Consider the following 57,671-nt stretch of genomic DNA (forward strand, 5'->3'; position numbering starts at 1 on the left):
GGTAAAGCGGTCCGCATTGGCGCTGTGCCAGGCCTTCAGCGTCGCCTCGTCGGGTTCAGCCACCGGGGCGGGCAACATATCGGCGGTCAGTTCGCGCCAAGCGACGTCGCGACGTTCGAGAATCCACTTCGCCGTCGTCTCGACCGCAGGTTCGGGGGCGGCGACGCCGCCCGCCACGGCCTGCTGAATCAGCAGGCGCGCTTCGTCATTACGGATTTCGCGCTCGAATTCAGCCTCGGACAGGTTCTCGCGGCGCAGCACCTCGGCATAGGCAGCGCGGTCGAAGCTGCCGGTCGGGCCGCGGAAGGCAGGAGCTTCCAGAATGGTCTGGCGGACCTTCTCGTCGCCCACGGCCACGCCGATCCGGCGGGCCTGTTCCTCCAGCGCGGCGGCGGTGATCAACTGGGACTGGACCGCCTGCGGCAGGCCCATCGCCTGTGCCTGCGCCATGCTGATCGCCTGGCCGGTCTGCTGCTGATAGGCGTTCATCTGGTTGCGCAACGCGCGGGCATAATCGTCGGCGGTGATGGTCGTGTCGCCGACCGATCCGATGGTCGTCGATCCGCCCGAGAAGCTGGTCACGCCAAAACCGCCAAGGCCCAGGACCATCAGGCCCATCAGCACCCAGACGATCGTCGATTTCCCATGTGTCCGCAGGTTCTTCATGCCCGACGCTTTCCCCTTGTCGTGTCGGACTTGTCTTTAGGGCGCGCGCGGCCCTGCCACAAGCCTGTCAGCCCTTCAGGCCACGCAGTCTCTCGGCCAGTTGAGCGATGCGTGTGGCGTCGATATTGGCAAAGGCGATGCGCAGGTGCCGCGCGCCCTCCGGGTCGTCGGGCGGCATGAACATGGTGCCGGGCAGCGCCAGGACGCCGATATCGCGAACCATCCGCGGCGCAAGCACGGCCGAGGATTCGGCCAGCGGATGCTGCACCCAGGCGAAATAGGCGCCCGCGCTTTTCACCCGCCAACCGGGCAGCGACGACAGCGCCGCCACCGTCGCATCGCGACGCGACAGGACCCCGGCCCGTTCGGCTGCCAGCCAGTCACCCAGGTTCTCCATCCCCCACAAGGCGCCGATCTGGCCCAGTTGCGACGTGGATATGGCGACGGTGTCCAGGAACTTCTCGACCTGGGCCATGCGCTTTTCGGACCCGATCAAGGCCCCTACCCGATGCCCGGTCAGCCGATAGGCCTTGGAAAAGCTGTAAAGCTGGATCACCGTCCGGTCCCATTCGGGACGTGCCAGAAGGTCGTGCGGCGCCCCGCCGCGGCTGTCAAAGTCGCGATATGTCTCGTCCAGGATCAGGGCGACGCCATGCCGCTGCGCCAGGTCGAAGAAGCGTCCCACCAGATCGGCTGGATATTCCGCACCCGAGGGATTGTTGGGCGTCACCAGCACGATGGCCCGGCAACGAGGTCCGATCAGCAGGGCGGCATGGTCGGGATCGGGCAAAAGGTCATCGCCGCAGGGCAAGGGCACCGCGCGGATCCCCTGCATGTCCAGCCACATCTTGTGATTGAAATACCAGGGCGTCGGCAGGATGACTTCGTCCCCCGCCTGCGCCAGCGTGGTGATCGCGGCACAAAAGGCCTGGTTGCAGCCCTGCGTGATCGCCACCTGTCCCTGTTCGACCATCCCGCAATAGCTGCGCGAAAATACCCCCGCCACTGCCGCGCGCAGGTCCGGGTTGCCCAGCACCGGACCATAAAGATGCGCCTCTGGCCGGTTCAACGCCGCATCCGCCATCGCCTGCCGCAGCGCCAGCGGCGGGGGATCCACGGGGGCGGCCTGACTGACATTGATTAGCGGGCGCTCGGGCGGAAAGGCCACGCCCGCCAGCCAGCGCCGCGCCTCCATCACGGGGGGCGCAAAGGCGCCGGCCAGGGCCGGGTTCAGGGGGGCGGCCTCAGTCACGAGACAGGCCCTGCAAGTCGGTCAGGTCGGGGGGAAGAGACAGGTCCAGGGTGGGCGCGGGCAGGTCCGGTGCCGCAGCGCCGGGCAGGTCAAGCGGCATCGCAGGCGCCGCGTCGGGGGCATCTGCCATGGCCCGACCCGGCACGGCAGGCAGGCTGGGCTGGGCCAACAGGGCGGGACGCTCCAGTTGCGGCGCGTTCTCGCCCGCATCGGGCGCGGCCTGCACCGGGCCGTCCTGCTCGCCCGTCGGCTGGGGGCGCGGCTCGGCCTCCGTGACGGCCGGGGGCGCCGGTTCCGAAGGCGGCGCGATGACCGCCGGCGTCTCGGACAGGGCGGGGCGTTCGCTGACAAGCGGCGCAGGCAGGCGCGGCGCGGCATCCCCGCCGCGGCCGAACTCGGACCCGACCGGCAGATCGACCTCGCCAGCCTGCGGGGCATCGTCCGGCTGCGGTTCGGAACGCCGGGGTTCAGGGGGCTGCGGCTCGGCAGGCTGGGGTTCGATGGGTTGCGGTTCTACCTGCTGCGGTTCGGCCGACTGCAGTTCGGCTGGCTGAGGCGTGGCTGGCTCCGGTTGCGGCACGGGCGCGGCCAGCGACAGCACGGCCAGGGCGGCGATGCCCACCACGCCGCCATGCAGAAGACCTGTCCAGAAACCGCGTGCCATCTGTCCCTTCTTGCCCCTGCCGGTCTTGACCCCCCGGCGCGCTTTGGCCCATCTATAGCGGACCCGTTCAGGCGGGGAAACCGCCACCATATCAGGGCGCCATCATGATCCTTCTGATCGACAATTACGACAGCTTCACCTGGAACCTCGTGCATTATCTGGCCGAGGCCGGGGCCGAGGTGGTCGTGCGCCGCAACGATGCCCTGACGGTCGAGGAGGCGCTGGCGTTGGCGCCTGACGGAATCGTTATCTCGCCCGGTCCCTGCGATCCGGCGCAGGCAGGCATCTGCCTGGACCTGATCCGCGCCGCGGCCGAAAAGGCCATCCCCCTGTTCGGCGTCTGCCTGGGCCACCAGGCGATCGGAGAGGCCTTCGGCGGCACTGTGGTACGCGCCAACCGCATCATGCACGGCAAGACCGACGCGATCAGCCATGACGGCACGGGGGTCTTTGCGGACCTGCCCTCTCCCCTGACGGCGACGCGGTATCATTCGTTGACCGTGCGGCCCGACGATCTGCCCAACTGCCTGCGCGTCACCGCGACATCCGACGACGGCACCATCATGGGCCTGATCCACGAGGCGCTTCCGGTCGAGGGCGTGCAGTTCCACCCTGAATCCATCGCATCCGAATATGGACACGAGATGATCCGCACCTTCCTGGCCCGGTGCGCGCCGCGAAAGGCCGCTGCATGACCACGGACATCCGCCCGCTGATCGGCATCGCAGCCACCCGCCCCTTGACGGGCACCGAAGCCGAGGCCGCCTTTTCCGCCCTGTTCGACGGCGCGGCCACGCCTGCCCAGATCGGCGGGCTGCTGATGGCGCTGCGTGTGCGGGGCGAGACCGTCGATGAAATCGCCGCCGCCGCCCGCGTCATGCGCCAGCGGATGAACCGCATCGAGGCCCCCGCGGGCGCGATCGACATCGTGGGCACCGGCGGGGACGGCAAGGGCACGCTCAACATCTCGACCGCGACGGCCTTCGTGGTGGCGGGCGCGGGCGTGCCGGTCGCCAAGCACGGTAACCGGAATCTGTCGTCGAAATCGGGTGCAGCCGATGCGCTGACCGCGATGGGCATTAACGTGATGGGCGGCCCAGCGGTCGCGCAGCAGGCGGTGCGGGACGCCGGCATCTGCTTCATGATGGCCACGATGCACCACCCGGCGATGCGCCATGTCGGCCCGCCACGCGCGGAACTGGGCACAAGAACCGTCTTCAACCTGCTGGGACCGTTGACGAATCCGGCATCGGTCCGGCGCCAGCTGACCGGTGCGTTCAGCGCCGACTGGATCCGCCCCATGGCCGAGGTCCTGCGCGACCTGGGCAGCGAGGCGGCCTGGCTGGTCCACGGCTCGGACGGCACGGACGAGATCAGCATTGCGGGCGAAACCCATGTCGCCGCCCTGAAGGATGGCGAGATCAACGAATTTGTCGTCACCCCCGAGGATGCGGGCCTGCCCCGGCACCCGTTCGAGTCGATCATCGGCGGCGAACCCAATGAAAACGCCGCCGCCTTCCGCGCCTTGCTGGGCGGAGAGCCCGGCGCCTATCGCGACGCGGTGCTGCTGAACGCCGCCGCGGCGCTGTTGATCGCCGGCAAGGCGGGCGACCTGCGCGACGGGGCCGCTCTGGCCGCCGACTCCATCGACAGCGGCGCGGCCTTGGACCGCCTGACCCGCCTGGCCCAGGTCACCGGGGCGCCCGAGGCATGAAGCCGCCCAAGGCCTGGGACCACCTGCCCTTCTTCCAGCAGGACTGGCCCGCGATCCGCGACCGGCTGGAGGGCCTGGACGACTGGCTGCCCGGCCCCGCCCTGGTCTTTGCGGCTTTGGAGGCCATCCCGCCCCAAAAGGTGCGCGTCGTCATCCTGGGCCAGGATCCCTATCCCACACCCGGCCATGCGAACGGGCTGGCCTTCTCGGTCGCGCCCGAGGTGGCCCTGCCCCGGTCGCTGAAGAACATCTTCACGGAACTGCGCGACGACATCGGCGCGGCCCCCGCCACGGGCGACCTGTCCGGCTGGGCACACCAGGGGGTGCTGCTCCTGAACACGTCTTTGTCGGTGCCGCCGGGCGATGCGGGGCGGCACGCATCCTGGGGTTGGGACCGGCTGGCCCGCGACGCGGTGGCCGAGGCGCAGAAGCACGGGCCGCTGGCCTTCCTGCTCTGGGGGGCACATGCGCAGAAGGCCATGGCGGGCCTGCCGCGCCCCAAGGATCTGGTGATCGCGACGGCGCACCCTTCGCCCCTGTCGGCGAAGCGGGGGTTCTTCGGCAGCAAGCCGTTCTCGCGGATCAATGCGTGGCTTGAGGCGCAGGGGCGCGAGCCGGTGGATTGGGCGGCGTGATGGTGGAACCACGGTGGGGTGAAACCCCACCCTACAAGGTGGCGCCGGTGTGAACCAAGGGGATGCGGCGTAGGGTGGGGTTTTACCCCACCATGTCCCGACCATAGGGTGCGTGTTCACACGCGCCATGGTCGATCGCAATGCGGTGCGTGCAAGTACGCACCCTACAGGGCCTCGAAGCCCGCCTTCTGGCGTTCGGTCCACAGCAGATGCAGCGTCAGCCCGCTTTCGCCGCTTTCCTCGCGCTGCACCACGCCCGCCTCGTGCAGCCATGCCCTGCGGCGGCCGTCCGAGAAGGGCAGCGTCACCACTCCTTCCGCCTTCGGCTCGTCCAGGACATCCGACAGATGCGCGTCGACCGCGGCGATCAGGTCGTCCAGTCCCTCGCCTGAAAGGGCGCTGACGGCCTGAATGCCCTGGGTCCTGGCATCGGTGCGACGCAGGGCATCGCGTGTGTCGGCCGACAGGGCGTCGATCTTGTTCCAGACCTCGATTAGGGCGACATCCTCATCGACGCCCAGCGACTCCAGGATCTCGGCCACGTCCGCGGCCTGTTCCTCGGTCTCGGGGTGGCTGATGTCGCGGACGTGCAGGATCAGATCGGCCTCCAGCACCTCCTCCAGCGTGGCGCGGAAGGCGGCGACCAGTTCGGTGGGCAGGTCGCTGATGAAGCCCACGGTGTCCGACAGGATGATCTTGCGCCCCTGCCCGCCATTCGCGCCGGGCAGGCGGACGCCGCGCATGGTCGGGTCCAACGTGGCGAACAGCATGTCCTTGGCCAAGACATCGGCCCCGGTCAGGCGGTTGAACAGCGTGGATTTCCCGGCGTTGGTATAGCCCACAAGCGCCACGATGGGATAAGGCACCTTCGCCCGCGCGGCGCGGTGCAGGGTGCGGGTCTTGACCACACGTTCAAGCTGGCGGCGCAGGCGCGTCATCTGTTCGTCGATGGCGCGGCGGTCAGCCTCGATCTGGGTTTCCCCTGGCCCGCCCACGAAGCCCAAGCCGCCGCGCTGGCGTTCCAGGTGGGTCCAGGCGCGGACCAGCCGCGTGCGCTGATAGGACAGCGCGGCCAGTTCCACCTGCAACACGCCCTCGCGGGTCCGTGCCCGGTCGGCGAAGATTTCCAGGATCAGCCCGGTCCGGTCCAGAAGCTTGACGCCCCAGTCCTTTTCCAGGTTGCGCTGCTGCACGGGGCTGACCGGGCCGTCCACCAGCACCAGATCGACCTCGGCCGCCTTCAGGCGTTCTCCGATTTCGGCCAGCTTGCCCTTGCCGAACAGCCGGCCGGGATCCGGCTTGCGGAGGCGCGCGACCTCGTCGCCCACGATCTCGATGCCCGGCAGGGCATGGGCAAGCGCCACGGCCTCGGCCAGGGCGTGTTCGGGTTCTCGTCGCTGTGTCCGACTGGCCAGATCGGGGTGGATCACATAGGCACGGGTCGGTTTTGCCTCGGTCGAGGTAGGTTCGGCCAATCAGTCCTCGCCTTCGTAAAGCGAAATGGGCTGGCCCGGCATGATGGTGCTGATCGCGTGCTTATAGACCAGTTGCGACTGGCCGTCGCGGCGCAGAAGCACGCAGAAATTGTCGAACCAGGTGATGACGCCTTGCAGCTTGACGCCGTTGATCAGGAAAATCGTGACAGGCACCTTTGCCTTGCGGACATGGTTGAGGAACGCGTCCTGCAAGTTCTGCTTGTCGCCAGCCATTGTTTTTTGTTCCGTTTTTGAACTGTCCCGGTCGGAACTTACATCTATGCGGTTGCCGCAGCCCTTGCAAGCGCCCCGGATTTCCGCCCCTTCAGCGCCGCCAGAACTGCGGCGAAAACAGCGCAAGGACGGCCAGCGTTTCCATGCGCCCCAGGATCATGGCCCCCGCCAGCACCGCCTTGGTAAAGACCGGCAGCCCCGACCAGCCTTCCCAGGGCGCGGATGCGATGCCCGCCGTCCCTTCGAAGGCCGGTGACAGGGGGATCGCGGCGGCCAAGGGCCCGGTATTGGTCAGCGCGGCGATGGACAGGATCGTCGCCGTCTCGATCTCGATCCGCTGGATCGAGACGAGCGCCACCACCAGTGCGATCGAGGTCGCGAACAGCATGAAGAAGATGAAGGCCAGATATGCCCCCTCGCGCCGCAGCCTGCGGGCGATCTGTCCGCCCCCCGCGACCGAGTTCGGGTGAACGATCCGTTCCATTTCCCGCTGGCCGTGCCGGGCAAGGGCATAGACGCGCAACAGCTTGACGCCTCCTGCCGTGGTGGCGACCCCGCCCCCCATCATCGCCAGTCCCGCCAGGATCAGGCCGGGCGAGGTCAGGCCCGACCAGGCGCGCGCGCCCTGCCAGTCGATCGAATTCCAGCCTGTCGTGGTCAGATAGCTGAGGCCGTTGAACAGTCCGCCCCAAAAGGCCGCAAGCCCGTTGCGCAGGTCATAAAGCATTTCCGGCGGCCCATCGGCCGCGCTTGCGCTTTCAATGGCGCCCAGGAAATGACGCGCGAACAGCGACAGCGCCACAAGGGCGACGAAACCGCCCGCCATCTTCAGTTCGGGATCGTCGACCAGCCGGTCGCTGGCGCGCAATTCCCCGCCCCCCGGCCAGAAGCGGCGCGACAAGGCGGGGATCAGGAACAGAAAGACCGCCATCTCTCCCGCCAGGCCCGAACTGGCGCCGGGCGGCCCAAGGACCGGAGAGATGCCGCTGGTGGACAAGGTGCCCATCGCCCGGCACAGCGCGACCAGCCCCGGATCGCCCAGCATCAGCAGGATCAGCCACAGTGCGACCGTCAGCCCGGCATAGACCGGAAAGACCTCCATGGCCGACCGCATCAGCCGGTAATGAGGATGGGCCAGCACCGTCTGGAAGCCCGGCGTGGACAGATGCGGGTTCCGGTCCAGCGGATCGGCCGACCGTGGCAGGCGTTCATATTGCTCGCGCCGGCCATAGGGCTGGGCCATGATCTCGAACCCGCCGATACGCAGGGGGGCCAGGATGGCGGTAGCGGCCGCCAGGATGAAGAACCCCCCCATCCAGCCCGCCATCGCCCGCCACAGGTGCAAGGGCGCAGGCAAAAGGTCCGCAGAATACAGCGAGGCGCCGGTGGTCGTCAGCGCCGAGGTCATTTCCCACCAGGCGTTGAACAGCCCGGTATCCGGCATGCTTTGGGCGAAGGGCAGCGCCATGACCAGCGGCATCCCGGCATAGACCGTCAGCATCGTCAGCAGGGCATCGCGCGGCCGGGCCTGCGGGGGATTGGCGGCCGTCGCCAGTCCGATCAGCCCCGCCCCCACCAGGACCAGCAGCCCGGAATACAGAAATGTCCGCGCCATTTCGTCGTTATCGCTGACCGAGGCATAGACCGCAGGCAGCAGCATCGACAGCCCCGTCAGGGCAGCGATCAGGACGAACAGCGGCAGGCGCAGCAGGGCGGGCATGGCGCGTCAGAAGAAGTCGATCGAGACCTGCAACAGGCGCTCGACCTCGGGGATGTCCTTGGACAGCGCGAATATCAGAACGATGTCGCCCTCCTCGATCCGCGTGTCGGGCGCAGGCTTTATCACCTTGTCGCCCTTCTGCACCGCGCCGATCAGCACGCCTTCGGGAAACTCGATATCGCGGATCGCCCGGCCGGACAGGGGGGATGTGGACAGGGCCTGCGCCTCGATCACCTCGGCCTCGGCATCGCCGATGGAATAGATGTCGCGCACGCGCCCATGGCGGATATGGCGCAGGATCGTCGAAACCGTCGTGGATCGCGGGTTGATATAGGCGTCGATGTCCAGCACCTCGGTCAGGGGCACCATGGTCGGATCGTTGATCAGGGCGATCGCCAGCTTGGCCCCCGCCTGCTTGGCGCGGACCGAGGCCAGGATATTCGTCTTGTCGTCGTCGGTCACGGCCAGGACGGCATCCGCCGTAGGCACCGCGGCCTCGTCCAGCAGTTCGGCGGACAACCCGTCGCCGTTCAGGACAATGGTGCGCTCCAGCCGGTCGGCGGCGAATTCCGCGCGGGTGCGGTCGCGTTCGATCAGCTTGGCGCGGATTCGGTCGGGCCGCGCTTCAAGCGCCTGCGCCACGGCCAGCCCCACATTGCCCGCGCCGATGATGGCGATGCGTTCCTGTTTCACAGGGGGCTTGCCGAAGATTTCCAGGGTCCGGCCTACATCCTCGCGGTGGGCAAAGACATAGATCTGGTCATGGGCGAACAACTGGTCCCCCGGTTCCGGCGCGAACAGCCGGGTCTGTCGGCGCACCCCCACGACGATGGCGCGCAGGGTGGAAAACAGCTCGTTCAACTGGCGCAGCGGCGTGTTCAGCGCGGGGCAGTCTTCCTCAAGCAGGATGCCCAGAAGCTGCACCTTGCCGCCCATGAAGGTTTCCACGTCAAAGGTGGACGGCGCGGACAGCCGTTGCAGAGCGGCGTTTGCGACCTCTCGTTCGGGGCTGATCACCACGTCGATGGGCAGGTGGGACGTGCTGTAAAGATCCGAATAGATCGCATCCAGATAGGCGCTGCTGCGCAGACGCGCGATCTTGCGCGGCACCTGGAAGATCGAATGGGCGACCTGGCACGTGACCATGTTCACCTCATCCGAATGGGTGGCGGCGATGATCAGGTCCGCGTCGCGGGCGCCTGCCCGGTCCAGGATGTCGGGATGGCTGGCAAAGCCCGTCACGCCCTGCACGTCCAGGGCGTCGGTCGCGCGGCGGATCAGGTCGGCGTTGTTGTCGATGACGGTCACGTCGTTGCGTTCGCCCGACAGGTGCCGGGCGATCTGCCAGCCGACCTGGCCCGCGCCGCAGATGATGATCTTCATGGCCGCCCCTTTGCCGCCTGCGCCATCTTCTGCCTATGCCCAGGCCGCGCGCGGCGCAACCACCCTACTTGCCCATCAGCATTTCGTCCTCGGCACGCATCCCGCCGACGACGCCCAAGGACTTCAGCTTGCGATGCAGGGCGCTGCGTTCCATTCCCACAAACTGCGCGGTGCGGCTGATGTTGCCCCCGAAGCGGTTGATCTGGGCCACCAGGTATTCGCGTTCGAACATCTCGCGCGCCTCGCGCAGCGCCATTGCGGTGATCTGCGGGCCAAGCGCCAGGGCATCGCTGTTGTCCGGCGTGGCGCCCTGCGGTTCCAGTTCGGCGGGCTGGATGGGGCCGCTGCTTTCGGCCAGGATCAGCACCCGCTCGATCACGTTGCGCAATTGGCGGATATTGCCGGGCCAGCGCATCGACTGAAGCGCGGCCACAGTTTCCTCGGGCAATTCGCGCGGGGTCAGCCCCTGGTGACGCTGGAAGCCGTCGATGAAGTGGCGAGCCAGCACCGCGATGTCGTCGCGCCGTTCCACCAGCGAGGGGACGGCGACCGGCACGACGTTGAGACGGTCGTAAAGCTCCTGCCTGAACCGCCCCGCCGCGATTTCCGCAGGCAGGTCGCGGTTGGTCGAGGAGATCACCCGCAAATCCACCCGCACCCGGTCCGCGCCCCCTGCCCGCACGAACTGCTGCTCGGTCAGGACGCGCAAAATTTTGGGTTGAGTTCCCAAGGGCATGTCGCCCACTTCGTCGAAATAGATGACGCCGCCATGGGCCTGTTCCAGAAGGCCGGGTTCGATCCCGCGTTCGGGCGTCTCGCGGCCGAACAGCACCTCCTCCATCCGTTCCGGCTCGATGGTGGCGCAAGGCACGGTGATGAAGGGCGCATTGCTGCGCGGGCTGTGGGCGTGGATATAGCGGGCGGCCATCTCCTTGCCGGTCCCCGGCTCGCCTGCCAGCATCACGCGGCCGTTGGATTTCGCCACCTTGTCCAGCGCATCGCGCAGCCGCTTGAAGGCGACCGAATTGCCCAGCATCTCGGCCGCGCGATCACCGCCCCGGCGCAGGGTGCTGTTTTCCCGGCGCAAGCGGCTGGTCTCCATCGCGCGGTTCACCACCACCATCAACTGGTCAATGTTGAACGGCTTTTCGATAAAGTCATAGGCGCCCTGCTTGATCGCCGCCACCGCGATCTCGATATTGCCGTGCCCGGATATGATGATCACGGGCACGTCCGGGTTGTTGCGCTTGACCTGTTTCAGGATATCGATCCCGTCCATCCGGCTGTCCTTCAGCCAGATGTCCAGGACCATCAGCGCGGGCTGGCGGTCGTTCAGGGCCGCCAGCGCCTCGTCCGAGTTCGCGGCAAGGCGCGTCTCGAACCCCTCGTCCTTCAGGATATCCGCGACCAGTTCGCGGATATCGCGTTCGTCGTCAACGATCAGGATATCGCTCATATCGGTGCTGCCTCATCTTCTTTTGTTTTTGTCTTGCGTTGCGCGCCGCGCACGGGATGGCGTTCCCGCGGCAGGCGAATTTCGGCCATGGCGCCCTGGCCGCCGGGGCCGTCCGACAGGGACAGGCTGCCGCCGTGTTCCTCGACGATCTTTTTGACGATGGGCAGGCCAAGGCCGGTGCCGCTGGCCTTCATGGTCACATAGGGCTCGAACAAGCGCGACCGGTCGGCCGGCAGGCCGGGGCCGTTGTCGGTGATGCGGACCGTCACCGCGTCGTGGTCGGCCTGCATCGAAACAGTGACCTGCGCAGCCCAGCCATCGGGAGGGTTTTCACGTGTTTCCTCAACCGCCTCGCCGGCATTCTTGATCAGGTTCGTGAAGGCCTGCCGCAGCATCCCGGCATCGCAGTCCACGATCACCGGCTGGTCGGGAATATGCGTTGCCAAGGCGCCTTGCAGCGCGTCCTGCTGCAACAGCGTCACCTCTCGCAGCAGGGCGGCCAGATCGATCTCGGCGCGGTCGGGTTCCGGCATCCGGGCAAAGCGGCTGAATTCGTCCACGATCCGGCGCAGGTCGCCGGTCTGGCGGATGATGACGTCGGTGTACTGGTCCAGTGACGCCTTGTCCTCGGGCGTGGCCAGCTTGCCGAACTTGCGGCGCAGGCGTTCGGCGGACAGCTGGATCGGCGTCAGGGGGTTCTTGATCTCGTGTGCCACGCGCCGCGCCACGTCGCCCCAGGCGGCCATGCGCTGCGCGGTCACGAGTTCCGTCACGTCGTCGAAAGCCACGACATAGCCTTCCAGGTCACCGTCGGTGCCGCGCCGGACGGCCATGCGCACCAGCAGGCTTTCCACCCGGCCCTCGCGCATCAGCCGCACCTCGTCCTGAACGGTTTCCGCGACCGAAGCCGACAGGCGGTCGAACAGCGGCGCGAACTCGGGCACCGCCTCGGACAGCAGCGCGTCGATGTCGCGTTTCGGATCCAGCCCCAGCAGCTTGCTGGCGGACCGGTTCACGAAGTCGATCTCGCCCGCCGCATCCAGCCCGATCACGCCCGAGGTGACAGACGACAGCACGTTGTCGAACAACCTGCGCTGTTCGTCGCTGACGCGATAGCTGTCGATCAGTTCCTCTCGCTGTGTCTTGAGTTGCCGGGTCATGCGGTTGAAGGACTGTCCCAGCGTCTGGATCTCGTCCCCCGTGTCGGGTTCGGGCACCTGGACGTCCAGGTTGCCGTGGCCCACCTGCTCGCTGGCCTGCGCCAGAAGCCCGATGGGTCGCGACAGGCGGCTGGCAAACCACAGGCCCAGCAGCACGGCGGCCGCGACCAGCAGCAGCGCAAAGGCAAGATAAACCAGCGAGAATTCAAACAGCACCTGGCTGCGCGTCTGTTCCAGCTGGCGATAGCTGCCGACCGTCGCGCGCGTGTCGTCCACAAGGCCCAGCAAGGCGCCGTCCACGTCGCGCGTCACATAAAGATAGCGGTCGGCCAGCGGCGGCAGGGCGACAAGGGCGCGGAACTCGTTGTTCTGCCAATCCTCGATCAGCACGACGCCTTCGGTCTGGGCGCGGTCCAGATCGCTGCTGGTCGGGGCTTCATACCAGAACAGATAGGACCGTTCGCCCCGCGCGCGGATCTCTCCGTTGCCGTTGATGACATAGGCTTCGCGCAAGCCCCGCTGGATCAGCGCCTGCCCCTGCCCCAGCAGCAGCCGCAATTCGCCGTCGTCGATCAGCGGATTGGCCCGACCCGCCTGGGTCAGCACGCTGGCCAGGGCGCGGGCATCCTCGGTCAGGTCGCGGCGATGTTCCTCCTGATAGGCTTCGGCGGCGGCCTGAGAGGTCGTGACGACCTGCTGCACCCGGCCCGAGAACCAGCCTTCCAGCCCGATATTGACCAGGAAGCCCGCGAACAGCGCGACCAGCACGGTGGGCACAAGGGCCAAGCCCGCGAAGATCAGCACCAGCCGGGCGTGCAGCCGCGATCCGGCGGCGGTCTTGCGGCGCGCGGTGATCAGGCGCGCCATTCGCAAGACGATGATGCCGATCAGCACGATCAGATAGGCCAGATCCAGCAGCAGGATCAGCCGCAGCATCCGGCTTTCGGCGCCCTGGGCCAGCGGGCCAAGCACCGTCATGGTCGCGCCCGCCAGAAGAATGCCCAAGGCCAGGATCGCCACGGCCATTCCCCCGCGCCAGCGACGCGGCAGCTTGATCCTTGCGAGCCTGTCCCAGCTCAGCCCTGATGCGGCGCCTGCCATAGCCCCCACTTGCCGTCTTTTGCGGCTTTCTGTTGCAGCGCCGATACGGCTGGCACTGCCCCTGTGGCGGTTTTACATCAGTTTGCGGCGGCGTGTCACCTCGATATTCAGCTCGGTCAGCTTCTTGCGCAGGGTATTGCGGTTTATTCCCAGAAGGTCGGCGCATCTCAGCTGATTGCCGCCAGTGGCATCCAGAGCCACCTGAAGCAGCGGGCGTTCGATTTCGCGCAGGATGCGGTCGTAAAGTCCCGGAGGCGGCAGGCTGTCGCCGTGCAGGTCGAAATAGCGTTGCAGATGCGCCTCGACCGAATCCGACAGGGGACCGTTGCCGCTGCCAAGATGGAAGCCGCCGGGCAGCCCTGCGTCATTCGCAACCGGCGTGACCGGCATCGGAACGGCGGCAATGGGAACCGCGCGGCCGCCGCCTTGCTGGCTCAGCGCCTCGCGCATCTCAGGGGCGGTGATGGTGGTGCCGCTGGCGGTCAGGGCCAGGCGGCGCATCATGTTTTCCAGTTCCCGCACGTTGCCGGGAAAGGCATGGGCGCGCAGAAGGCTGGCCGCATCGTCGCCCAGCGTCCGGTCCGGCAAGCCCTGCGTGGCGGCGCGCGCCAGAAGGTGACCCGCCAGCGGCAGGATGTCATCGACGCGCGCGCGCAACGGCGGCACGGTCACGGTCACGCCCGCCAGCCGGTAATACAGATCCGATCGCAGCCGTCCCGAGGCGACATCGGCCTGGGGATCCGGCCCGGTGGTCGCCACGATGCGGGGAGCCATGGCGCGGTCGGGACCGCTTTCCATGGATTCGATCAGTCCGATCAGCCGGGCCTGGGCCGCCGGATCGAAGCCTGCCGGGTTCTCGACGACGATCGTGCCGCCGCGCGCCTTGTCGGCGGCGCGGATGATCGCCTCCTCGCCCGCATCGGCCGAGGTCAGGATCGCGATGCCGTTGTCGCGGCGGTCGGACAGTTCGTGGAAGGATCGCGCGATGGTGGTCTTGCCTACGCCCGGCTCGCCCGCGATCAGGACCGGCAGGTCGGCGTTCAGCACGCGGGCCACCATGCGGAACAGCGCCTGCATGGCGGGTGCATGGCCGATCAGCGGCATGGCCGGATCGGCTGCGGGACGCGGCGCGGGAACCGCGTCGGGCGTGTGGTCGGACCTGCGCGGGCGGCGCGACAGGGCCTGGTTGGCCTTGGTCATCAGGTCCGGCAGATCGAAGGGCTTGGGCAGGTATTCGAAGGCCTCGGCCTCGGTCGCGCGGATGGCGGTGACGATGGTGTTCTGGGCGGAAATCACGATGACCGGCAGGTCGGGGCGCGCCTCGCGGATGGCGGGGATGCGGTCGATGCCGTTGCCGTCGGGCATCATCACGTCGGTGATGACCAGATCGCCGCGGCCTTCCTCGACCCATCTGGACAGCTGCGCCAGGCTGCCGGTGGCATGGACCCGGCAGCCCGCGCGGGTCAGCGCCTGTGTCAGCACCGTGCGGATGGTGCGGTCGTCGTCAGCGATCAGAACGGTTCCGTCCATGGCGTCGGTCCTTATGCCTTGGGCAATGATATGCGGAAAACGGTGCGGCCGGGGCGAGAATCCACGCGGATCAGCGCGCCGTGGTCGGTGATGATCTTGCTGACAAGCGCCAGGCCCAGACCGGTGCCGTTCTCGCGGCCCGACACGAAGGGCTCGAAAATCTGGTCGGCGATGGCAGGCGGCAGGCCGGGGCCGTTGTCCTCGATCTCGATCTGCAGGGGCAAGGGGCGGCCAGTGGGGTCGGCGTCGTCGGGCGGCAGGCGCAGGGCGTGGTCATAGAAGCTGCGCAGCCGGATCATCGGCTGGTCGGTGTCCTTCAGGGCCTGGGCCGCGTTCTTGACAAGGTTCAGGCAGACTTGGGTCAGCTGGTCGCCATCGGCCAGGGCGTCGGGCAAGGACGGGTCGTATTCCGCGACGATGCCGGTCTTCTTGGCAAAGCCCACGGCGGCCGACCGGCGCACCTTTTCCAATATGTCATGGACGTTGATCGCCCGCAGGTTGGGGGCCGAGGTGTCCCCGAAGCGTTCCACCTGTTCCAGCAGGGACACGATGCGCTTGGATTCGCTGACGATCATTTCGGCCATTTCGCGATCATCGGGGGATGCGTTCATGCCGATCAGTTGCGCGGCCCCACGGATGCCCGCCAGGGGGTTCTTGATCTCGTGCGCCAACATCTCGGCCATGCCAATGGCGCTGCGGGCGGCGGTGCGCACCGCGCGGGTCTGGTTATGCAGCCCCGTCTCATCCTGGGGGACCAGCAACAGCGTCACCGCCCCGCCAACATCGCCTGCAGGACTAGCATGGACCGCGGCGCGGCGATCCTGGTGGCCCCCCGCGCGGTCGCCGATCTCGAACCGGATGCCGGGATGATACAGCGCCTCGTCCCCTGCGATCACCCGACCGATCAACGGCGCAAGCGACGGCTGGATGCGCAGCCGCGTTCCCATCTCGTCCCCCTCCAGCACCCGTCCCAAGGTCGAGTTGCGCGACATGTTGAGCCAGATTTCCGCCGCATTGTTCATCGCAGCCACGCGGCCCTTGCTGTCCAGCACAAGGGCGGGCAGCGGCAACGCCTCCCATCCCGGACCGGGCTGCACCTCGTCAAAGCCGGCGGGACTGCGCCGCGTCATGCGGCCTCCTGTGCATCGGCAAAAGCCAAGCGGATCAGGGCCAGCGTTTCGGCGGGGCTGTCCGCACGCAGCATCCGGTCGCGCAGCGGTGCGCCGTTCGCGTCCGCATACCAGCCGAGGTGCTTGCGGGCGACGCGCAGGCCCAGATCGGTGCCATAGAAGTCCAGGATATCCTCGTAATGTTCGGCCACTGCATCCGCCAGGGCGGCGCCCTGAGGCACGACGGGCGCGGGGCTTCCCACCAGGTCATGCGCGATCCGGGCCAGCCGCCAGGGCGCGCCCTGTGCCCCGCGCCCCACCATCACCGCATCCGCACCCGATGCCGCAAGCGCCGCGCGGGCCGATGCCGCATCCACCACATCGCCGTTGGCGACCAGCGGCGGGCGCCCTGGCAGGTTCGCCACCGCGCGGATCCGCGTCCAGTCGGCCTGCCCCTTGTAGAACTGCGCGCGCGTCCGGCCATGCACGGTCAGCATCCTGACGCCCGCATCCGTGGCACGCCGCGCCAGTTCCGGCGCGTTCAGGCAATCCTCGTCCCAGCCAAGCCGCATCTTCAGCGTGACGGGCACGCTAACGGCACCCACCACCGCGTCGATCAGCGTCAGCGCATGATCCAGATCGCGCATCAGCGCGGCACCCGACAACCCGCCCGTCACCTTCTTGGCCGGGCAACCCATGTTGATGTCGATGATCCGCGCGCCCATTCCTTCGACAATGCGGGCCGTTTCCGCCATCGGCGCGGCCTCGCGCCCCGCGATCTGGACGCTGACGGGCAGCGCGCCCTCGGTCAGCGCCTTGGCCCGGACGGATGCGCGGGTGGACGGGCGCGGCGTCACCATCTCGGTCGAGGCGACCATCTCGCTGACCATCAGGCCCGCGCCATGCCGTGCAACGGCGCGGCGAAAGGGCAGATCGGTAATTCCCGCCATGGGCGCAAGAAACACCGGCGGACCAAGCCGCGTGTCGCCAAGAATGATCGGATCGCCAAATGCCATGTCCTGTTCCTTCGCCTTGCGCCGGACCGGCCGCAAGATTGCGCCTTGGGCCCGATATGCCCGATAAACGGTCATCTGTCTTGTTGCCTTGATCTGCGGCATGGTGCCTGTTTTACAGGCAATGCCGGTCTGGGACAGGATGTCGTCAAGATCCCATCCAACTGTCGCAATCCAGATGGCCTTCGGCCCGGTCAGATGTTTAGATGAGGGCCGAAATGCAAGGGGGACACATGTTCCTGTCAGTCTTTGACCTGTTCAAGGTGGGTGTCGGCCCGTCGTCGTCCCATACCATGGGGCCGATGGTGGCCGGTGCGCGCTTTCTGGACGAATTGCGCCAGCAGCCCTTCAAGGCACACGGATTGCGCGCCAGCCTGCACGGCAGCCTTGCCTTTACCGGCAAGGGCCATGCGACCGACCGGGCGACGATCCTGGGCCTTGCTGGCTTTGTCCCCGCCACCCTGGATGCCGAGGCGGCCGAAGCGGCGCTTGCGGCCAATCGTGAGACCAAGCTTCTGTCGCCCGAGGGGCTTGGCGATCTGGTCTTCGATCCCGACCGAGATCTGCGCTTCGACTTCGACCACGCCCTGCCTGGCCATGCCAACGGCATGACGCTGTCGGCCACGGACGCGCAGGGCGACGTGATCTTCCACCGCATCTATTATTCCATCGGCGGCGGCTTCGTGCTGACCGACGAGGAACTGGCAAACAAGGGCAATGAAAAGCGCAGCGACGACGCGCCCGCCGTGCCCTATCCCTTCGCGTCCGCCGCCGAGATGCTGGCGATGGCCGCGTCCTCGGGCAAGTCAATCGCCCGGATGAAGCATGACAACGAACGCGTGTATCGCAGTGATGCCGAGATCCGCGAGGGGCTGATGCGGATCTGGCAGGTGATGCGCGACTGCATGGACCGGGGGCTGACCAGCGACGGGATCCTGCCCGGCGGGCTGTCGGTCAAGCGCCGGGCCAAGGCGATCCACGAAAAGCTGCTGGCCGAACGCGGCATGAACCTGACGGCGCCCCATGTCATCAACGACTGGATGTCCACCTATGCCATGGCCGTGAACGAGGAGAACGCGGCGGGCGGCCAAGTCGTGACCGCCCCCACCAACGGCGCGGCGGGCACGGTTCCCGCCGTGATCCGCTATTGGCTGGACCATGTGCCGGGTGCGTCGGAACGCGATATTCCCGAATTCCTGCTGACCGCAGCCGCAATCGGCGGGCTGGTCAAGCACAATGCCAGCATCTCGGGCGCCGAGGCAGGCTGCCAGGCCGAGGTCGGCAGCGCCAGCGCCATGGCGGCGGCGGGCTTGGCCGCGGTTCTGGGCGGCACGCCGGAACAGGTGGAAAACGCGGCGGAAATCGCCCTGGAACATCACCTGGGCATGACCTGCGACCCGGTGCGCGGCTTGGTTCAGGTGCCCTGCATCGAGCGCAACGGCCTTGGCGCGATCAAGGCGGTCAGCGCGGCCAGCCTGGCGCTGCGCGGCGACGGCACCCATTTCGTGCCGCTGGACGCCGCAATCGAGACGATGCGCCAGACGGGGCGCGACATGTCGGACAAGTACAAGGAAACCTCGCTTGGGGGACTGGCGGTCAACGTCCCGAATTGTTGATCGGCCGGGGCGGCGGGCTGTTGCCACCAGTTACGGGCGTGCTTGTGCCTGAGTGCGGTGATTGTTAACGCTGGCGCGACAGTGATCCCAAAGAAGGCCGACCGATGACCCCGCGTCTTGCACTCATCGCCCTGATGACCCTGCCTCTTGCTGCCTGCGACGGCGCGAACCTTCCCGGCCTCGGCCGTTCCGAGCCGCAGGTCCGGGGCCACCAGGGGCCGCCCGGCGTCTCGCCGCTGGAACAGCCCATCGAGACCGGGGGCGAGGCGCGGCCGGTGTCCACCGCCGAGGCCGCGACCTATAACACCGCCGCCTTCAGCGCGCGCGGGAACGAGCCGTTCTGGGCCGTCGATGCGGCGGGCAGCACTGCGGTCTACAAGACGCCCGACAATCAGAACGGCCGCCCGATCCGGGTGAACCGCCTGAACTTCGCGCAGGGCGTGGAATATGTGGGCGTCCACGCCGGACGTCCCTTCGTGCTGAACATCCGGGCGACCGAATGCCAGGACAGCATGTCGGGCCAGGATTTCCCGTTCACGGCACGGCTGACCGTTTCGGGCAGGACCGAAACCGGCTGCGCAGGTCCCGCATCGGCCGAGGTCGCCCAGGCCGTCGCCGCCACCCGCGCCCCTGCCCCGGCGGCACCGCGTCAAGCCACGCGCCCCGCCGCGACCCGTCCTGCGGCGGCCCCTGCGGCAGCGGCACCTGCCCCGGCCGAGGAAACGCCCGCCGCCGCGCCTGCCGCGACCCAGGCAGAACCGGAAACGCCGACGCCGGCGCCTGCCGCCACCACTCCGGCACCGGCCTCCACGCCGGCCGCGCCTGCGCCTGCGGCGACGACCCCTGCGGCTCCTGCGGCCACCGCTCCGGCGTCCGAGGGCACGGCGGACCTGCCCCCCGCGCCCGAGGCGGATGCAGCACCGGCCACCCCGGCACCGGCAGCGACCCCTGCGCCGCGCCTGCCCCCCGCCCCGGCCGCGGCTGCGCCCGCCAGCGAACCGGCTGCCACCCCGCCCGCGGAATGACGGCCTGACCGCCCTGCGGCATCCATGACGCATCTGGCCCTCCATGATGCGCCGACGGGATGCCAGCCGGGCGGTTTGCCCTTATGATCCGGTCCATGTTGAACGAGGACAAGCCGATGCGCCGATCCCCCCTCCTGAGACGCCTGATGGCGACGACCCTGCCGGTGGCCCTGGTGCTGGGGTCCGCCGGCACGACCGCCGTCGCGGAACCGATGTATGCGCGGACCATGTCCACCTATGGCCTGCCCGGCGGCATCGACACGCCCACGGCCGAGACGATGGCCGACGGCACGTTGGGCGCCACGGTGTCCTGGTCGGATTACGGGCGTCGGTCCAGCATCCTGTTCCAGGCCCTGCCGGGGCTGACCACGGTCCTGCGCTATTCGCGGGTCGAAGGGATCAACGACGGGCGCGGCGACGACTATATCTCGGACCGGTCGCTGGACCTGCGCTATCAGGTGCTGGACGAACAGGGCTGGCGCCCCGCCGTTGCGGTGGGCCTGCAGGATTTCCTGGGCACCGGCGTCTATTCGGGCGAATACATCGTCGCGACGAAGTCGATCACGCCCGCCATCCGCGTGTCGGCGGGCTTGGGCTGGGGCGTGCTGGCGGGCAAGTCGCGCACGATCGACGTCACCGACGAAGGCGGCACGCCCAATGTCGAGGACTGGTTCCGGGGCGGCGCCAAGCCTTTCGCCTCGGTCAACTGGCAGGTCAACGACCGTCTCAGCCTGGTGGCCGAGTATTCGAACAACGACTATGTCACCAGATACAGCGACGGCCAGGTCGCCCAGCAGGGCAAAGAACCCGGCAACGGCCTGAACCTGGGCGCCTATTACAGCTTCGGCGACAGCTACCAGGTCGGTCTTTATTCCATCGGCGGCGAAACCTTCGGGGCGCAGTTCTCGGTCGCGCTGAACCCGCGCCAGGCGCCTTATCCGTCAGGGCTGGAAAAGGCCCCGGCCCCGGTTCGCCCGCGTCCCGCGCCCCAGGCCGATCCCGACGGCTGGTCGGGTGTCTGGTCGCAGGACCCGACCGCGCAGCCCGCGATCCAGACCGCGCTTGGCGATGCGATGGCCAAGGAAGGACAGATCCTCGAAAGCATGGCGCTGAACGCGAACCGGGCCGAGGTGCGCCTGCGCAACCAGCGTTACATCAACCAGGCCGAGGCGATCGGCCGCACGGCGCGCCTGATGACCCGCGCCCTGCCCCCCTCGGTCGAGACCTTCGTGATCACCTCGACCGCTGATGGGGTGCCGACCTCGTCCGTCACCCTGCGCCGGTCCGACATCGAGCGGCTGGAGAATACCGAAGCCGGGCAGATCGCCGCCGCCGCCACCCTGTCGGATGCGCCCGCGGCCGCGCCGGGGCTGGTGCGCAGCGAGGGCGTCTATCCGCGCTTTCGCTGGTCCATCAAGCCTTATCTCACCCTGGGCATCTTCAGCGCCGAGGATGGGCTGACCCACGAGGTCGGGGCCGAGGCGCGCGCCAGCTATGAGATCGCGCCTGGGCTGGTCCTGACGGGTGCCCTGCGCCAGCGGGCCTTCGGGGATCTTTATCAGCGCGGCCCCGGCACCCCCGGCGGCGGCGGCGGGTATTACAGCCCCGAGGAATATCTGTCCAATCCCGCTCTGGAAACCACGCCCGAGGGGGTGCCGCGGGTCCGGTCCGACACGCGCATGTATACCGGCAACCACGATCCGGTGATCCCGGAACTGACGCTGGCCTGGTATGCCAAGCCTGCGCCCACCGTCTATACCCGCGTCACCGCCGGTCTTCTGGAACGCGCCTATGGCGGCGTCTCGACCGAGGTTCTGTGGAAGCCCGCGAATTCGCCCCTGGCCTTCGGGGCCGAGGTGAACCGCGTGAAGAAGCGCGATTTCGACCAGTTGTTCGATTTCCGCGATTACGAGGTCACGATGGGCCATGTCTCGGCCTATTACGAATTCGCGCAAGGCTTCACGGCGCAGCTGGACGTCGGCAAGTATCTGGCCGGCGACAAGGGCGCGACCCTGACCCTGACGCGCGAATTCGCCAACGGATGGCGCATCGGGGCCTATGCCACCAAGACCGACCTGTCGGCCGAGGAATTCGGCGAAGGCAGCTTCGACAAGGGCGTCACCCTGTCGATCCCGCTGGGTTGGGCGACCGGCCAGCCCACGCGCGAACGCGTCAGCGCCGACCTGCGGTCGCTTTCGCGCGATGGCGGAGCGCAGCTGAATGTCCGCGACCGCCTGTATGACCATGTCCGGGACAGTCATTCCGTCAAACTCTATGAAGGCTGGGGGAGGTTCTGGCGATGAGGGCTGCGTTGAAGATCACGCTGGCGGCGTCGCTGCTGGGCACGCTGGCCGCCTGTGGCAATGATCAGGACACAGGTGTCTTCGGCGTCCTGGCGCAGACCGCCGGGCAGGTGGTGGCCGAGCGCCGTGCGCCCGACCAGCCCGCCACTGCACCGAAATCGCCCGAGGACGCCGCCGCCGAGGCGCTGCGGGTCAATCCCGGTCCGCTGATTCAGGCGGGCTTCGAAAGCCTGGGCCGCACGCAGGTTATGGCCATGACGGGCCAGAACGGCGCCATGCGCACCTTCATGACCCCGGCCGAGGAGGCGCTGATCCTGCGCGGCGGAATGCTGGTGGGCACGCGCGGCCTGGGCAACGACCTGTCGGTCGCCGAACCGGGGACCGAAGGGCTGATCCGCGCGGGTGCTGCCGGGACCGGCACGCGGATCATGCGCTATTTCGCGGGCGACGGGATCGAGCGGCCGTTGCAGTTCACCTGCACCGTGGGCGCGGGTCCTGCCCCGGGTGTCACGGTGGAAAACTGCGAAGGCCACGGCACCAGCTTCCAGAACAGCTACATGGTCCAGGGCGGGCAGATCGCCGTGTCGCGCCAGTGGATCGGACCGGTGCTTGGCTATGTGACGATCCAGACGTTGCGGCCCTGACAGGACGGCCGGCCCTTCGCGGGCCGGTCCTTCAGGTATCGGACAGGTAAGCCTCGATGGCCCTGCGCACGCCCTGCTTTTGCACCAGGGTCAGCTTGCGGGCGAAAGCCTCTTGGAAGACCGGGTTGGCGGCCAGGGGTCCGAAGACCGTCTCGTTTGCCAGGAAGGCCAGCGGGTCTTCGCGAGAGGCGATGGCATATTCCCGCAGCATGTCGCTGTTGTCGTCGTTCGGAGCGATGTCGTTGCCCGCTTCGTCCCTGCGTTCGCAATAGCGACACCAGAAGGCGACCTCTTGCGCAAGACCGTCTATGGCGCGGTCGTCCTTCAGCGCGTCGGCCAGGGTCGGCAGGATGAATTTCGGCTGCCGGTTCGATCCGTCCAGGCAAAGTCGCGGGATGGTGTCGCCGATCTCGGGGTTGGAAAAGCGGCTGACGATCAGGTCAAGATAGTCGTCATAGCTGACGCCGGGGATCGGTTGCAGGGTCGGGATGATCTCGCGCACCTCAAGCGCGCGCAGCCAGGCGGCGATCTGGGGGTCGGCCATGGCGTCATGGACGAAGTGATGTCCCAGCAGCGCGGAAGGATAGGCGATGGCCGCGTGCCCGCCGTTCAGGATCCGCAGCTTCATCAACTCGTGGCGGCTGACATCTTCCACGAATTCCGCGCCGACCTTTTCCAGCGGCGGGCGGCCTTGGGGGAAGTGGTCCTCCAGCACCCACTGGCGGAAGGGCTCGCAGACCACGGGGGCGGCATCGGTGATGCCGAAGCGGTCGCGGACCAGGGCGCGCTCGCGGTCTGAGGTCGCGGGGGTGATGCAATCGACCATGGAGTTCGGGAAGGCCACCTTGCGCCGGACCCAGTCGGCCAGCGCCGGGTCGGACAGCTGCGCCAGTTCGGTGACCGTGCGCGCGCAGACATGGCCGTTTTCGGGCAGGTTGTCGCAGGACAGGACGGTGAAGGGTTCGGCCCCCGCATCCCGGCGCTGCCGCAGCGCGGCCAGCATCATGCCGAAGACCGTGCGCGGCGCATCCGGGTTGGCCGCGTCATGGGCAATGTCGGGATGGGTGGCATCGAAGCCGTTGGTCTTGGCATCGACGTAATACCCGCCCTCGGTGATCGTCAGCGACACGATGCGGATCGCCGGATCGGCCATGGCCGCGATCACCGCCTGCGGATCGACGGGGACGAAATCGACCATCGACCCGATCACCCGCGCGTTCAGCCCGTTCGGGTCCAGTTCCACGACCGTGGTAAGCCAGTCCTGCGCGGCCAGCCTGTCGCGCATGGCGGCATCGCCGGGTCTGACGCCCGCGCCGACCAGCGCCCAGTCCTGCCCCTCGCCCATGTCGAACAGGCGGTCGAGGTAGAAGGCCATATGCGCCCGGTGAAAGTTGCCGACGCCGACATGGACAATGCCGGGGCGCAGCGCCGCGCGATCGTATCCGGGGCGGCCTATGGCTTCGGGCAGATCGGACAAGACGGATGCGTTCAATGAAACGGCCATGGCCGAACCTTTCTTCTGGAGGGACAAGCCTCAGCTCATCCAGTTGCCGCCATCGACGTTGTAGGTCTGGGCGACGATGTAGTCGGCCTCGCTTGATGCCAGGAAGATCGCCATGCCGGTCAGATCGGCGGCGGTGCCCATGCGGCCGAAGGGGACGGCCGCGCCGACCTCGCGCTTCTTCTGGCCGGGGGCCTTGTTTTCATATTTCGCGAAGAAGGCGTCCACGCCGTCCCAATGCTCGCCATCGACCACGCCGGGCGCGATGGCGTTGACGTTGATGCCATGCGCGATCAGGTTCAGGCCCGCCGATTGCGTCAGGCTGATGACGGCGGCCTTGCTGGCGCAATAGACGGCCACCAGCGCCTCGCCCCGCCGCCCGGCCTGCGAAGCCATGTTGATGATCTTGCCACCCTGCCCGCGTTCGATCATGCCGCGCGCGACGGCCTGCATCATGAACAGCGTGCCCGCGACATTCACCGCGAAGATCCGGTCGTAATCGGCGCGGGTGATTTCCACGATGGGCGCGGCGGTGAACAGGGCCGCGTTGTTGACCAGAATGTCGATGCCGCCGAAGGCCCCCTCGACCGTCGCCACGCAGGCGTCGATGGAGGCCTGGTCGGTCACGTCCAGCCGCACGGCGATGGCGCCTTCGCCCAGGGCTTCGGCCGCCTGCCGGGCCGCGTCGATGTTGATGTCGCAGATCGCCACGCTGGCGCCTTCCGCCAGATAGGCGCGGGCGAATTCCAGGCCGATGCCGCGCGCAGCGCCGGTGATCAGCGCGCGCTTGCCTGCCAGTCGTCGCATCAGATGCGGTCTCCGTTCTTGTCGAAACGATGGATTTTCCCCTCGTCCGGTGTCAGCCAGACGGTGTCGCCGTGGTGAAGATCGACTTCGCCGGTGGAGCGCACGGTGATGGTTTCAGCCAAGCCCGTGTCCTCGACATAGAAGAAGCTGTCCGAGCCGAGGTGTTCGCTGACGCCGACGCGACCCTTCCACTTGCCTTCGGTCGCCGAGATGCGGAGATGTTCGGGCCGCACGCCGATGGTCTGCGCGCTGTATTCCGCTGCTGCCGCGCCGGAAAACAGGTTCATCCTGGGACTGCCGATGAAACCCGCCACGAAGACATTTCGCGGCGTGTGATAAAGTTCCAGCGGCGATCCCACCTGCTCGATCCGGCCTGCCTGCAAGACCACGATCTTGTCGGCCATGGTCATCGCCTCGACCTGGTCGTGGGTGACATAGATCATCGTGGTCTTCAGCCGGTTGTGCAGCTCGCTGATTTCCAGCCGCATCCCGACGCGCAGCGCGGCGTCCAGGTTCGACAGCGGCTCGTCGAACAGGAAGGCCGCCGGTTCGCGGACAATGGCGCGGCCGATGGCGACACGCTGACGCTGCCCGCCCGAAAGCTGGCCGGGGCGCCGGTCGAGGTAATTCGTCAGGTTCAGCGCCTTGGCGGCGGCCTCGATCCGGCGTTCCTGTTCGGCCTTGGGCACGCCAGCCATCTTCATCGGAAAGGCGATGTTCTTCCTGACCGACATGTGCGGATAAAGCGCATAGGACTGGAACACCATTGCCAGCCCGCGCTTGGCCGGGGATGCTTCTGTCGCGTCCTTGCCGTCGATCAGGATGCGCCCGCCGCTCAGGTCCTCCAGCCCCGCGATCAGGCGCAGCAGCGTCGACTTGCCACAGCCCGAGGGACCCACGAAGACCACGAATTCACCGTCGTCGATGGTCAGGTCCAGGGGCGGGATGACCTCGACCTCGCCGAACCGCTTGGCCACGCCTTGCAGGGTTATCTGTCCCATGTCGTTCCCCTTATTTCACGGCGCCGAAGGTCAGGCCCCGGACCAGTTGTTTCTGGCTGAACCAGCCCAGCACAAGGATCGGCGCGATGGCCATGACGGATGCCGCCGACAGTTTCGCCCAGAACAGCCCCTGCGGGCTGGAAAAGCTGGCGATGAAGGCCGACAGCGGCGCGGCGTTGGTGGTGGTCAGCTGGATCGTCCAGAAGGCCTCGTTCCAGGCCAGGATGATGTTCAGAAGCAGCGTCGAGGCGATCCCCGGAATCGCCATGGGTGTCAGCACATACAAGATCTCGTCGCGCAGGGTCGCGCCGTCCATCCGCGCTGCCTCCAGGATCTCTCCGGGGATTTCGCGGAAATAGGTATAGAGCATCCAGACCACGATCGGCAGGTTGATCAGCATCAGCAGGATCGTCAGCCCGATCCGCGTGTCCATCAGGCCGGTCCACAGGAAGATCAGATAGATCGGCACCAGCACCGCGACGGCAGGCATCATCTTGGTGGACAGCATCCACATCAGGATGTCCTTGGTCCGTTTCGTGGGCGAGAACGCCATAGCCCAAGCCGCCGGAATCGCCACGATCAGCGCCAGAAGCGTCGATCCGACGGCCAGGATCACCGAATTGGTGAAGGGCCGGAAATAGTTGTTCTGGCTTTGCACCGTCTGGAAGCTTTCCAGCGTGAAGGACGGGATCAGGTCGAAGCCCGCGATGGCTTCCTGTTCCGTCTTCAGGCTGGTGATGATCGTGTAAAGGATCGGAAAGAAGATCAGCAGGGCCACGAACCATGCGGCGACGGTCCAGCCGATCCGGGCGTTGCGGGATGTTGCGCGTGCCATGTTTGCCCCCTCAGTCCAGGTTCTTGCCGACGGCGCGCATCAGGAAGATCGCGATGATGTTGGCCAGGACGACGGCGATGATGCCGCCCGCCGCAGCGCCGCCGATGTCGAAGTTGAGCCGGGCCGCGCGATAGATCAGAAAAGTCAGGTTGGTGGACGCAAAGCCCGGACCCCCATTCGTCGTCACCAGGATTTCCGCATAGACGCCCAGCAGGAAGATCGTCTGGATCAGGATCACCACCGTGATTGCGCGCGCCATGTGCGGCAGGACCAGATACAGGAACCGCGCATGGGCGGGCGCGCCGTCCATCTCGGCCGCTTCCATCTGTTCGGTGTCCAGCGATTGCAGCGAGGTCAGCAGGATCAGCGTCGCGAAGGGCAGCCATTGCCAGGCCACGATCAGGATGATCGAGGTCAGCGGATATTGCGCGAACCAGTCCACCGGCGATGCGCCGAAGAACCGTGCGACATCGGCGAACACCCCATAGCTTGGATGCATGATCATGTTCTTCCAGATCAGCGCCGCCACCGGGGGCATCACGAAGAAGGGGCTGATCACCAGGATCCGCACGACCCCCTGCCCCCAGATCGGCTTGTCGATCAGCATGGCGATGCCGATGCCGCCAGCCACGGTGATCAGCAGCACGCCCAGAACCAGGACCAGCGTGTTCCAGATCGCCTCGAAGAAGGCCGGGTCGGTGTAGAAATACTGATAGTTGAACCACCCCGCCCAACTGGTCATGCCGGGGTTCAGAAGGTTGTAGTTCAGGAACGAGTAATACAGCGTCATGCACAGCGGCACGATCATCCAGACGAACAGCAGGATGATGGCGGGCGCCCGCATCAGCCGGGCAAGCCCCTGGGTCTGGCGTGTGGCCATGGCGAAACTCCGTTGTCGGCAAGGCGCGGGGCAGGCCCGGATTGGCACCGCCCAGAGGAGGGCTGGGCGGTGCCGGACTGGAAACCGAGAGACTCGTTACTTGATGTAACCCGCCCGCGTCATCTCGCGGGTGGTGTTCGACTGGGCCGCCGCAAGCGCATCCTCGGCCGACATCTGCCCCGCAAGGGCCGCCGAGAACTGCTGGCCCACCGCCGTGCCGATGCCCTGGAATTCCGGGATCGCGACGAACTGCCCGCCGGTATAGGGAACGTCCTGCACCGAAGCCTTCTGCGTATTGGCCGCGTTGATGGAATCGATCGTCATGGCCGCGAAGGGCGCCTCGGCCTGATACTCGGGGTTCTCGTAAAGCGAGGTCCGGGTTCCCGGCGGCACCGCGCGCCAGCCCTCGCGTTCGGCGACCAGTTCCGAATATTCCTTGGACGTTGCCCAGGCGATGAAGGTCTGGGCAGCCTCCTGCGCGTCCGAGGATGTCGGGATCGCCAGGCTCCAGGCCCAAAGCCAGTTGCCGCGGTTATCCACGCCCTCGCGGTTGGGGAACTGCGCAAATCCCACGCTGTCGGCCACGGTCGAGGTCTTGGGGTCTGTCACGAAGCTGGCGGCGACGGTGGCGTCGATCCAGATGGCGCACTTGCCCTGCTGGAACAGCGACAGGTTTTCGTTGAAGCCGTTCGACGAGGCGCCGGGCGGGCCGTATTCGTTCATCATGGACAGATAGTCGGTCAGCGTGGCCTTCCACTCCTCGCTGTCGAACTGCGGCTTCCAGTCGGTATCGAACCAGCGCGCGCCATAGCTGTTGGCCATGGCGGTGATGAAGCCCATGTTCTCGCCCCAACCTGGCTTGCCGCGCAGGCAGATGCCGTATTGTTCCTTGGACTTGTCGGTCATCTTCGCCGCCGCGTCGCGGATGTCGGCCCAGGTCGGGGCATCGGGGATGGTCACGCCCGCAGCCTCGGCCAGGTCGGTGCGATACATCACCATCGCCGATTCGGCATAGAACGGCGCCGCATACAGCTTGCCATCGACCGACAATGCGTCCCGGACCGCCGGGATCAGGTCGTCCACATCATAGGCCTCGCCCAGTTCCAGCGGCACCAGCCAGCCCTGCTTGGCCCAGATCGGAACCTCGTAGGTGCCGATGGTCAGCACGTCATACTGGCCGCCCTGCGTGGCGATGTCGGTGGTCACGCGCTCGCGCAGGATGTTTTCCTCAAGCGTCACCCATTCCACCTGGATGCCCGGATTGGCAGCGGTGAATTCATCGGTCAGACCCTGCATGCGGATCATGTCGCCATTGTTCACGGTGGCGATCGTCAGCGTCACATTGTCCTGCGCAGCGGCGATCCCGGCGGTGGCGCACAGCGCCGTCGCACCCAACAGGGCGCGCAAAGTCGTGGTCATGCTATCCTCCCCTTGTCGTTTGGGCATTTGCCACTTCGACGGGCAAATACTCACAAAGCCTTGGCCGTCTGTCAATCAGCAAAGTTTGCCATGCCCGACCAATCCGCCAAAGCGGCAAATTCCCTGCAATCAAGGGGGGATGAGGCTCAGCCGGCCAGCAGACGCTCGGCCGTGGCTTCCGAGGTGATCAGCCCGTTCACCAGATGTCCTACCAGCGCGGCCCGGATTGCAGGCAGCTTGGCTTCGCCGGTTGCAACGGCAATCATCGGCCGTTCACCTGCACGCGGCAAGGGGGCCGAGGCCACGCGTTCGTTGAAGGCGCAGTCGATGATCCGGCCTTCCCGATCGTAAACCCAGCTCGTGATTTCACCCACCGCGCCAAGGGCGGCCAGTTCGTCCATCTCGGCCGCGCTGGCGAAGCCGTCCAGGAACATGGGCGCGCTGCGGTCCATCTGGCCGATGCCCACCAGCGACAGGTCCGCCCGTTCGCACAGGCGGATGGTGTTCTGCACGGCTTCCTGGTTTCGCATCGCAGACAGTTCGGCAGGGTGCCGGGCCAGCACCGGCAGGGGATAGGGGTAATGCGGCGCCCCGATCCGTTCGGCCAGGCTGATCGTCGCGTTATAGGGCGAGGCCGAGCCGTCCTGCATCATGTTGCCCAGTCGGGACACGATCACATGCTGCGGACAGGACATGCGCGGCAATTGTTCCACCGTGGCCTTCAGCGCCCGGCCCGTCCCCAGGCTGACGATGCGCCGTTCGGGTGATTTCAGCGTGCGTTCCAGTTCCGCCGCCGCCGCAATGGCGATGCCGGTCAGCAGGTCGGGCGCATCGGGGTCCGACGGCACGACCTCGCAGGATGCCAAGCCGAAACGGTCCGACAAGGCGCCGGCCAGATCCATGCAGCGCGCGATGGGATGATCGACGCGAACCTTGATCAGCTTCTCGCTGACCGCCATGGCGACCAGCCGCTGCGCCGACTGGCGGCTGACGCCCAGCTTGCGGGCGATTTCGTCCTGGGTATTGCCCGCGACGTAATACAGCCATCCCGCCCGTGCGGCATCATCCAGGCGGACTGCATCGGGGCTGAATCGTCCTGCGTTCACGGGATGGCGGTTCCTTCCTGAAGATCCATCAACAGATGCGGAAAATCGTCCCAGTTGTCAAAGGATCGCACCCGGTCCGGCAGGGCCAGGGGATCATGGCCCCGCAGATGAACGCCGCCCGCGTAATGCAGCACGCGCATCCCCGCCGCCAGCCCGGCCGCGATGCCGGGGCCGCTGTCCTCGATCACCAGGGTGGCGGCGGGCGGGCAGCCCATGCGCTCGGCCGCCAGCAGGAACAGGTCGGGCGCGGGCTTGCCGTGGCGAACCTGGCTTGCCGTGAAGACCCGCCCAGCGAAACGGCCGGTCAGCCCCAGGACATGCAGCGTATGCGCGACCCGCTGCGGGCTTGACGACGTGGCGATGCAGAAAGGGATCCGCAGCGCGTCCAGCATCGCCATGAAGCCGGGGGTCGGCCCCAGTTCGGTGGTAAAGCGGTCCAGCAGGCGCGCGCGGTAATCGGCTTCGAAGCTGTCCGGCAGGGGTTTGCCAAAGTGCTGGCGGATGGTCTGGGCGACGGTCGGGAAACTGCGGCCCACGAAATCGCGCCGCACATCGGTATGGGTGACGGAAATGTCCAGGGCGGCCAGCAGGTCGATCAGGACGGCAGCCGACAGACCCTCGCTGTCGGCGATCACGCCGTCGCAATCGAAGATGATCAGCTTGATCGTCAATGGCCGCCCCCCTTGCCATACCCATGCGGCAAACCGGTGAGAATGCGCAAGTGCAACCCGGCGGCAATTGTGCCACGACTGCCCTGTCAATGCCCTGTCCTACCCCCACGAGGATCCATGCGCGCCGTCCTGATCACCCCGCCGCTTCACAGCCACCTGCGCGCCTTCGAAGCCCTGGCCCGCGAACTGGTCCGCCGCGGCCACGAGGCGATCTTCCTGACGGAACCCGGCATCGCGCTGGAAGACGGTGCGGCGCAGGTCACATTGCCCGGTCCCCCTGCCCGCCCCCAGCCCCGCCGCCTGCTGACCGAGATCGTGGCGGGCGCGCGCCGCACCGACCGGCTGTGCCGCGATGGCCTGGGCGTGCTGCGCGACCTGTCGCCCGACCTGATTCTGGGCGATCAGATGGAACCCGCGTCCGGCCTGCTGGCCCGTGCGCTGGGGCTGCCTTTGGTGTCAGTCGCCTGTGCCGTGCCGGTGGATGCCGAACCGGGCATTCCCCTGCCCTTCCTGGGCTGGCCGCATGATCCCACGGCAGACGGCCTGCGGCGCAACGCGGGGGGCGAACGGGTGGCCGATCTTCTGATGACCCCGCAATCGCGCGTCATCCGGCATTGGGCGCGATCCTGGTCGCTGGGCGATCTGCGCCGCCTGCAGGATTGCCTGTCCCCGGATCTGGCGCTGTCGCAGATGGCGCCGGGCTTCGATTATCCCCGTCCGGTGAACGGAGGTCATATCGTCCCGGCCGGTCCCTTTCGCCAGGGCCAGGTGGCGCAGGACTTTCCGGCCGACATCGCCCCCGATCCGGGGCGGCCGTTCGCCTATGCATCGCTGGGAACCTTGCAGGGCCACCGCGCAGGGCTTCTGGCACGGATCGCGCAGGCTTGCCGCCGGGCAGGCGCGCAGGTGCTTGTATCCCATGCGGGATCGCTGACCGACCGCCAGGCGCGCGCGATCCCGGCGGACTGGGTGCGCAGCTTTGTGCCGCAGCAGGCGGTTCTGGCGCGCGCCGACCTGTGCGTGACCCATGCAGGGCTGAACACCGCGCTGGAATGCCTGGCCGCCGGGGTTCCGATGCTGGCCCTGCCCCTGACCCATGACCAGCCGGGCGTGGCCGCGCGGATCGCCCATTGCGGCGCGGGCCTGCGGCTGCAACCCTGGCAACGCAGCACGGCGCGGATCGCCGCTGCTGTGAGGACCCTGCTGGACAATCCCCGCTATCGCCTGGCGGCACGGCAATTCGCGGCCGAGGCGGGGACGTGGAAAGGCGCGGCGGGCGCCATCGACCGGGTCGAGGCGTTGATCACAGCCCCAAGGCCCGCCACAGCATGATCAGGAACCCGTCGCCCACCCACAGCGACAGCAGCAGTTCCGATCCGACAGCCAAGGCGGCCACCAGCCATCCGGTCAGCGGCAGCGCAAGCGCGGCCCCCAGCACGGTCGCGGTAGTATCGCTGAAGGAATTGACGATGCTGTCCCCGTCATAGGCCAGCGGATCGTCGTCGGAATAGCCGAACAGTTCGATCGCGACGGGAAGGTTCTCGATCACCTCCCAGACGGTGCTGCTGACGATCACGGCCGCGACGATCTTCCACAGCGGCCAGTCGGGCCGTTTCCACCAGACCAGCTTGGCCAGGACAGCCCCAAAGACAAGGTGCAGCACGCTGTAGGGGTCCAGCACCGTCTGCGAATTCAACCCGGCCTGATCCGGCATCGCCCAAAGCTGGCTGCAATCGCAGTTGATCGGGCGACCCAGGATCGCCAGCATCGTCAGCTTTCCCAGAAGCGCCAGCGCGATCAGTGCGACAGCTTGCCGCCCCCAGCCCCGGCTTTGCGGCAATTCGCTTGCATCCAGCGTCAGGCTGGCGGATCGTTCAGGGGACAGCGGCGGGGCGGAACGGTTTTCTTCGGTCATCCTTGCCACAGTAAGGACGCCAGCGGCAGTGACAAGGGGCACAAGATCAACGGGATATGACAGCGAACTCCACAGACATCGTGCTCGTCGGAGCGGGGCTGTCGGCTTCGCTTGCGGCGCTGCGTCTGGCAGGCGCGGCGCGGGTGCTGCTGGTCGATCAGCGACCCGATCCCCTGGCTGGCCATACATGGTCCTTTCACGCGGATGACGTGGATGCAGCCCAGCGCGCCTGGCTGGCCCCGGCGATCCGGCGGGCCTGGGACGGACAGGACGTGCGCTTTCCCGGCTATGACCGGCAGTTGCGGGCGGGCTATGCCTCGGTGGATGCCGAAAGCCTGGGCGCTGCTCTGGCCGATCTGCCCGGGGTGTCTCGGCTGACGGCCCGTGTGACCGCCATCGACGCAACGGGTGTCCTGCTGGCGGACGGGACGCGGATCGACGCGCTTGCCATCGACGCGCGCGGCTTTGCCCCCCATCCCGCCATCCAGGTGCGGTTCCAGAAGTTCCTGGGCCAGGAACTGCGCCTGACCGCCCCTCATGGCCTGACGCGTCCTGTCATCATGGACGCCACCGTGCCCCAGCAGGACGGATACCGGTTCTTCTATCTTCTGCCCTTCGACGACACCCGCATGCTGATCGAGGCGACCTATTATTCCGACGGCGCCGCCCTGTCGGCCGCGGACCAGCGCACGGGCATTGCGGACTATGCGGCAAGCCACGGCTGGCGGGTGGACCATATCGAGCGAGAGGAAAGCGGCGTCCTTCCCATCGCCCTGCGTTTCGACGCCAATGCCTTCTGGCGCACCCGGCCTCGGGACATTCCGGTCATCGGATTGCGCGCCATGCGGTTTCATCCGCTGACGGGGTACAGCCTGCCCCTTGCGGTGCGCAGCGCAGACCTGATCGCGCGGCACTGGCGGCAGGGGCCGCGCGCGCTAGCCCAGGCGCTGCGCCGCAATTCCCTGGCCGAGGCAAAGGCGCAGGGCTTTTATCGCCTGCTGTCGCGGATGCTGTTCGAGGCCGCCGCCCCCGACGAACGCCGCCGCGTGATGGAACGGTTCTATCGCTTGCCGGAACCGCTGATCGAACGGCTTTATGCGGGGCGCAGCACGCTTGCCGACAAGGCCCGCATCCTCACGGGCCGCCCGCCCGTCCCCGTGGGCCGCGCGCTGCGTTGCCTGTCCGAAACCCTCAAGGTGAATCCCGCATGAAACACGAACCCGGCAAGACCGCCGCCGTCATCGGCGCGGGTCTGGGCGGCCTTGCGCTTGCGATCCGTCTGCAAAGCGCGGGCATCGCCACCACCGTCTTTGAAAAGCGCGACAAGCCCGGCGGGCGGGCCTATGTCTATCACGACCAAGGCTTCACCTTCGATGCGGGGCCGACGGTCATCACCGATCCCGAATGCCTGAAAAAGCTGTGGCGCCTGTCGGGCCGCGACATTTCCGAACACGTGACCCTGCTGCCGGTGGAACCCTTCTATCGCCTGTGCTGGGAAGATGGGACGGTCTTCGACTATGCCGACGACCAGCCGTCGATCGAGCGCCAGATCCACGCGATCAACCCCCCCGATGTCGAAGGATATCGCCGTTTCCTGGCCTATTCCCGCGATGTCTATCGCGAGGGCTACGAGAAGCTGGGCACCGTGCCCTTCCTGCATTTCTCGGACATGATCCGCGCCGCGCCTCAGCTGGCCCGCCTTCAGGCTTGGCGGTCAGTGCATTCGATGGTCGCGCGACACATCAAGGACGAACACCTGCGCCAAGCCTTCAGCTTTCACACGCTGCTGGTGGGCGGAAACCCGTTCACGACATCATCCATCTATGCCCTGATCCACGCGCTTGAACGCCAGGGCGGCGTCTGGTTCGCCAAGGGCGGCACCGGCGCCCTTGTCGCGGGCATGGTGCAACTGTTCCAGGAACTGGGCGGCACCATCCACCTGGACAGCCCCGTGGACCGGATCGAGACCGAGGGCAACCGCGCCACCGCCGTCCACGCGCGCGGGCAGCGCCATCCCTTCGACATGGTCGCCAGCAACGCGGACGTGGTCCACACCTATCGCAACCTGCTGGGCGACCCCAAGGGCGAGAAGCTGGCCCGCAAGCGTCATTCGATGTCGCTGTTCGTGATCTATTTCGGGCTGCGCGGCCTGCGGCCGGAGTTGCGGCACCACATGGTCCTGTTCGGTCCCCGCTATCGCGAGCTGATTGGCGAGATCTTCGGGGGCAGGAAGCTGGCGGACGACTTCTCGCTTTACCTGCACGCGCCGTCGGTGACGGATCCAGACCTCGCCCCGGAAGGGTGCAGCGCCTATTACGTGCTGGCCCCGGTGCCGCATCTGGGCACGGTGGACATGGACTGGGACAAGGCGGCCGAGGCTTATCGCGACCGCATCCTGGACTATCTTGAGGAACGCTATATCCCGAACCTGCGCCGCGACCTTGTGACGGTGCGCCACTTTACGCCGCAGGACTTCAAGACCGAACTGAATGCGCATCTGGGATCGGCCTTCTCGATCGAGCCCATCCTGACGCAAAGCGCCTGGTTCCGCCCCCACAACCGCGATGAGCGGCTGGAGAACATGTATATCGTCGGCGCAGGCACCCATCCCGGCGCGGGCATTCCCGGCGTCGTCGGATCGGCCGAGGCCACGGCATCGCTGATGATCGGGGAACGGGCATGAGCGACGCGACCCTGGACCAGGCGCGGCAGTCCATCGCGGTCGGGTCGAAAAGCTTCGCCATGGCCTCGAAATTCCTGCCCGCCGGGATGCACGAGGATTGCGTGATGCTTTACGCGTGGTGCCGCCACGCCGACGACGTGATCGACGGGCAAGAGGCGGGCTTCGCGGCCACGGCCCAGGGCGATCCTGCGGCCCGGCTTGCGGAACTGCGCGACCTGACGCATCGGGCGCTGCGGGGCGACGCAGCCACGCCGGTCTATGCCGGGCTGGCCCGCGTCGTGGAGGCCCGCGACATCCCGCACCGTCATGTCGATGAACTGCTGGACGGCTTCGCGATGGACGTGGACGGACAGGTCTATCACACGATGGGCGACCTGCTGGAATACTGCTATCGCGTGGCGGGGGTCGTCGGCGTGATGATGGCCCGGATCATGGGCGTCCGGGACGAAGCGGTTCTGGACCGCGCCAGCGACCTGGGCCTTGCCTTCCAGCTGACCAACATCGCGCGGGACGTGATCGATGACGCGCGGATCGGGCGAACCTATCTGCCGCGCGATCTGCTGCGGGCCGAGGGGATCGAGGCTGTGGACCCCGACGACCCGGCCCAACGCCCCGCCCTGCACCGCGTCGCGCTGCGCCTGCTGGACGATGCCGAAGTCTACTATCGCAGCGCGGATGTGGGCATCGCGGCCCTGCCCCGCCGCCCGGCCCTGGCCATCGCCGCCGCTCGCAACATCTATCGCCAGATCGGCGTCAAGCTGCGGGCACAGGGGCCGGATGCCTGGAACGGCCGCCTGTCCACGACGAAAGCTGAAAAGCTGCGGCTGGCGGCCAGGGCGGTCGGATCGACCGTTCTGGCCCCGCGCCGCCGCGCGGCCCGGGTCGGCCGCGACGGACTTTACATCAGGCCCTAGGCCGGCAACCAATCCCCGCCCGGCCTTACCGGGCCGCACCTGCCTGCTGCTGCGCGGCGGGCACGCGGTCCAGCATCGGGGTGAAGATGGCGTCGATCATGCAGCGGAACGGCTCGGGCGACAGGCCTGCCCCCACAAGCGCGGCATCCGCCGACGCCAGAAGGGCGCGGCAGCGGAGAAGTGCCTCCTCGGCCCCGAAGACGGCGAGATAGGTTTCCTTGCCCGCGTCCTTGCCGACGTCCTTCCCGATCGCGGTGCTGTCGGACAGCATGTCGATGAGGTCGTCGGCGATCTGGAAGGCCTGCCCCAGATCCTCGCCGAAGCGGCGCAGCAGGCTTCGTTCGCCGTCCGCGCGGCCGCCCAGGATCGCCCCTGCCTCGACCGCGGCGCACAGAAGGGCGCCGGTTTTCAGCGCATTGATGCGGGTGATGCGGTCCAGGGCATCGCCCGTCTGGTCCGCGTCGGAAAATCCGTTCAGATCCAGTTCCTGACCGGCGACCAGCCCCTGCCAGCCCATCACCCCCGACAGGATCGCCACCAGGGCGCCGCGCTGGACGGCGTCCATGCCTGGAAGGCTGTTGGCGATGGACACGGCGTGGTTCAGCAGGCCGATGGCGGTCAGGATCGCCGTCGCCTCGCCGAAGCGGGCATGGGTCGTGGGGCGTCCGCGCCGCAGCATGGCGTTGTCCATCGACGGCAGGTCGTCGATGATCAGCGAGGCGGTATGCACCATCTCCAGCGCCACGGCCATGTCCAGCACGGCGCCCCGGTCGGCCGCATCCCCCGCGACCAGGTGCAACAGATAGGGCCGCAGCCGCTTGCCGCTGGACATGGCGTCGCGCGCGGCCTCGACCAGGCGGGCGGGCGCTGGCGCAAGCTGGGACAGGTGATGCGTGATGCGCTGGTCCAGCTGGCGCACGAAACCCGCCTGGGCATCAGGATGGCGGGGTGCCGTGTTCGGCTTGTCTATTGCCTGCTGGTGCATGAGACTGTCCTTCAAAACGGGCGTTGTGCAGACAGGGACAACGCGAAACGACAAGGGCTGATAGGCATGACCCACCCCGACCCGTCGCTTGGGAAAGACAATGATTCCGGTCTCACGCTCACCTCTCGGAAAGAACAGCATCTGGACGTCGTGCTTGCCGGACTGGCAAGCCCGACAATAACGACCGGCTTGGAGGCGGTCCTGTTCGAACACGTCGCACTGCCCGAAGTTTCATGGCACGATGTCGATTTGTCCACCGAATTTCTGGGCCACCGCATTGACGCCCCCGTGATGATCGGGTCGATGACGGGCGGGCCAAGCCGCGCGGGCGCGATCAATCGCGTCCTGGCGCAGGTCTGCCAGCGGTTGCGCCTGCCCCTGGCTGTCGGATCGCAGCGCGTGATGATCGAGGGCGGAAGCACGGCGGGGCTGGACGGCAGCCTGCGCAAGCTTGCCCCCGACGTTCCGATCCTGGCCAATTTCGGCGCGGCGCAGCTGAACCGGGGCTTCGGCCGCGATCAGGCCCTGCAGGCTGTCGAGGCGATTGGCGCAAATGCGCTGATCCTGCATCTGAACCCCTTGCAGGAAGCCGTGCAACCCGAAGGCGACCGCGACTGGCGCGGCCTTGCCGCCAAGATCGGCGCCCTGGCCCGCGACCTGCCCGTGCCGGTCGTCGTGAAAGAGGTTGGCACGGGACTGTCCGTGCCCGTCATTGCCCGCCTGGCCGACGAGGGGATCACCCATTTCGACGTCGCGGGCGCGGGCGGCACGGACTGGGCACGGGTCGAGGCCGCGCGTGCGCCCGATCCGGTCTCGGCCCAGGTGGCCGCCTGCTTTGCGGGTTGGGGCATCCCCACGTCCCAGGCGATCCGCGCCGCCCGCGAGGCAACACCGGATGCAACCATCATCGGATCGGGGGGTATCATCACGGGTCTGGACGCCGCGCGGGCCATCCGGCTGGGTGCGGATGTGGTGTCGCTGGCGGGGGCTGTCCTCGCCTCGGCAATCGAGGGGCCAGGGGCGCTGGAACAGCAACTGGATATCGTGCTGAAGCAGTTGCGCACCGCCTGTTTCTGCACCGGCAGCGCGAATCTTGCGGAACTGCGCCGGGCGCGGCTGCGCTGAGGAAGGAACGGCGCCCCGAAGGCGCCGTCCTGTCTTGCAGAGTTCAGATGTTCCGGTCAGTGTCGCGGCGAATGGTGCCGGTCGCGTCGCGGTCGTCCTCGATCTCGACCTCGGTATGGCGCACTGTGTCCGAGATCGTCTCGCGATGGGTGTCGCTGGTCTTGCGCAAACCGATCTCCTCGACCACGCGGGCCTCTTTCTGCACCACCGCTTCCTCGCGGTACTCCTCGGCCTCGAGCACGCGGTCCTGGAAGGTCGCATCCTCTCCGGTCAAGGCACGGTCAACCGGGCGGCGTTCGATTTCCACACGCTCCTCGCGCAGATCGACGCTTTCGGTGACAGGCTCCTCGACCGTATAGGCGCGGACGCGGACACGGCCATGGCTGGTGTCGCGCTTGCCGATGCGGATGCGTTCCTCGACCACGGGGATCGTTTCGTCTGACCGCAGACCCATCTGCTCGCCATGCGCGCCATATTCCGTGCGCGCGTCCAGATCGCCGGACAGCGAACCGCCCGCCGTGGCCGCGCCAGCGGATGCCGTTGCATAGCTGCTGGATTCGTATCCGCCCCAGCCCTCGGCCCGCCAGCTGTCGGTGCGTTCGTCCAGATTGATGCTGCCTTCATCATCCAGGATGTCCAGGGCCGTGTCGTATTCCGACGACCCAAGGCCGGTCACCGTGACCAGATAGCCCCCGCGCGACAGCCCTTCGGCATAGGCATAGCGGTCTTCGTCGGGAAAGAAGAAATCGCTGAGGGAATCCCAAAAGCCCTTTTCGTCACCAGTCCTTGTGCCGGTCGCCGCAGTGACGTCCGATCCGCCGGACACCATTCTGATCCGTGCGGTCGGAATACCCGCCTGGACCAGGCGGTCCACTGCGCGCTGCGCGTCGTTCTGGTTGTCGAACATGGCGGAAACCGAAGTGCCGCCCATGCTGCCGGTTTGATTGTCATAGGTCATCGTGATCTTCCTTGTTGTTGGATGGGGTCGGATCAAAGCCCTGCCCGTTTTCGGACATGCGTTCGACCCGAACGACCTGACGCTGCGTTTCCGCCGCAATCTCGACGGTTTCCTGGCGGTATATTCGCCGAACATGGACCTCCTCCCGAAGATACAGTTCGCGCGTCACGACCAGCCGTTCCTCGACAACGGGAATGATCGTCAGATCGTCCTGGGTCGTCACCTCTGGCACGGCGTCGATCCTGCGGTTGACGGGCACCCGAACCACCTCGACTTCTGTGCTGGACAGATCTGCCGGCAGGAGATGGTCGACGGTTTCGGTCTGCGTCGAGACGCGCACCCGTCCAGTGACCATGGCCTGCTTTGACAGCGATACCGTTTCCTCGATAACGGGAATGATATCGGCATTGGGTTCGTCAGGCATTCGCCCTCCGCGGTTCATCGGTCCTTGCGACCAGCCATGGAACAACAGACGCTGCTGCGATGCGTTCGTTCACATAAAAGAGAGCGGCTGAAAGCTGCCGGATTCGGGCAAGTCAGCACCCCTGGGTCAGCACATGCCCTGAGATGCTCTCCGAGAAGTTCGACGGCTGATGCCCTCACAGGAAGGAGGCAGGACAACCCCCCTCAACGGACCATCATTTAATCAATTGAAATCAATTATTTTCAGGTCGACAAAATCAAGATTTATTATCGCAATCCTTGGACCAGAGGATTTGGAAGTGAATGCATCATATAAATCCCGCAAACAAATACTTTACCAACAGGCGAGTCTGAGTTAATAATTAAAACCATATCCTTGATTTAGTAAATGTTGTCTCTCGTCAGGACCGCGTTCCGCGGCACCTGACCGTTCATGGGTGCCCAGGGATGCTATCGCTGACTGATGGATTCTCGATCGAGGGGGTCGATTTCTTTCGCGACGACGAAGCGAAGGAGGTCTTCTATTACCTTCCCAAGTCCGTTGAACTTGCCCGCCACCCGGACGGGTCGCCCCAGTTCCAGTTCGTTCTGTATCAGGCCGGGCTGCCGATCGAGGGCAAGCAGCAGGGCGGCGGCTTCATCGTGATGACCACGATGCTGACAGCCCCCGCCGACGTGATCGGTCCCAGGGCCATGGACAGGGCGCAGCAGATCCTGCGGTCCGAGGCGCCTTCGCCCGGCGCGCCCATCCCCACGCCCAAGATACGGCCGGTCAATTTCACCAGCGGCACGGCCGCCCTGCGGATCGCGCGCGGCACGGGCGGGATGCTGATCAACAATATCGACCTGGGCAAGCCATCGCTGTTTGGCAGCAATACCGTGTCCATCGTGGCCGACATGCCCTTCGAGGGTGCCCAGATCTTTGCCGACGTGCTGCGCCAGGGCGGCGACATCGCGGCGGTGGAATACAACCTGGAATTCGAGGTGCGCCTGCCCGCCGTCGTGATCGAGGCGCATATCAGTTCGTCCCGCGTGCGCAATGTCGTGGCGACCTATACCACCCAGCAGGTCGTGGACGAGGATTTCTGGGGCGGCGACACCACCACGGAAACCCGCAAACGCACCGGCTATTCCGAATTCCTGCGCGAGAATTCCCTGGTGGAACTGGAAATCCGCGCCGGATCGGCCGAGGTCGAACTGGACGACGACATGATATCGGACCTGCGCGACTTCGCCCTGGGCGCGATGGACAAGTTCATCAACGAACAATGGCTGAACGTGGGCGGCATCCTGACGACGGAACAGCTGCAAAGCGAATGGCTGGAATTCATCAACGAGGATTTCGAAAAGAACTTCGATCTGGTCCTGACCCAGTCCGACGTCATCCTGCGGCAATACAACCCAAGCGCGACGATCAACCCGACCTTCATCACCGCCGATGTCAACGACTACCTGATCATCGTCGATACCATCGCCCATCCCTTCTTCCAGCGGCTGGAGGTCGATGTCTCGACCAGCTTCGATTTCGAACGGTTCGAGGATTACGTCCATTCGATCGTCGTGGACCTGATCTATGACAGCCCCGACAACACCGGGCGACGCATCCAGAAATCCGAAAGCTTCATCTTCACCAAGGACGACAACCAGCGGAAGAAATTCATCACCGCCAAGGGCCGCAGCAACGAATACCAGGTCATCGCCGAGGTGCATTACCGCGACGGCCCTGTCCTGAAGCAACGGCTGCTGAACGCGACGTCGATCGCGCCGGCACAGGTCATCGCCGTGGCCAACCCGGGCGAGATCAACGTGACCTTTACCGCCCCCGCCATCGGCTTTGACGGCGATCTGCAATCCATCGACATCGAACTGGCCTATGAGGATCGCCGCAACAACGTCCTGCCGTTCACGGAACAGCACAGCCTGACCAAGGACAGCCCGCAGGTCCAGATCAAGAAGCCCGTCTATTCGCCCGAGGTCAGGCCCTTCCGCTATCGCGTCACCCATGTCTTTCCGACGCAGAAGATCTCGACCCCCTGGCTGGAAGCGCCCGCAGGCACGACGAACATCAAGGTATCCACCCCGTTCGAGGATGAACTGCGACTGGACGTGGTGCCTTCGGCAGACTGGAACGAACTCAGCGGCATCCTGGTGTCGCTGACCTATGACGACCCCGAAAACGACGTTCGCAGCCAGCAGTCGCTGTTCTTCGCCCCCGACGAGGTGGGCAAGATCAAGACCTTCATCGCGCCCCTGAAGGATCCGGCGAAGCGGACCGTATCGGTGGCGGAAACGCATCTGTTCAAGTCCGGCGCGGCGCGCACCCTGCCCGCCCGCTCCATCGACGCAACCGGCGTCCCGGCGGTCGTGGGCAACGCGCCGGGCGGCGTTTACCGGCTGACCGTTTCGGGCGAGGATCTGGCCTTCGGGACCGAGGTGCGGCGGGCCATGGTGACGCTGCGCTATGACGATCCCGCCAACGGGGTGTCGGACACGCATGGGGTGATCCTGCGCGACGCGGACGACACCTCGGTCTGGACGGTTGCCTTGGCGGATCCGGCCCGGCTGGATTACACCTATCGCGTCGATTACGTCCTGGCCTCGGGTGAACGGATCGACGGACAGGACCAGACCGACACATTCACCAACCCGGAAGGCTGGCTGATCCTGGACCCGCCGGCACGGTGATGCAGGGGATCGCGCGATGCTGTCCTTTGCCCCGCCCATCCGGCTGATCGAGGGCCACCCCGTCTTTGCCGACCACGGGGACCCGGGCCTTTTCCACGTCCTGCCGGCGGCGCCCCTGCTGGCCGATGCACCTGACGGCGGCCCGGCCTTCGGCCTGATGCGGTATCTGGGCGACGGGGCGGGCGGCGCGGCCCTGGCGGGCGGGTTCCTGTCGCTGACCACGGAACTGCCGGTGCCCCAGGCCGCGCAGGACCGGATCGCGCAGCGCCTGTCCGACGAACTGGGCCGGGCCGTTCGCCTGTCCCTGCCGCTGTTCGACGACGGTCAGGTGGAACTGACCCTGCTGGGCCAGACCCAGGGCGGGGCCGCCACGCCCGGCACCCCGTTCGAGGTGACGGTCCTGGGCAGCACCCGTCCGTCCATGGCGGGCGTGAACACCGCCAGCTTCCAGGTCGCCCTGAACGCCACGGCCGCCGCCTTCATCGAGGCGGGAGTGGGCGATCCGACCCTGCCCGCGCTTGTGGTCTATCGCATGGCGCTGTCGGGGCTGCACCCGGCCTATCGCGTCAAGGTTTCGGGCGACCTGTCGCGGCTGGAACAGGAACTGGACGCGCGGTTTCGCGCAAATGTGTGGTATGTCCGGGCCGATATCGCGGCCCAGACCCGAGATGCGCTTTCGACCGCAGGCGTGCGCGTCGATACCGTCATCATGGACGGCCAGGCCACCGACGACGCGGCGGCGGCCGAACGCGCCGTGCTGGACTGGATCACCGAGACCTATTTCGATCCCGCCTATGGCACGACGCCCCCGCCCGCGCCCACCCTGGTCGATTCCCTTGCCGGGACGGTGACGGATCTGTTCGACACGCTGATGCCCGGCGCGTCCTTCAAGCTGAAGACGCGGCGCGAGAACGATGTCCGCCAGATCGACGCGGTGCTGAACCGCACCACCGTCCGCCGCCGCGACCTGGTGTTCCAGGCAACGCTTGGCCATGAACTGCATGCCCTGCGCGTGGATCAGGACGGCAACGAACGCCCCGGCTGGCCCGCCCTGCGCGACCGTCTGATCGGCGGGGTCAACATCGCATCCATCCCCCGCCGGGAAGTGAGCGTCGGGGTCATGGACCGCTTCGCCAGCGACGGCCTGTTCGCAGTCGAGGTGGATCTGGCCCTGCCCGATCCCGATGGCGGGGGCGATCTGCACCCGGAAACCTTCATCTTCCACGATGCGGCCGACCGACAGCTTTATGCGGTCAACCTGCTGGATGCGGCGTCCGGATTGCTGACAGATCCCTATCGCTATCGGCTGCGCTGCCATTACGACCCCGCATCGGATTTCGGGCAACGCCCGTCCGAAACCGGCCCCTGGATCGAAGGCCGCGCGGGGGAATTGATCGTGGATCCGCGCGTCGATGGTCCCTACCGCCTGCGCCAGCCCGTCATCGGCGTGGCACCCGGCTTTCCCTTTGCGCAATTCCCGCAGGTCACTGTCGATCTGCGCCGCATGGAGGGGACCGAGGAAACGCAGCGCGCCATGCTGGCCCTGACCGCCGACCGACCGGAAGCCGAATGGACATTCCGCGGCCATGGCGCGGACCCGCAGGATTTCGAATACCGCCTGCAATTCGAACGCCCCATGGCCCAGGGCGGGCCGGTGGCCCTGGACTGGCGCCGGGAACCGGGCCTGCGCGTGACCCTGCCCGACCCCTTGCCGCACCGCCGCCGCGCGACCTTCTTTGCGACCCTGCCCTGGTCCGAGGTGACGATCGCCTTTCTGGAAATCCGCTATGACGACCCGGCCAACGGGTTGCGCATCGACGAACGCATCAACCTGTCCCCGGACCAGCCGCTGATCGAACGGGATTATGCCATCGCGGACCCGCAGGTCGCGGCCCTGACCTATCGCCTGACCGCGCTGATGACCGGGCGCGGCGTCGTGCAGGGCGACTGGCGCGAGACGACCGACACCACCATCGCCATTGGCCGCGAACTGGTCGAGATGCGCGCGGTCCGGTTCCGCGCCCTTGGCCTGCCCCTGTCCCTGCACCGGCTTGCCGAATTGCGGATCGAGGCGCAGGCGCTTGGGTCCGACGGCACCCTGCATCATCAGCACCGCATCGCCGTCGCGGGGGATCAGACGGGCACCGATCTTGGCACCTGGACCTTTCCGCGCTTCGCCCCCGAGGTGGCGCGTCTGCGCATCAAGGCCGACTGGCGCGATACCAACGGCTTTCCGAATGGCAGCCCCTGGACCGACTGGCCCCGCGACCTGGTCCTGATCCGCGTGCCGCAGATGACATTCCAGGCCTAGGGGGAACCGATGCTCAGCTTTGAAACCCCGCATATCGAGGCAGACGGGGTGATCCTGTTTCCCGACCACGAGGATCCGCTGCTGTGGTATTACAGCGCCGGGATGCCGCAGATGGCCCTTGGCCCCCAGGGACGTCCCATGTTCGACCTGTGGGTCTATACCGAGGCATTGGTCCACGATTTCCTGACCGGCACCCGCATCCCGGACGAGATGGGCGGTGGCTTCCTGACCCTTGGCGTGAACTGCCGCCGCACCGACCGGGAACTGCGCGAGGCGCGCAAGGCCATCGCGCGCGCCACCGACGCCGACGAGGACGCCATCAAGCTGTCCCCCATTCCTTATACACAGGGCAAAGCCAGCGTCATCGCGCTGGACAACACGACGCTGGGCACCGTGACGCCCGATCCGGCCGGGGCCGATCCCAATGCCGGGCGCCCGCGCTTTGTCACCGCGATCCTGGGCGCCGGGGTGCCTGCCCTGCTCGGGGATCTGCAATCCATCTTCTCGCTGTCCCTGTCCGACGACGGGGCGGCCTTCATGGCAGGCATGTTCGACGCGACCTCGACCCCCGTGGGCGTGGTCTATGAACTGGAATTCGAAGGCCTGTCGCCCGCCGTCAACGTCACCGTCAGGGCCGACATGGACAAGCTGCGCCGCCATTTCGGCGGCGGGCTGCAAGGCCAGGTGCAGTGGTTCAAGGCCGACATCCAGGCCGCCGTGGACCATCTGGTGCAGACGAATGCGGTGGAAATCGACAGCTCCACCTTCATCGACAGCGACGCCGCGCGAGAGGCCGAGCAAAGGGCCATTGCCCTGTTCAAGGAAGACCTGATCCAGCAGATGTTCCGCCCCTCGCTGCCCCAGCCGCCCAAACCCGCGCCGGGCCAGGGCCTGGGAGAGGCCATCGCCGCCCTGGCGCGCACCGGCAGCGGGGCCGCATCCGGGGGGGCCGCAGGCGCGGCCACGGCGGCGACCGGCGGATCATTGGGCCTGACGCTGAAATTCGAACAGGAGACCGCGCATCTGTCAGGCACCTTCAGTTACAACTCGCGGATGCCGGTCAGCCGCACCGACGCGCCGCAGGCATTCCTGCAAACCCTGATCGACCCTGACGATCACGCGGAACACACCACCCTCATCAACCTGGGCACCGCCTCCGCCTTCTTCGACCGGGTCGAGGCCATCGTGTCCCTGCCCGAGGAGGAAACCTTCGCCGAAATGAACCTGCGCCAGGCGGTCGTCAGCATGGCCTATGGCGAAGGCGACCCGTCGCGTCCGCCGGATGTCAAGCCGCCGCTGGTCTGCCTGCCGGGGGGCGAACGCACCCGCGTGCTGGCTTTCCATCGCAACGGACGGCCCAGCATGGCCGTCACCTATGACATCACCTATGAATTCGACGATCCGGTGAATGCCACGGTGGATCGCAGCCGTTATGTCACGCCGCGCACCACCTCCACCACCCGCGCGGTGATGGTCGATCCGCGCGGCGACTTCGGCTATCGCCGCCTGATCCTGCGCCCGGGCCGCATTCCCGCCAACGTGGCCGAAATCAGCCTGACTGCGGACTTCGCCACCCCTTCGGGCGCCTTCACCGCCCGCCGGACCTTCGGCCTGCACGGTCCCTTCGACCGCACCATCGCCGAGATCGCCCCCAACGGCGCCGAATGGTCCATCCGAACCGAGGAGAAAGGCCCCGGCACCTTCCGCCTGACGCCCACCTATGTCTTTGCGGACGACAGCGGCGTCTGGACGGCGCCGCAGCAGATCGCCGAATCCGCCTTCTTCACCCTGGACGCGCCGTTCCGCGCGCAGCGGCAGTTGATCATCCAGCCGAATGTGCTGTCCCCCTCGGTCGAAGGCATCGACGTCGAGGTCGAATACGACGACGCAACGGCAGGCTATCGCCGTCGCTTCCGCGACACGCTGGTCCCGCCCTTCCAGGCGCTGACGCTGCAATGGTCGATCCTGGACGAGGATCGCCGCACCGTCCGCATCCGATCGACCGTGCGCGAAGGCGGCATCGTCTCGCAGGGGGAATGGATTGACTGGGATGAAACCACCCATGTTGTCGGATCGGACGCCGCGCGGCCCGATGCCCTGACGGTGCGCCTGATCGGCGGGGATCTGGCATCCACGGGCCTGGACGCCGTGCTGGTCGAGGTGCGCGCACCGGACGAAACAGGCGCCCCCCGCACGACCGAACTGTTCTTCGGTCCGGGCGATCCCATCACCGCCACGGTCGATCTGATCCGCCGTCCCGGCCAACCCCTGACCTATGATTTCCGCACCCAGACCTTCCGCAGCACGGGCGAGGCCGCCATCAGCCCCTGGCAGACCCGCACCGACGCCCTGCAACTGATCATCTCGATCCGAACCCTTTGAAGGGGAACGACCATGCTGGACCTGAATACCCGTTTCGAGCTTCTGGGGGTCACGCTCTATCGCGACGCGGACCAGCCCGAAGTGTTTTTCTTCCTGCCCCAGAACCCGGTGATCGCGCGGGACCGGGCCGGGCTGATGTTCGACCTGATGCTGTATGAAAAGGGCGGCCAGGCCGACGACCTGCAGACCGGCGGCTTCCTGACGCTGGCGATCTCGACGGGGCTTGGGGCGCTGGAACAGCCGCTGCTGCGGGAACTGCGCCGCCAGTTCGGGGACAATGCGCGGCTGGTGTCCATTCCCTTTACGGAAGGGTCTGTCCGGCTGGCGGGGCTGGACACGGGCGTGGCGCCCATCAATCCCGACGGCACCGGCGGCCCGGCCAGCGATCCCGGCCCCACCGGCATCCGGCTGGTGGAAAAGGTCTTCGGCGCCACCACGCCAAACCTGGACGGCGACAACCGCGCGGTCTTTTCGCTGCAACTGTCCCAGGACGGCGCGGCCTTCTTTGCCGACCTGATGGAACAGGGCCGGTCCGCCCGCCCGCTGATCGCCATCTATGACCTGAAATACACCGGGTTGATGGAGGTCGAGAGCCTGCGGATCGAGATCGACTATTCCCGCGTCTATGACTTCCTGCGCACCCGCATCGGCTTCAACGCCATCGTCGTGGCAGGCGAGATCGACAACATCGTCGAAGAACTGCGCGACAACCAGGCGATCAAGATCGACGACACCGTGCGCAGCCTGGAACTCTCCACGCCCGAGGCGATGAAGGAACGTCGGGACCGGATCGACGCCCTGGTCAAGGAACTGGCGACCGGCGCCTTCTTCGCACCGTCCCTGAAGCTGGGCGATCCGTCGGTCGAGGAAAGCAGTGTCTTCGCCGCCCCGACGGGCGAGGTCGCGACCGGCCTGTTCCGCCAAGGCCTTCCCGCAGCCATCGGGCAAGCCATGGGCCAGGTGGTGACGACCCGCGAGATGGCGACCGCAAACGACATCAACACGCCCCCGCCCGAACCGGGCGAAGGCCAGCCTGCCCCTGCCGCCAACACCCAGGTCGCCGCGCAATCCTCGGCCTTGGGCCATCCGACGGCGACCTTCACCATGCGGCATCTCCAACAGCGCGAATTGCGCAAGGTCACCTATGACCTGTCGCGCACCACCGCGATGCAGCGCAGCACCGGGCCGCAGAACCCGCTGCTGTTCATGGGATCGGAACGCGAAATCCGCGCCCGCATCCACAAGATCAGCCTGAACCATCCCTTCTTCGCCCGGCTGCGCATCGACGTGGACGCGGGCGGCACCGACTTCGCGGCCGAAGGCATTCGCGCCATGACCGTCAACCTGCGCTATGGCCGCCGCCCGGACGGGCTGCCCAAGGAAACCGCCGACGTGATCCTGGACAGCGCCGATGACCGCGCCAGCTTCGTCTTTGCCCGCGATCAGGGCGGGGACATGGGCTATGAATACCAGTTGACGCTGCATTACCTGCCGGGCTTCGGCCTGGGCGACACGCGCCAGACCGTCACCGGACCCTGGACCCGGTCCGAGGCGCGGCAGCTGTCCGTCCACCCCTCGATGCTGGCCCGCCGCCAGCCGATCACGCTGACGCTGCCCCGCGTGGTGCCACCCGACCTGTCGGAAGTGCGCGCGACGGTCGCCTATGTCGATCCCGAAGGGGTCATCGACGACCGTCGCAGCTTCGTGCTGACGCCAGGCGGCGCACCCGCCATCGCGAATGTCCGCTTCGCCGACACGAACGACGCGGCGCGCATCACGGCCGAGGCGATCTTTGCGGATGGCAGCACCAAGCCCCTGGCCGAGGAGATGCGCCCCGACCCCACAGGCGCCAAACCCCTGGATCTGGTCGTCCTGCCCGTTCCGCAGCGGCCCGCCGCGCAGTTTTCCGTCATGCTGTCCGATCCGCTGGACGAACTCCGCTCGGTTCTGGTCGATTACGAGGTCAGGCAGGCAGGCCAACTGATCGCCAGCGCCGCCGTCGAAGTCACTGAACCCCTGCGCGCGGTGCCCGTTACCGTGGTGCTGCCCGCCCCGACGCCCCTGCCCGAGGTGCGCCTGCGCGAACGCCGCATCTTCGACCGCGGCGGCATCGAAACCCTGAATTTCCAGCCCCTGACCGACGGCCTTGCCATCGTCGGCGTTCCGGCGGCCGACGTGATGGAGGTGACGCTGCGATACCTTGGCCCGCCGATGGCCGCGCTGGGCGTCCTGGGGATCCTGGTCAGCCTGCGTTACCGGACCCCCGACGACGACCCCGAATTCCGCCAGACCGCCAGCCTGTTCGTCGAGGCGGCGGAACCCGCCCGCTGGGTGGTGCGGCTGAAGGACCGCGCGGCGCGCAGCTTTTCCTGGCAGGCCACGCTGATGCTTCAGACCGGCCAGCAGCGCGCCCTGCCCGAAGTCACCACCGAAAACACCCTCGTCCTTTTGCAGATCACCGCCTGAGACACGGAGCGCGATCATGAGTTTCGAAACCGACAAGCTGCGCTACATGTTCACCGCCGAACCTGCGGGCGGCAGCGGCATTTTCGGCAGTGGCGGGGGCGACGGCACCGCGCAGCCCGTCGTGCCCATCCATCTGGCCAACGAAGTCGAACCCCTGCTGATGGGTCCGGCCTATTTCGCGAAACTGAAGGCCGCCATCGACGCCCTGCCCGCCAGCGGCAACCCGATCCTGTGGCTGGCGGGCTGGTGGTTCACGCCGCTGTTCTCGCTGGATACAATGACCGGCGGGCCGGAAATGACCGCCCTGCTGAAGGCCAAGGCGCGGGCCGGTGTGGACGTGCGCGTCCTGGGATGGGTCCTGGCGCCCGAGATGATGTCGTCAAGCATCGTCCAGTCCAACGCGGCCGAGGCGTTCCGCACCAGCTATGGCACCATGCGCTTCATCAAGGAACTGCGCACCGAGCCCGCGCTTGCGAACAAGGTCGCCTGCAACACGCTGTCCCACCCGGCGGGCGCGGTCCACACCAAGCTGGCCCTTGTGGGCAACGACGACCAGATGACGGTCTTCACCGGCGGGCTTGATTGCGTCAACGACCGCCACGATCCCGTCTGGCGCGACGTGCAGTTGCGCCTGACCGGTCCCGCCGCGCAGCCCGCCTTCGACTTCTGGCGCGAGATGTGGAACGAGGTGCAGTCCCGCCCCGTCAAGCCGCTGTCCTTTTCCGTGACGCTTGGTGGCAAGGTCCATGCGATCAGCCTGGACAACCGCACCGCCGCCGCGACCGCCATCCCGGCGCGCAGCGTGGGCCGTCCGTCGGCCGGGCGCATCCACGCGCAATCGCTGCGCACCGTCCCGCAGTTCAACTTTCCCTCGCTGTTCGGGTTCTCGCCCATCCCGATGAACGACACATGCACCTTCGCGCCGTCGGGTGTCTTCGACGTGGATCGCGGCTGGCGGGCGGCCATCGGGGGGGCCGAGACCTATTACTATGTCGAGGATCAGATGCTGTCGTCGCAGCCCCTGTGCGACGCGCTGAATGCGCGGTTGCGGGCGGACGACGATTTCCGCGTGGTGCTGGTCACAGGGCGGTTCGACCCGAACGATCCGCCCAGCGACATCGGATCCTGGACACGGGCACGGGCGATCAACTTCCACCTGATGCGCGGATTGACGGCGGCGCAGAAGGCGCGCGTGGCGATCTTCAACCATTCCTCCAAGGTGGTGCATTGCAAGATCGCCATCGCCGACGACAAATGGGGCTTCGTCGGTTCGCCCAACTTCTCGGTCCGGTCGCAGTTCACCGATTTCGAACACGGCTTTGCCTTCATGGACGAAGCCGAGGCCGCCGTCCCCGCCTTCCGCCGCCAGTTGTGGGACAGCATCTTCGGCGCCCCCGAACCCGACATGACGGCGGCGCTGAACCGATGGTTCGCGATCCCCGAAGGCGGCACCCAGGGGACGCTGCAACGCATCGCCACCCCCGTCGCCGTCCCGACCCTGGGCACCGTCGAACGCCTGGCTGCTGACGCCCTGTTCGAGGTGGACAGCCGCCAAAGCTGGGGGTCCGACCTGATCCTGATGCTGACCGGCAATATCGGCCTGCCGGTGACGTCATGATCGCCCTGGGCACCATGCGGACGATGCGCGGGCAGGCCAACCTGCTGGTCTTTGGCGACGATGCGGATCCCTATGTCCATCATGTCCTGCCGCTGGACCTGATCCCCGACGGTCCGCCGTCGCTGACCGTCATGGGGCGGGGACCAAGGGACCGGGCTGAAGGCATCCTGGGCGGCTTCTGGATCCTGCCCCTGCGGGGGGATGCGCCGCCCGCCGACATGGCGGCGATCACCGCGGGGCTGGCGCAACCCGACGGCCCCGCCCCCCGCCTGCTGATGGCCGAAGCCGATCTGGACCTGCAAGCCACCCTGAGCGACGACCCCGAGACCGGCGCCACGATCCATGCCGCCTCCTGGCGCGGCGGCACCATCGCCCTGAACGGCGAGGTGCCGGGGGGCGAGCCGGGCGCGGCGATGGCCCGTGCCTGGGATCGCCGCCTGCCGGACGGGGTGGCGCGGATCACCCTGACACTGCGCGGCATGGCCCCGCCCGAGGCCACGACATCCCTGGACGAAACCCTGCGCCTGTCGGGCGGCGACGGGCGACTGTCGCTGGAACGCTCCTCCAGCAGCACGACCACCCGCCGCCAGAACGCAGCCACCCTTTCCATCAGGCGTGATCAGCCTCTGCGCCTGCCCCCCGGCAGCCGCGACGTGATCTGGGCCGGCTTCGATCGAACCTGAAAGGACAGACGACATGCTTTCGCTTTACGGCAGCTTTACCGTCCCCGGCGTCCCCGACGTGGTCATCTATCGCGACGACGAAAACGCGCGCAAATTCTATATGGTCGCGGCCAAGCCCCGCATCCTGCGCAGCGATCCGCGCGATCCCGCCAGTCGTCCGATGATCGACCTGATCGCCTATACCCGCGACCATTCCCAGCCGATCCCGGCAACCGAGGATGTCGAGCGCGGCCACCTGCAGATGACCGTGGGGCTGGAGGTTTCGCAGGCGGACCAGAACCGCATCCGTGCCTTTCTGCGCCAGCGGCTTGCCGACGAACTGGGCCGGGGCTTCCGCTTCCTGGGCATCATCCTGCGGCCGGGGGAACCGGAACTGGGCTATGCGCCCCAGTTCATCGGCGGCACTGCCGTCGCCACGACCTTCGGCGGCGACCTGCAGATCGCGGCCCAGGGCACCTGCCCAATCCTGTCCACCGGCATCAACAGCGCCAGCTTTTCCTATGAACTGACGCAAAGCGGGGCGCGCTTCATCCGGCAGACGATGGAACAGGGCGCGCTGCCGATCCAGGTCCGCTATGAAAAGCTGATGATGATCGCGCGCATCCCCGCCGTGACCATCCGCATCAACGGCGACCGCCGCGACTTTCTGACCGAGGCCCGCGAGCACGCCTTCATGCGGCCGTTCCTGACGGTTCAGGGCCTGCTGATCCATCGGCTTGTCTATTACGCGCCGCCGACCCTTTCCAGCTTCCGCGACACCCACCAGACCCTGACGATCGAGATCGACGACGGCGATTTTCGTGACGCCGACCCGTCCGAGGATCTGACCCAGGAACTGGAAAAGATGGCGCTGACCATCCTGCAGAACAACATCCTGCCCGGATTTTTCGAACCCGCCATTCCGGCGCAGGACGAAACCGAGGACGAGAAGGGCCGCGGATACTGGTTCCGCGAAACGACCGAGGTCACGGGCAGGGTCGATGTCACCATCAGCCGCCGCGACGTGGTCCAGATCGAACACGGCGCCAACAACATCCTGGGAACCGAACTGACCCAGGCCGAGGCGGCGGCGGCCATCCGCTATGCCAGCCTGTCCCAGCCCAACATTCCGGTGATGACGCTGACGGTCGTGCCCAACATCAATTTCGAGGTCGATCCGATCCTTCTGGTCAGCGTCTTCATCGACTATGACGAATTCGACGAGATCAAGAACCAGCGGGTCCGGGTGCAAAAGCAGATCCGGCTCAGCCGCGATGACGGCCCGCAGCAATTCCGCTTCGACCTGGCGATGGGACCGGACCGGGTGGCCAAGGCCAACTATCGCTATCGCACGGTGGTTCATTTCACCGGGTCCATGGTGACGGCCGAACATCCCCCCGCCGGGGGATGGAATGCAGGCACGGGCGAGGTCCTGGTCATCAGTTATGCCCAGTTGGGCCAGGTCAAGGTCGATCTGCTGCTGGCGCCCATGCCGCCCGAGGTCGCTTCCGTGGATGTGACGCTGACCTATCCCGATCCCACGGCGCGCGGCGCGGTCAAGACCGTGACCCTGTCCCCCGCCAGCCCCACGGGCAGTTGGCTGGTCTCGGTTCCCGCCGGGGGGGCGATCCGGCCCTATCGCGTGGACCGCCTTTACCGCATGACCGACGGCACCACCCTGACCCTTCCGCCCGAGGAAAACGCCGCCGAGACGCTGACCATTACCAGCCCGTTCGAGGCGCGGGTGCCGACCACCTTCATTGCACGCGGTAATTTCCAGACCGAAGTGACGGCGATCTTCGTCACGGCCACCTATGCCGACCCGGCCCATGACCTGACCGAACGGGCCACGTTGGAACTGAACGATAGGATTCGCACCCTTACATGGACCGCACGCCAGGTCGATCGCGACCTGACGCGCTTCGACTATCAGGTCAAGGTTCTGCGTCACGACGGGTCCGAATCCACGACCGACCACAGCGGCAACCTGGGCGAGACGATCACAGTCGGACCCAGCGGGACCGGCTCGGTCGAGGTGATCGTTGATACAGCACTGGTCGATTGGGCTCGCTTTGCCCGCGTCATGGTGACGCTGGAATACGAGGATCCGGCCCACAACATATCCCTGCGTAAGCCGCTGCTGTTTTCCGATATGGGACCTATGGTCCAGACCTGGTCCTGGCTGATCGCGGACCCCGCAAGGCGCGGCTTCCGCTATACGGTGCGCCGTGTGGGGCGCAACGCCGCCGACGACATCATCGAGCCGCCGGTCGATACCGACGATCCCTTTGTCGTGCTGCGGTAAGGGGGCGGCCATGGCAAACGCTCTGCTCAGCGTCACGCAGGAAACGGCCCAGCCGGTCCAGGTCAGCCCCCGCCCGCGCCGCGCGGCCGCCGACATGGGGATGGTCATGCGCGCCGCGCATATGGCGATGATCGCCCCGCCCGTGTTCCTGGCAGCCAATGAACCCTCGCAGGACGGCCGCGCCTTTCCAACCGTCGATGGACGCCACCTTGCCCGCCCCCTGCTGGCGCTGGGGCAGCGGGGCGGAACCTTTCCCGGCCCCGACGTGGCCTTCCTGAAGGAAATCGACGGTTCGACCTATCTGCACATCGCCCTGCGCCAGACCCTGCCGCCGGGCACCCCCGAAGGCACCGAACTTCTGGGTTCCCTGTCCCGCCCGCCCCGCATCCAGTGGGCGGGCGGGGAATTCGTGCTGCCCGACCCCACGCCCGTTGACGACAGCGACGGCGTGGGCGGGCAGATGCGCATTCTGGCGCCCCTGAGTCCCGATCTGGTGGCGCAACTGGTCCAAGCCATGACCGACCCGGCGGCGGGCTGCGTGCTGGTCGCCGAATATTCGGCCTTCTACCGGCTGCGCAGCGATGTCCCTGCGGACCCGCCGGACCGGCCCCGACCGCCTTGGCACAGGCCGCGCCCCTGGCCGCGCCACCCGTTCGACCCGCATGAGTTGCCCATGCACCGGCCGCAGACGCTGGACATTGGCGAATTGCACCGGCTGGACGTGACGATCCCGGCACATGCCATGGTCGTGGCCCCTGACGCCGCAGGCCCGCCCTCCCTTCAGACCGCCGCCCTTGTCAGCAACGCCGCGCGCATCTCGCCCGAGCTGCTGGAGCATTGGAAGGGGCGGCAAGTCATCGACATCCCCGATTTCTGGATCGGCCCCGCGCAGACAGAGGAGCGGGACGTCACAGCCAGCTTCGTCCGGCAGGTGCCATTCTTCTTCGACCGGACACTGGATCAGAACCTCGGCGTGTTCCGCGCGATTTCCGGCGCGGCGATCCTGCCGACCGAGTGGCAGGACAGCGAATGGGGCACCCTGCGTCCGGCGGAATTCGTCAACACCGTCTATCTGCTGCCGCACGAATACCGGCTGGCCTATGACGCCGCGCGCGGCCTGCCGCACATGCTGCCCGTGCAATACGCCGCACCTGATGGCAGCCGCCGCCTGCGCGTGCTGCTGCGCACCGAACCCTGGTACGATCCTGCCCGCGTGGCGGGCCTGCAGGCGGCCCTGTCCCGGACAGGCGGCGGCGCCTATGTCCATCCGCAGGTGATCGCGGGGGGCGTCGCGGGCGCGCGGCTGACCCTGAACACCATCTTCCCCGAGGATATCGCCGTCGAACACGATGAAGGCGCAGATGGCGTCGATATCGACATGACCTCGCCCTTCGACCTGACGCTGGACGTCAGCGAGGAATATTACACCCTTCTGGCCACCATCCTGACCGGTCCCGTTGGCCTGACCGGATCGGTTCAGGTGACGCTGACCCGGGCCGCGGACGGCGCCCCTGCCGCACTGCGCCGGGTGCCGCTGGTCCTGACCTTCCAGCGACTGGGCGCGCTGCCCGTGGCGGAATTCGTGGCGACCGCGACGATCAACCCGGAACGCGTCGATCTGACCAATCGCGCTGCCCAGGCGGTAACCGTCGCGGGGGCCGAGGCGTCCCTGTTGTTGCTAGACGAAAACGCCCTGATGCCCGCAGCCGTCCTTGTCGCCCGCCCGGCCGAGGCTTTGCCCCTGACCATCCCGCCCGGGGGCAACGCGACCCTGACCTTTGCCCCGGTGGCCGCGCCCGAGGGTTCGGTCTGGAACACCGTGGTCCCCGTCCTGACCGGCGTCACCGCCGCCGTGGATCCCGATGCCGCCCTGCGCGGGATCCATGCGCTTGCCCCTGCGGGCGCCTCGGGCTGGCGGCTGCGGATCCTGTCGCCGCAACTGGCCCAGGCCGGTGCCACGCCGGATCCCGATCCCATGATCGCGGTCGAGGTGCGCATGACGCGCCCCGGCGCCGCCGGTCCCGTGCAGGTCACGCTCATGGCCGGCGAAGCCGAACGGACGGTGACCTTTCCCCGCAGCCTGGACGACCTAATTCCAGCAACAGCGGGCGGAGGCGGGACGGCGGGCGACGGATTCCTGCGCCTGACGGTGGCCGCGCGGGGCGTCTGGCCGACGGGTTTCGGTCCCTGGACGGACCCTGCCGAGAACGTGGGCGACACGCTGTTCGTCTTCGTGCCGCCGCGCGATGGGGGAACGGGATGATGACCGCTGACATCCTTGCCGTGACCGCCCGCCGCCTGATGGCGATGCAGGGACCGGACGGGTTGTGGGGCGCCTTCCGCCTGCGTCCCGGCGAAAGCCGCGAATGGATCGGTGCCGTCGCGGGCTTCGCCCTGGCCGAGGCTGCAGCGTCTGGACGCCTGCCCCCTGCCCTGGCGGCATCCGCAAGGGCCTGCGCCGGACGGGCCGCGTGCGCCTTGCGCGCCCGCGAACGGCCCGGCGGCGGCTGGGGCTATGACGCCAGCGTCCCGCCCGACAGCGACAGCACCGCCGCAGCCCTGCGCCTGTTCGCCGCACTTGGACAGGATGCGCCCGCGTCGGTCGTCTTCCTGGCGGCGCAGGGCAACCCCACGGACGGCTGGTCCACCTATGGCCCGATGCGGTCCTGGGACCACTGGTCCCTGCCCTGCCCCGAGGTTGACGGCGCCTGCGCCCTGGCCCTTTCCGCTGCGGGGGCGGTGGATCGGGACGAATTGGCGACCTTGTGGCGCAAGCGGCTGGCCCTGGGTCAGGACGCGGGCGGACACTGGCGCGCCTATTGGTGGCCCGGTCCCGGCGTCGCCACGCTTGCAGCGATCGAGGTATGGGTTGCAGCTGGCCGCCCCGCCCCGTATCCCCGCCTTCCCGACCCCGCCACGCCGGACATGTCCGCCTTGGACGCAGTGACGCTGGCGCAGGCGCGCGGGCTGCTGGATCCGGCAGAAGGCCTTTCGGCCTTGGCCGAGGCCTGCGTGCGGATGGACCGGCCGGGACAATGGCCCGCCGATGCGGTGCTGCTGGCCCCGCCGCGCCATCCGGCATCCCCTCCGGGCGATTCCAGCCTCGAAGGGCGGGGCGTCATGACGACCGCCGCCGCCCTGCGCGCCCTGATGGCCCTGCCCGCCTGTCAGGCGCCACGGTCGATCCGGCGCCCCGTGCCCCCTGTGGCGCAGGGCCTTGGGACGCTGGCCGAAACCCTGGGCCTGTCCCGGCAAGCCGCGCATCTGGCACGGCGGGCGGGCGCGACACTGCTGAACCCCTTGCTGGCACCGCCGGTCC

At 67.2% G+C, this 57,671-nt stretch carries 45 protein-coding genes (2 of these 45 cut by a window edge); 21 read left to right on the plus strand and 24 right to left on the minus strand.

Annotated features, from left to right (window positions below):
* The 3 genes from RAH32_RS02300 to RAH32_RS02310 form a co-directional block, all read right to left on the minus strand.
* Nucleotides 1-666, minus strand: partial view of a peptidylprolyl isomerase gene (locus RAH32_RS02300; protein WP_306604751.1) — the beginning only. The gene continues 1,188 nt to the left of window position 1, outside the view; the window shows 666 of its 1,854 coding nt (coding positions 1-666); it begins with the start codon at nucleotides 664-666; its stop codon lies off the left edge, out of view.
* Nucleotides 667-733: 67 nt separating this feature from the next.
* Nucleotides 734-1,918 (minus strand): aminotransferase, encoded by a 1,185-nt coding sequence (locus tag RAH32_RS02305; RefSeq protein WP_306604753.1) that lies wholly within the window; start codon nucleotides 1,916-1,918, stop codon nucleotides 734-736.
* Nucleotides 1,911-2,582, minus strand: a complete 672-nt coding sequence (locus RAH32_RS02310; protein ID WP_306604755.1) for a hypothetical protein — start codon at nucleotides 2,580-2,582, stop codon at nucleotides 1,911-1,913. Before RAH32_RS02310 ends, RAH32_RS02305 begins: the two co-directional genes overlap by 8 nt.
* Before the next feature lie 104 nt (nucleotides 2,583-2,686).
* On the opposite strand from RAH32_RS02310, the gene RAH32_RS02315 reads away from it, so the two are divergent.
* From RAH32_RS02315 to RAH32_RS02325, 3 genes are read left to right on the plus strand one after another with little or no spacing between them, the layout of a single operon-like run.
* Nucleotides 2,687-3,277, plus strand: coding sequence for an anthranilate synthase component II (locus RAH32_RS02315; RefSeq protein WP_306604757.1), 591 nt, complete (start codon nucleotides 2,687-2,689; stop codon nucleotides 3,275-3,277).
* Nucleotides 3,274-4,296, plus strand: coding sequence for an anthranilate phosphoribosyltransferase (trpD, locus tag RAH32_RS02320; protein ID WP_306604759.1), 1,023 nt, complete (start codon nucleotides 3,274-3,276; stop codon nucleotides 4,294-4,296). The genes RAH32_RS02315 and trpD overlap by 4 nt, the downstream gene beginning before the upstream one ends.
* Entirely contained in the window at nucleotides 4,293-4,931 is a 639-nt protein-coding gene (locus RAH32_RS02325; RefSeq protein ID WP_306604761.1) for a uracil-DNA glycosylase, read from the plus strand. The genes trpD and RAH32_RS02325 overlap by 4 nt, the downstream gene beginning before the upstream one ends.
* A gap of 164 nt (nucleotides 4,932-5,095) precedes the next feature.
* Here RAH32_RS02325 and hflX read toward each other — a convergent pair whose 3' ends face one another.
* The 9 genes from hflX to dusB all read right to left on the minus strand — a co-directional run bounded on the left by hflX (nucleotide 5,096) and on the right by dusB (nucleotide 17,115).
* The gene (gene hflX, locus RAH32_RS02330) at nucleotides 5,096-6,406 is read right to left on the minus strand and encodes a GTPase HflX (protein WP_306604762.1); all 1,311 of its coding nucleotides are present in this window, start codon (nucleotides 6,404-6,406) and stop codon (nucleotides 5,096-5,098) included.
* Nucleotides 6,407-6,640, minus strand: coding sequence for an RNA chaperone Hfq (gene hfq / locus RAH32_RS02335; protein WP_020949330.1), 234 nt, complete (start codon nucleotides 6,638-6,640; stop codon nucleotides 6,407-6,409).
* A 91-nt stretch (nucleotides 6,641-6,731) separates the two neighbouring features.
* Nucleotides 6,732-8,360: a potassium transporter TrkG gene (locus RAH32_RS02340; RefSeq protein ID WP_306604776.1), complete on the minus strand. Its 1,629-nt coding sequence runs from the start codon at nucleotides 8,358-8,360 to the stop codon at nucleotides 6,732-6,734.
* A gap of 6 nt (nucleotides 8,361-8,366) precedes the next feature.
* On the minus strand, nucleotides 8,367-9,743 hold the full coding sequence (gene trkA / locus RAH32_RS02345) for a Trk system potassium transporter TrkA (protein WP_306604777.1): 1,377 nt from the start codon (nucleotides 9,741-9,743) through the stop codon (nucleotides 8,367-8,369).
* A 64-nt stretch (nucleotides 9,744-9,807) separates the two neighbouring features.
* Nucleotides 9,808-11,199 carry a nitrogen assimilation response regulator NtrX gene (ntrX, locus tag RAH32_RS02350; protein ID WP_306604779.1) on the minus strand — a complete coding sequence of 464 codons (1,392 nt, stop codon included), beginning with the start codon at nucleotides 11,197-11,199 and terminating at the stop codon, nucleotides 9,808-9,810.
* The gene (locus RAH32_RS02355) at nucleotides 11,196-13,460 is read right to left on the minus strand and encodes a sensor histidine kinase NtrY-like (protein ID WP_306604780.1); all 2,265 of its coding nucleotides are present in this window, start codon (nucleotides 13,458-13,460) and stop codon (nucleotides 11,196-11,198) included. The genes ntrX and RAH32_RS02355 overlap by 4 nt, the downstream gene beginning before the upstream one ends.
* Nucleotides 13,461-13,532: 72 nt before the next feature.
* A complete protein-coding gene (locus RAH32_RS02360) occupies nucleotides 13,533-14,990 on the minus strand; it encodes a response regulator (protein ID WP_306604781.1) in 1,458 nt (485 codons plus the stop codon).
* 11 nt (nucleotides 14,991-15,001) lie between these two features.
* Nucleotides 15,002-16,120, minus strand: coding sequence for a two-component system sensor histidine kinase NtrB (locus tag RAH32_RS02365; RefSeq protein WP_306604782.1), 1,119 nt, complete (start codon nucleotides 16,118-16,120; stop codon nucleotides 15,002-15,004).
* On the minus strand, nucleotides 16,117-17,115 hold the full coding sequence (gene dusB, locus RAH32_RS02370; protein ID WP_306604783.1) for a tRNA dihydrouridine synthase DusB: 999 nt from the start codon (nucleotides 17,113-17,115) through the stop codon (nucleotides 16,117-16,119). The genes RAH32_RS02365 and dusB overlap by 4 nt, the downstream gene beginning before the upstream one ends.
* A gap of 230 nt (nucleotides 17,116-17,345) precedes the next feature.
* Here dusB and RAH32_RS02375 point away from each other — a divergent pair, with 230 nt between their 5' ends.
* The 4 genes from RAH32_RS02375 to RAH32_RS02390 all read left to right on the plus strand — a co-directional run bounded on the left by RAH32_RS02375 (nucleotide 17,346) and on the right by RAH32_RS02390 (nucleotide 22,700).
* Nucleotides 17,346-18,728: an L-serine ammonia-lyase gene (locus tag RAH32_RS02375; RefSeq protein WP_306604784.1), complete on the plus strand. Its 1,383-nt coding sequence runs from the start codon at nucleotides 17,346-17,348 to the stop codon at nucleotides 18,726-18,728.
* A gap of 104 nt (nucleotides 18,729-18,832) precedes the next feature.
* The gene (locus tag RAH32_RS02380; protein ID WP_306604785.1) at nucleotides 18,833-19,753 is read left to right on the plus strand and encodes a COG3650 family protein; all 921 of its coding nucleotides are present in this window, start codon (nucleotides 18,833-18,835) and stop codon (nucleotides 19,751-19,753) included.
* Between the two features lie 116 nt (nucleotides 19,754-19,869).
* Nucleotides 19,870-22,056, plus strand: coding sequence for a YjbH domain-containing protein (locus tag RAH32_RS02385; RefSeq protein ID WP_306604786.1), 2,187 nt, complete (start codon nucleotides 19,870-19,872; stop codon nucleotides 22,054-22,056).
* On the plus strand, nucleotides 22,053-22,700 hold the full coding sequence (locus tag RAH32_RS02390; protein WP_306604787.1) for a YjbF family lipoprotein: 648 nt from the start codon (nucleotides 22,053-22,055) through the stop codon (nucleotides 22,698-22,700). Before RAH32_RS02385 ends, RAH32_RS02390 begins: the two co-directional genes overlap by 4 nt.
* 31 nt (nucleotides 22,701-22,731) lie before the next feature.
* On the opposite strand, the gene RAH32_RS02395 is transcribed toward RAH32_RS02390, so the two are convergent.
* The 8 genes from RAH32_RS02395 to RAH32_RS02430 form a co-directional block, all read right to left on the minus strand.
* Nucleotides 22,732-24,204 (minus strand): mannitol dehydrogenase family protein, encoded by a 1,473-nt coding sequence (locus RAH32_RS02395; RefSeq protein WP_306604788.1) that lies wholly within the window; start codon nucleotides 24,202-24,204, stop codon nucleotides 22,732-22,734.
* 30 nt (nucleotides 24,205-24,234) lie between these two features.
* Nucleotides 24,235-25,008 (minus strand): L-iditol 2-dehydrogenase, encoded by a 774-nt coding sequence (locus tag RAH32_RS02400; RefSeq protein ID WP_306604789.1) that lies wholly within the window; start codon nucleotides 25,006-25,008, stop codon nucleotides 24,235-24,237.
* Nucleotides 25,008-26,009: an ABC transporter ATP-binding protein gene (locus RAH32_RS02405; protein ID WP_306604790.1), complete on the minus strand. Its 1,002-nt coding sequence runs from the start codon at nucleotides 26,007-26,009 to the stop codon at nucleotides 25,008-25,010. The genes RAH32_RS02400 and RAH32_RS02405 overlap by 1 nt, the downstream gene beginning before the upstream one ends.
* Before the next feature lie 10 nt (nucleotides 26,010-26,019).
* A complete protein-coding gene (locus RAH32_RS02410) occupies nucleotides 26,020-26,844 on the minus strand; it encodes a carbohydrate ABC transporter permease (RefSeq protein WP_306604791.1) in 825 nt (274 codons plus the stop codon).
* Nucleotides 26,845-26,854: 10 nt separating this feature from the next.
* On the minus strand, nucleotides 26,855-27,724 hold the full coding sequence (locus RAH32_RS02415) for a carbohydrate ABC transporter permease (RefSeq protein ID WP_306604792.1): 870 nt from the start codon (nucleotides 27,722-27,724) through the stop codon (nucleotides 26,855-26,857).
* 96 nt (nucleotides 27,725-27,820) lie between these two features.
* Entirely contained in the window at nucleotides 27,821-29,143 is a 1,323-nt protein-coding gene (locus tag RAH32_RS02420) for an ABC transporter substrate-binding protein (protein WP_306604793.1), read from the minus strand.
* A 146-nt stretch (nucleotides 29,144-29,289) separates the two neighbouring features.
* Nucleotides 29,290-30,249 carry a sugar-binding transcriptional regulator gene (locus RAH32_RS02425; RefSeq protein WP_306604794.1) on the minus strand — a complete coding sequence of 320 codons (960 nt, stop codon included), beginning with the start codon at nucleotides 30,247-30,249 and terminating at the stop codon, nucleotides 29,290-29,292.
* A complete protein-coding gene (locus RAH32_RS02430; RefSeq protein ID WP_306604795.1) occupies nucleotides 30,246-30,920 on the minus strand; it encodes an HAD family hydrolase in 675 nt (224 codons plus the stop codon). The genes RAH32_RS02425 and RAH32_RS02430 overlap by 4 nt, the downstream gene beginning before the upstream one ends.
* Before the next feature lie 117 nt (nucleotides 30,921-31,037).
* Here RAH32_RS02430 and RAH32_RS02435 point away from each other — a divergent pair, with 117 nt between their 5' ends.
* A complete protein-coding gene (locus RAH32_RS02435; protein ID WP_306604796.1) occupies nucleotides 31,038-32,252 on the plus strand; it encodes a glycosyltransferase in 1,215 nt (404 codons plus the stop codon).
* On the opposite strand, the gene RAH32_RS02440 is transcribed toward RAH32_RS02435, so the two are convergent.
* On the minus strand, nucleotides 32,224-32,835 hold the full coding sequence (locus RAH32_RS02440; protein WP_306604797.1) for a DUF2585 family protein: 612 nt from the start codon (nucleotides 32,833-32,835) through the stop codon (nucleotides 32,224-32,226). The genes RAH32_RS02435 and RAH32_RS02440 overlap by 29 nt on opposite strands.
* 56 nt (nucleotides 32,836-32,891) lie before the next feature.
* On the opposite strand from RAH32_RS02440, the gene crtY reads away from it, so the two are divergent.
* From crtY to RAH32_RS02455, 3 genes are read left to right on the plus strand one after another with little or no spacing between them, the layout of a single operon-like run.
* Complete coding sequence (gene crtY / locus RAH32_RS02445; protein WP_306604799.1) at nucleotides 32,892-34,046, plus strand: lycopene beta-cyclase CrtY; 1,155 nt, start codon at nucleotides 32,892-32,894, stop codon at nucleotides 34,044-34,046.
* The gene (locus tag RAH32_RS02450) at nucleotides 34,043-35,518 is read left to right on the plus strand and encodes a phytoene desaturase (protein WP_306604800.1); all 1,476 of its coding nucleotides are present in this window, start codon (nucleotides 34,043-34,045) and stop codon (nucleotides 35,516-35,518) included. Before crtY ends, RAH32_RS02450 begins: the two co-directional genes overlap by 4 nt.
* On the plus strand, nucleotides 35,515-36,432 hold the full coding sequence (locus RAH32_RS02455; RefSeq protein WP_306604801.1) for a phytoene/squalene synthase family protein: 918 nt from the start codon (nucleotides 35,515-35,517) through the stop codon (nucleotides 36,430-36,432). Before RAH32_RS02450 ends, RAH32_RS02455 begins: the two co-directional genes overlap by 4 nt.
* Nucleotides 36,433-36,457: 25 nt before the next feature.
* Here the strand turns inward: RAH32_RS02455 and RAH32_RS02460 are convergent, their stop codons facing one another.
* On the minus strand, nucleotides 36,458-37,417 hold the full coding sequence (locus RAH32_RS02460; RefSeq protein WP_306604802.1) for a polyprenyl synthetase family protein: 960 nt from the start codon (nucleotides 37,415-37,417) through the stop codon (nucleotides 36,458-36,460).
* Between the two features lie 66 nt (nucleotides 37,418-37,483).
* On the opposite strand from RAH32_RS02460, the gene fni reads away from it, so the two are divergent.
* Nucleotides 37,484-38,542 carry a type 2 isopentenyl-diphosphate Delta-isomerase gene (fni, locus tag RAH32_RS02465; RefSeq protein WP_306604803.1) on the plus strand — a complete coding sequence of 353 codons (1,059 nt, stop codon included), beginning with the start codon at nucleotides 37,484-37,486 and terminating at the stop codon, nucleotides 38,540-38,542.
* 43 nt (nucleotides 38,543-38,585) lie between these two features.
* Here the strand turns inward: fni and RAH32_RS02470 are convergent, their stop codons facing one another.
* Together RAH32_RS02470 and RAH32_RS02475 are read right to left on the minus strand one after the other, a co-directional pair.
* Nucleotides 38,586-39,500, minus strand: coding sequence for a YsnF/AvaK domain-containing protein (locus RAH32_RS02470; protein ID WP_306604804.1), 915 nt, complete (start codon nucleotides 39,498-39,500; stop codon nucleotides 38,586-38,588).
* Nucleotides 39,490-39,924 carry a YsnF/AvaK domain-containing protein gene (locus RAH32_RS02475; RefSeq protein WP_306604806.1) on the minus strand — a complete coding sequence of 145 codons (435 nt, stop codon included), beginning with the start codon at nucleotides 39,922-39,924 and terminating at the stop codon, nucleotides 39,490-39,492. Before RAH32_RS02475 ends, RAH32_RS02470 begins: the two co-directional genes overlap by 11 nt.
* Before the next feature lie 446 nt (nucleotides 39,925-40,370).
* Here RAH32_RS02475 and RAH32_RS02480 point away from each other — a divergent pair, with 446 nt between their 5' ends.
* The 9 genes in view from RAH32_RS02480 to RAH32_RS02520 are tightly spaced (at most 16 nt apart) and all read left to right on the plus strand, a layout consistent with a single transcriptional unit that may run on beyond the window.
* Nucleotides 40,371-42,608, plus strand: coding sequence for a hypothetical protein (locus RAH32_RS02480; RefSeq protein WP_306604807.1), 2,238 nt, complete (start codon nucleotides 40,371-40,373; stop codon nucleotides 42,606-42,608).
* A 16-nt stretch (nucleotides 42,609-42,624) separates the two neighbouring features.
* Nucleotides 42,625-44,919, plus strand: a complete 2,295-nt coding sequence (locus tag RAH32_RS02485; RefSeq protein ID WP_306604808.1) for a hypothetical protein — start codon at nucleotides 42,625-42,627, stop codon at nucleotides 44,917-44,919.
* A 9-nt stretch (nucleotides 44,920-44,928) separates the two neighbouring features.
* Nucleotides 44,929-47,301 carry a hypothetical protein gene (locus RAH32_RS02490; RefSeq protein WP_306604809.1) on the plus strand — a complete coding sequence of 791 codons (2,373 nt, stop codon included), beginning with the start codon at nucleotides 44,929-44,931 and terminating at the stop codon, nucleotides 47,299-47,301.
* A 12-nt stretch (nucleotides 47,302-47,313) separates the two neighbouring features.
* Nucleotides 47,314-49,767, plus strand: a complete 2,454-nt coding sequence (locus RAH32_RS02495) for a hypothetical protein (protein WP_306604810.1) — start codon at nucleotides 47,314-47,316, stop codon at nucleotides 49,765-49,767.
* 16 nt (nucleotides 49,768-49,783) lie between these two features.
* Nucleotides 49,784-51,385: a phospholipase D-like domain-containing protein gene (locus RAH32_RS02500; protein ID WP_306604811.1), complete on the plus strand. Its 1,602-nt coding sequence runs from the start codon at nucleotides 49,784-49,786 to the stop codon at nucleotides 51,383-51,385.
* Nucleotides 51,382-52,068: a hypothetical protein gene (locus RAH32_RS02505; protein WP_306604813.1), complete on the plus strand. Its 687-nt coding sequence runs from the start codon at nucleotides 51,382-51,384 to the stop codon at nucleotides 52,066-52,068. Before RAH32_RS02500 ends, RAH32_RS02505 begins: the two co-directional genes overlap by 4 nt.
* A 13-nt stretch (nucleotides 52,069-52,081) precedes the next feature.
* Nucleotides 52,082-54,352: a hypothetical protein gene (locus tag RAH32_RS02510; protein WP_306604814.1), complete on the plus strand. Its 2,271-nt coding sequence runs from the start codon at nucleotides 52,082-52,084 to the stop codon at nucleotides 54,350-54,352.
* Between the two features lie 10 nt (nucleotides 54,353-54,362).
* Nucleotides 54,363-56,615 (plus strand): hypothetical protein, encoded by a 2,253-nt coding sequence (locus RAH32_RS02515; RefSeq protein WP_306604815.1) that lies wholly within the window; start codon nucleotides 54,363-54,365, stop codon nucleotides 56,613-56,615.
* Nucleotides 56,612-57,671, plus strand: partial view of a hypothetical protein gene (locus tag RAH32_RS02520; RefSeq protein WP_306604816.1) — the 5' portion only. 1,031 nt of this gene lie beyond the right edge of the window; 1,060 of the gene's 2,091 nt are visible here — the first part of the coding sequence; the start codon lies at nucleotides 56,612-56,614; its stop codon lies off the right edge, out of view. The genes RAH32_RS02515 and RAH32_RS02520 overlap by 4 nt, the downstream gene beginning before the upstream one ends.

Source organism: Paracoccus yibinensis (genome assembly GCF_030846195.1).
GTDB lineage: Bacteria > Pseudomonadota > Alphaproteobacteria > Rhodobacterales > Rhodobacteraceae > Paracoccus > Paracoccus yibinensis.

Bases quoted from the DNA above. Each gene is read 5' to 3' on its own strand.
- RAH32_RS02310 (WP_306604755.1), bottom strand. From the start codon at position 2,582: ATGGCACGCGGTTTCTGGACAGGTCTTCTGCATGGCGGCGTGGTGGGC.
- RAH32_RS02315 (WP_306604757.1), top strand. From the start codon at position 2,687: ATGATCCTTCTGATCGACAATTACGACAGCTTCACCTGGAACCTCGTG.
- trpD (WP_306604759.1), top strand. From the start codon at position 3,274: ATGACCACGGACATCCGCCCGCTGATCGGCATCGCAGCCACCCGCCCC.
- RAH32_RS02325 (WP_306604761.1), top strand. From the start codon at position 4,293: ATGAAGCCGCCCAAGGCCTGGGACCACCTGCCCTTCTTCCAGCAGGAC.
- hfq (WP_020949330.1), bottom strand. From the start codon at position 6,640: ATGGCTGGCGACAAGCAGAACTTGCAGGACGCGTTCCTCAACCATGTC.
- RAH32_RS02340 (WP_306604776.1), bottom strand. From the start codon at position 8,360: ATGCCCGCCCTGCTGCGCCTGCCGCTGTTCGTCCTGATCGCTGCCCTG.
- trkA (WP_306604777.1), bottom strand. From the start codon at position 9,743: ATGAAGATCATCATCTGCGGCGCGGGCCAGGTCGGCTGGCAGATCGCC.
- ntrX (WP_306604779.1), bottom strand. From the start codon at position 11,199: ATGAGCGATATCCTGATCGTTGACGACGAACGCGATATCCGCGAACTG.
- RAH32_RS02355 (WP_306604780.1), bottom strand. From the start codon at position 13,460: ATGGCAGGCGCCGCATCAGGGCTGAGCTGGGACAGGCTCGCAAGGATC.
- RAH32_RS02360 (WP_306604781.1), bottom strand. From the start codon at position 14,990: ATGGACGGAACCGTTCTGATCGCTGACGACGACCGCACCATCCGCACG.
- RAH32_RS02365 (WP_306604782.1), bottom strand. From the start codon at position 16,120: ATGACGCGGCGCAGTCCCGCCGGCTTTGACGAGGTGCAGCCCGGTCCG.
- dusB (WP_306604783.1), bottom strand. From the start codon at position 17,115: ATGGCATTTGGCGATCCGATCATTCTTGGCGACACGCGGCTTGGTCCG.
- RAH32_RS02375 (WP_306604784.1), top strand. From the start codon at position 17,346: ATGTTCCTGTCAGTCTTTGACCTGTTCAAGGTGGGTGTCGGCCCGTCG.
- RAH32_RS02380 (WP_306604785.1), top strand. From the start codon at position 18,833: ATGACCCCGCGTCTTGCACTCATCGCCCTGATGACCCTGCCTCTTGCT.
- RAH32_RS02385 (WP_306604786.1), top strand. From the start codon at position 19,870: ATGCGCCGATCCCCCCTCCTGAGACGCCTGATGGCGACGACCCTGCCG.
- RAH32_RS02390 (WP_306604787.1), top strand. From the start codon at position 22,053: ATGAGGGCTGCGTTGAAGATCACGCTGGCGGCGTCGCTGCTGGGCACG.
- RAH32_RS02395 (WP_306604788.1), bottom strand. From the start codon at position 24,204: ATGGCCGTTTCATTGAACGCATCCGTCTTGTCCGATCTGCCCGAAGCC.
- RAH32_RS02400 (WP_306604789.1), bottom strand. From the start codon at position 25,008: ATGCGACGACTGGCAGGCAAGCGCGCGCTGATCACCGGCGCTGCGCGC.
- RAH32_RS02405 (WP_306604790.1), bottom strand. From the start codon at position 26,009: ATGGGACAGATAACCCTGCAAGGCGTGGCCAAGCGGTTCGGCGAGGTC.
- RAH32_RS02410 (WP_306604791.1), bottom strand. From the start codon at position 26,844: ATGGCACGCGCAACATCCCGCAACGCCCGGATCGGCTGGACCGTCGCC.
- RAH32_RS02415 (WP_306604792.1), bottom strand. From the start codon at position 27,724: ATGGCCACACGCCAGACCCAGGGGCTTGCCCGGCTGATGCGGGCGCCC.
- RAH32_RS02420 (WP_306604793.1), bottom strand. From the start codon at position 29,143: ATGACCACGACTTTGCGCGCCCTGTTGGGTGCGACGGCGCTGTGCGCC.
- RAH32_RS02435 (WP_306604796.1), top strand. From the start codon at position 31,038: ATGCGCGCCGTCCTGATCACCCCGCCGCTTCACAGCCACCTGCGCGCC.
- RAH32_RS02440 (WP_306604797.1), bottom strand. From the start codon at position 32,835: ATGACCGAAGAAAACCGTTCCGCCCCGCCGCTGTCCCCTGAACGATCC.
- crtY (WP_306604799.1), top strand. From the start codon at position 32,892: ATGACAGCGAACTCCACAGACATCGTGCTCGTCGGAGCGGGGCTGTCG.
- RAH32_RS02450 (WP_306604800.1), top strand. From the start codon at position 34,043: ATGAAACACGAACCCGGCAAGACCGCCGCCGTCATCGGCGCGGGTCTG.
- RAH32_RS02455 (WP_306604801.1), top strand. From the start codon at position 35,515: ATGAGCGACGCGACCCTGGACCAGGCGCGGCAGTCCATCGCGGTCGGG.
- RAH32_RS02460 (WP_306604802.1), bottom strand. From the start codon at position 37,417: ATGCACCAGCAGGCAATAGACAAGCCGAACACGGCACCCCGCCATCCT.
- fni (WP_306604803.1), top strand. From the start codon at position 37,484: ATGACCCACCCCGACCCGTCGCTTGGGAAAGACAATGATTCCGGTCTC.
- RAH32_RS02470 (WP_306604804.1), bottom strand. From the start codon at position 39,500: ATGACCTATGACAATCAAACCGGCAGCATGGGCGGCACTTCGGTTTCC.
- RAH32_RS02475 (WP_306604806.1), bottom strand. From the start codon at position 39,924: ATGCCTGACGAACCCAATGCCGATATCATTCCCGTTATCGAGGAAACG.
- RAH32_RS02480 (WP_306604807.1), top strand. From the start codon at position 40,371: ATGCTATCGCTGACTGATGGATTCTCGATCGAGGGGGTCGATTTCTTT.
- RAH32_RS02485 (WP_306604808.1), top strand. From the start codon at position 42,625: ATGCTGTCCTTTGCCCCGCCCATCCGGCTGATCGAGGGCCACCCCGTC.
- RAH32_RS02490 (WP_306604809.1), top strand. From the start codon at position 44,929: ATGCTCAGCTTTGAAACCCCGCATATCGAGGCAGACGGGGTGATCCTG.
- RAH32_RS02495 (WP_306604810.1), top strand. From the start codon at position 47,314: ATGCTGGACCTGAATACCCGTTTCGAGCTTCTGGGGGTCACGCTCTAT.
- RAH32_RS02500 (WP_306604811.1), top strand. From the start codon at position 49,784: ATGAGTTTCGAAACCGACAAGCTGCGCTACATGTTCACCGCCGAACCT.
- RAH32_RS02505 (WP_306604813.1), top strand. From the start codon at position 51,382: ATGATCGCCCTGGGCACCATGCGGACGATGCGCGGGCAGGCCAACCTG.
- RAH32_RS02510 (WP_306604814.1), top strand. From the start codon at position 52,082: ATGCTTTCGCTTTACGGCAGCTTTACCGTCCCCGGCGTCCCCGACGTG.
- RAH32_RS02515 (WP_306604815.1), top strand. From the start codon at position 54,363: ATGGCAAACGCTCTGCTCAGCGTCACGCAGGAAACGGCCCAGCCGGTC.